Source organism: Vibrio owensii CAIM 1854 = LMG 25443 (genome assembly GCF_000817815.1).
Taxonomy (GTDB): Bacteria; Pseudomonadota; Gammaproteobacteria; order Enterobacterales; family Vibrionaceae; genus Vibrio; species Vibrio owensii.
This window is the reverse complement of the sequence record NZ_JPRD01000036.1, coordinates 1-57,671: the sequence shown is the minus strand read 5'-3', so window position 1 is coordinate 57,671 and position 57,671 is coordinate 1. Positions and strand designations below refer to the sequence as shown.

General features: G+C 44.6%; 47 protein-coding genes and 2 pseudogenes (1 of these 49 running past the window's edge). 27 read left to right on the top strand and 22 right to left on the bottom strand.

The annotated features are described in order from the left end of the window. From H735_RS18935 to H735_RS18920, 4 genes are all read left to right on the top strand, one after another. Positions 1-732: the end of an ABC transporter substrate-binding protein gene (locus H735_RS18935; RefSeq protein WP_020196663.1), read on the top strand. Its footprint begins 822 nt before the window's first position; 732 of the gene's 1,554 nt are visible here — the last part of the coding sequence; the start codon falls outside the window, past its left edge; it ends in the stop codon at positions 730-732. A 146-nt stretch (positions 733-878) separates the two neighbouring features. Next, positions 879-1,856 (top strand): ABC transporter permease, encoded by a 978-nt coding sequence (locus H735_RS18930; RefSeq protein WP_020196664.1) that lies wholly within the window; start codon positions 879-881, stop codon positions 1,854-1,856. Positions 1,857-1,858: 2 nt separating this feature from the next. Then, positions 1,859-2,815, top strand: coding sequence for an ABC transporter permease (locus H735_RS18925; RefSeq protein ID WP_005533496.1), 957 nt, complete (start codon positions 1,859-1,861; stop codon positions 2,813-2,815). 160 nt (positions 2,816-2,975) lie between these two features. Then, complete coding sequence (locus tag H735_RS18920; protein WP_020196665.1) at positions 2,976-3,965, top strand: SPOR domain-containing protein; 990 nt, start codon at positions 2,976-2,978, stop codon at positions 3,963-3,965. 207 nt (positions 3,966-4,172) lie between these two features. Here H735_RS18920 and H735_RS18915 read toward each other — a convergent pair whose 3' ends face one another. The 5 genes from H735_RS18915 to H735_RS18895 all read right to left on the bottom strand — a co-directional run bounded on the left by H735_RS18915 (position 4,173) and on the right by H735_RS18895 (position 11,721). Then, positions 4,173-6,491: a hypothetical protein gene (locus H735_RS18915; RefSeq protein WP_020196667.1), complete on the bottom strand. Its 2,319-nt coding sequence runs from the start codon at positions 6,489-6,491 to the stop codon at positions 4,173-4,175. A gap of 228 nt (positions 6,492-6,719) precedes the next feature. Further along, positions 6,720-8,282 carry a hypothetical protein gene (locus tag H735_RS18910; protein ID WP_020196668.1) on the bottom strand — a complete coding sequence of 521 codons (1,563 nt, stop codon included), beginning with the start codon at positions 8,280-8,282 and terminating at the stop codon, positions 6,720-6,722. A 4-nt stretch (positions 8,283-8,286) separates the two neighbouring features. Further along, on the bottom strand, positions 8,287-8,859 hold the full coding sequence (locus tag H735_RS18905; RefSeq protein WP_005434622.1) for a sigma-70 family RNA polymerase sigma factor: 573 nt from the start codon (positions 8,857-8,859) through the stop codon (positions 8,287-8,289). 2 nt (positions 8,860-8,861) lie between these two features. Continuing rightward, on the bottom strand, positions 8,862-10,337 hold the full coding sequence (locus H735_RS18900) for a hypothetical protein (protein WP_020196669.1): 1,476 nt from the start codon (positions 10,335-10,337) through the stop codon (positions 8,862-8,864). A gap of 31 nt (positions 10,338-10,368) precedes the next feature. Continuing rightward, positions 10,369-11,721 (bottom strand): serine/threonine-protein kinase, encoded by a 1,353-nt coding sequence (locus H735_RS18895; protein WP_020196670.1) that lies wholly within the window; start codon positions 11,719-11,721, stop codon positions 10,369-10,371. Positions 11,722-11,952: 231 nt separating this feature from the next. Here H735_RS18895 and H735_RS18890 point away from each other — a divergent pair, with 231 nt between their 5' ends. From H735_RS18890 to H735_RS18875, 4 genes are all read left to right on the top strand, one after another. Next, positions 11,953-12,960: a LacI family DNA-binding transcriptional regulator gene (locus tag H735_RS18890; protein ID WP_020196671.1), complete on the top strand. Its 1,008-nt coding sequence runs from the start codon at positions 11,953-11,955 to the stop codon at positions 12,958-12,960. A gap of 44 nt (positions 12,961-13,004) precedes the next feature. After that, on the top strand, positions 13,005-13,931 hold the full coding sequence (locus H735_RS18885; RefSeq protein ID WP_020196672.1) for a LysR family transcriptional regulator: 927 nt from the start codon (positions 13,005-13,007) through the stop codon (positions 13,929-13,931). 203 nt (positions 13,932-14,134) lie between these two features. Then, positions 14,135-14,512 (top strand): SMR family transporter, encoded by a 378-nt coding sequence (locus H735_RS18880; RefSeq protein WP_005430013.1) that lies wholly within the window; start codon positions 14,135-14,137, stop codon positions 14,510-14,512. A gap of 2 nt (positions 14,513-14,514) precedes the next feature. Further along, a complete protein-coding gene (locus H735_RS18875; protein ID WP_020196673.1) occupies positions 14,515-14,844 on the top strand; it encodes an SMR family transporter in 330 nt (109 codons plus the stop codon). A 78-nt stretch (positions 14,845-14,922) separates the two neighbouring features. Here the strand turns inward: H735_RS18875 and edd are convergent, their stop codons facing one another. Together edd and H735_RS18865 are read right to left on the bottom strand one after the other, a co-directional pair. Then, a complete protein-coding gene (gene edd / locus H735_RS18870; protein WP_020196674.1) occupies positions 14,923-16,719 on the bottom strand; it encodes a phosphogluconate dehydratase in 1,797 nt (598 codons plus the stop codon). Further along, a complete protein-coding gene (locus H735_RS18865) occupies positions 16,716-17,237 on the bottom strand; it encodes a gluconokinase (RefSeq protein WP_005434599.1) in 522 nt (173 codons plus the stop codon). Before H735_RS18865 ends, edd begins: the two co-directional genes overlap by 4 nt. A 152-nt stretch (positions 17,238-17,389) precedes the next feature. Between H735_RS18865 and H735_RS18860 the strand changes: the two genes are divergently transcribed. Both H735_RS18860 and H735_RS18855 read left to right on the top strand, forming a co-directional pair. Then, positions 17,390-18,766, top strand: a complete 1,377-nt coding sequence (locus H735_RS18860) for a GntP family permease (protein ID WP_005434597.1) — start codon at positions 17,390-17,392, stop codon at positions 18,764-18,766. A gap of 9 nt (positions 18,767-18,775) precedes the next feature. Beyond that, positions 18,776-19,387: a bifunctional 4-hydroxy-2-oxoglutarate aldolase/2-dehydro-3-deoxy-phosphogluconate aldolase gene (locus tag H735_RS18855; RefSeq protein ID WP_020196675.1), complete on the top strand. Its 612-nt coding sequence runs from the start codon at positions 18,776-18,778 to the stop codon at positions 19,385-19,387. 275 nt (positions 19,388-19,662) lie between these two features. Here the strand turns inward: H735_RS18855 and H735_RS18850 are convergent, their stop codons facing one another. Genes H735_RS18850 through H735_RS18840 form a run of 3 tightly spaced genes read right to left on the bottom strand, consistent with a single transcriptional unit; the run spans position 19,663 to position 22,283 of the window. After that, positions 19,663-20,349, bottom strand: a complete 687-nt coding sequence (locus tag H735_RS18850) for a primase 1D-like protein (RefSeq protein ID WP_020196676.1) — start codon at positions 20,347-20,349, stop codon at positions 19,663-19,665. Further along, positions 20,339-21,964, bottom strand: coding sequence for a dGTPase (dgt, locus tag H735_RS18845; protein ID WP_027726736.1), 1,626 nt, complete (start codon positions 21,962-21,964; stop codon positions 20,339-20,341). The genes H735_RS18850 and dgt overlap by 11 nt, the downstream gene beginning before the upstream one ends. Next, positions 21,915-22,283 (bottom strand): helix-turn-helix domain-containing protein, encoded by a 369-nt coding sequence (locus tag H735_RS18840; protein ID WP_020196678.1) that lies wholly within the window; start codon positions 22,281-22,283, stop codon positions 21,915-21,917. Before H735_RS18840 ends, dgt begins: the two co-directional genes overlap by 50 nt. A gap of 100 nt (positions 22,284-22,383) precedes the next feature. Here H735_RS18840 and H735_RS18835 point away from each other — a divergent pair. The 4 genes and pseudogenes from H735_RS18835 (at position 22,384) to H735_RS18820 (ending at position 27,691) form a co-directional block, all read left to right on the top strand. Continuing rightward, positions 22,384-22,906, top strand: a pseudogene (locus tag H735_RS18835) (hypothetical protein). Continuing rightward, positions 22,900-24,273, top strand: coding sequence for a DEAD/DEAH box helicase (locus H735_RS18830; protein WP_020196679.1), 1,374 nt, complete (start codon positions 22,900-22,902; stop codon positions 24,271-24,273). The pseudogene H735_RS18835 and the gene H735_RS18830 overlap by 7 nt, the downstream one beginning before the upstream one ends. Before the next feature lie 149 nt (positions 24,274-24,422). After that, a complete protein-coding gene (locus tag H735_RS18825; RefSeq protein WP_020196681.1) occupies positions 24,423-25,496 on the top strand; it encodes an AAA family ATPase in 1,074 nt (357 codons plus the stop codon). Positions 25,497-25,501: 5 nt separating this feature from the next. Beyond that, positions 25,502-27,691, top strand: a complete 2,190-nt coding sequence (locus H735_RS18820; protein ID WP_020196682.1) for a S8 family peptidase — start codon at positions 25,502-25,504, stop codon at positions 27,689-27,691. 37 nt (positions 27,692-27,728) lie between these two features. Here H735_RS18820 and H735_RS18815 read toward each other — a convergent pair whose 3' ends face one another. From H735_RS18815 to H735_RS18780, 8 genes and pseudogenes are all read right to left on the bottom strand, one after another. Further along, on the bottom strand, positions 27,729-28,166 hold the full coding sequence (locus H735_RS18815; protein ID WP_020196683.1) for a hypothetical protein: 438 nt from the start codon (positions 28,164-28,166) through the stop codon (positions 27,729-27,731). Beyond that, entirely contained in the window at positions 28,153-29,451 is a 1,299-nt protein-coding gene (locus H735_RS31440) for an integrase (protein WP_202905996.1), read from the bottom strand. The genes H735_RS18815 and H735_RS31440 overlap by 14 nt, the downstream gene beginning before the upstream one ends. 804 nt (positions 29,452-30,255) lie before the next feature. Beyond that, positions 30,256-31,959, bottom strand: a complete 1,704-nt coding sequence (locus H735_RS18805) for a hypothetical protein (protein WP_020196685.1) — start codon at positions 31,957-31,959, stop codon at positions 30,256-30,258. Next, a pseudogene (locus H735_RS18800) lies at positions 31,952-33,154 on the bottom strand (tyrosine-type recombinase/integrase). The gene H735_RS18805 and the pseudogene H735_RS18800 overlap by 8 nt, the downstream one beginning before the upstream one ends. Before the next feature lie 92 nt (positions 33,155-33,246). After that, positions 33,247-34,599 (bottom strand): glutathione-disulfide reductase, encoded by a 1,353-nt coding sequence (gorA, locus tag H735_RS18795; RefSeq protein ID WP_005449016.1) that lies wholly within the window; start codon positions 34,597-34,599, stop codon positions 33,247-33,249. Positions 34,600-34,856: 257 nt separating this feature from the next. Then, positions 34,857-35,495: a glutathione S-transferase family protein gene (locus tag H735_RS18790; RefSeq protein WP_020196687.1), complete on the bottom strand. Its 639-nt coding sequence runs from the start codon at positions 35,493-35,495 to the stop codon at positions 34,857-34,859. 75 nt (positions 35,496-35,570) lie between these two features. After that, positions 35,571-36,275, bottom strand: a complete 705-nt coding sequence (locus H735_RS18785; protein WP_020196688.1) for a glutathione S-transferase family protein — start codon at positions 36,273-36,275, stop codon at positions 35,571-35,573. A 147-nt stretch (positions 36,276-36,422) separates the two neighbouring features. Next, positions 36,423-37,262: a 23S rRNA (adenine(2030)-N(6))-methyltransferase RlmJ gene (locus tag H735_RS18780; RefSeq protein ID WP_005434590.1), complete on the bottom strand. Its 840-nt coding sequence runs from the start codon at positions 37,260-37,262 to the stop codon at positions 36,423-36,425. Positions 37,263-37,686: 424 nt separating this feature from the next. Here H735_RS18780 and prlC point away from each other — a divergent pair, with 424 nt between their 5' ends. Next, on the top strand, positions 37,687-39,729 hold the full coding sequence (gene prlC, locus H735_RS18770; RefSeq protein WP_020196690.1) for an oligopeptidase A: 2,043 nt from the start codon (positions 37,687-37,689) through the stop codon (positions 39,727-39,729). Between the two features lie 85 nt (positions 39,730-39,814). On the opposite strand, the gene asnC is transcribed toward prlC, so the two are convergent. Next, positions 39,815-40,279: a transcriptional regulator AsnC gene (gene asnC, locus H735_RS18765; RefSeq protein ID WP_020196691.1), complete on the bottom strand. Its 465-nt coding sequence runs from the start codon at positions 40,277-40,279 to the stop codon at positions 39,815-39,817. 115 nt (positions 40,280-40,394) lie between these two features. Between asnC and H735_RS18760 the strand changes: the two genes are divergently transcribed. From H735_RS18760 to H735_RS18750, 3 genes are all read left to right on the top strand, one after another. After that, positions 40,395-43,520: an EAL domain-containing protein gene (locus tag H735_RS18760; protein ID WP_020196692.1), complete on the top strand. Its 3,126-nt coding sequence runs from the start codon at positions 40,395-40,397 to the stop codon at positions 43,518-43,520. A gap of 102 nt (positions 43,521-43,622) precedes the next feature. After that, on the top strand, positions 43,623-44,402 hold the full coding sequence (locus H735_RS18755) for a class I SAM-dependent methyltransferase (RefSeq protein ID WP_009705451.1): 780 nt from the start codon (positions 43,623-43,625) through the stop codon (positions 44,400-44,402). Positions 44,403-44,609: 207 nt separating this feature from the next. Further along, the gene (locus H735_RS18750) at positions 44,610-45,209 is read left to right on the top strand and encodes a hypothetical protein (RefSeq protein WP_020196693.1); all 600 of its coding nucleotides are present in this window, start codon (positions 44,610-44,612) and stop codon (positions 45,207-45,209) included. A 69-nt stretch (positions 45,210-45,278) separates the two neighbouring features. On the opposite strand, the gene H735_RS18745 is transcribed toward H735_RS18750, so the two are convergent. Both H735_RS18745 and uspA read right to left on the bottom strand, forming a co-directional pair. After that, positions 45,279-46,157, bottom strand: a complete 879-nt coding sequence (locus H735_RS18745; RefSeq protein WP_005434580.1) for a carboxylate/amino acid/amine transporter — start codon at positions 46,155-46,157, stop codon at positions 45,279-45,281. A gap of 70 nt (positions 46,158-46,227) precedes the next feature. Next, positions 46,228-46,653: a universal stress protein UspA gene (gene uspA, locus H735_RS18740; protein ID WP_005434578.1), complete on the bottom strand. Its 426-nt coding sequence runs from the start codon at positions 46,651-46,653 to the stop codon at positions 46,228-46,230. Between the two features lie 156 nt (positions 46,654-46,809). On the opposite strand from uspA, the gene ftnA reads away from it, so the two are divergent. The 9 genes from ftnA to H735_RS30285 all read left to right on the top strand — a co-directional run bounded on the left by ftnA (position 46,810) and on the right by H735_RS30285 (position 55,390). Next, the gene (gene ftnA, locus H735_RS18735) at positions 46,810-47,337 is read left to right on the top strand and encodes a non-heme ferritin (RefSeq protein WP_005434576.1); all 528 of its coding nucleotides are present in this window, start codon (positions 46,810-46,812) and stop codon (positions 47,335-47,337) included. Positions 47,338-47,427: 90 nt separating this feature from the next. Further along, entirely contained in the window at positions 47,428-47,751 is a 324-nt protein-coding gene (gene uspB / locus H735_RS18730; RefSeq protein ID WP_005448571.1) for a universal stress protein UspB, read from the top strand. A 154-nt stretch (positions 47,752-47,905) separates the two neighbouring features. Next, positions 47,906-49,099 carry a BaiN/RdsA family NAD(P)/FAD-dependent oxidoreductase gene (locus H735_RS18725; protein ID WP_020196694.1) on the top strand — a complete coding sequence of 398 codons (1,194 nt, stop codon included), beginning with the start codon at positions 47,906-47,908 and terminating at the stop codon, positions 49,097-49,099. Positions 49,100-49,231: 132 nt separating this feature from the next. Continuing rightward, positions 49,232-50,059 (top strand): TnsA endonuclease N-terminal domain-containing protein, encoded by an 828-nt coding sequence (locus H735_RS18720; RefSeq protein ID WP_020196695.1) that lies wholly within the window; start codon positions 49,232-49,234, stop codon positions 50,057-50,059. After that, on the top strand, positions 50,046-52,178 hold the full coding sequence (locus tag H735_RS18715; RefSeq protein WP_020196696.1) for a Mu transposase C-terminal domain-containing protein: 2,133 nt from the start codon (positions 50,046-50,048) through the stop codon (positions 52,176-52,178). Before H735_RS18720 ends, H735_RS18715 begins: the two co-directional genes overlap by 14 nt. Continuing rightward, positions 52,175-52,600: a hypothetical protein gene (locus tag H735_RS32210; protein ID WP_444547703.1), complete on the top strand. Its 426-nt coding sequence runs from the start codon at positions 52,175-52,177 to the stop codon at positions 52,598-52,600. The genes H735_RS18715 and H735_RS32210 overlap by 4 nt, the downstream gene beginning before the upstream one ends. Before the next feature lie 251 nt (positions 52,601-52,851). After that, positions 52,852-53,601, top strand: coding sequence for a hypothetical protein (locus tag H735_RS32205; protein ID WP_444547704.1), 750 nt, complete (start codon positions 52,852-52,854; stop codon positions 53,599-53,601). Positions 53,602-53,819: 218 nt separating this feature from the next. Further along, on the top strand, positions 53,820-54,242 hold the full coding sequence (locus tag H735_RS18705; RefSeq protein ID WP_020196697.1) for an antitoxin Xre/MbcA/ParS toxin-binding domain-containing protein: 423 nt from the start codon (positions 53,820-53,822) through the stop codon (positions 54,240-54,242). A 191-nt stretch (positions 54,243-54,433) separates the two neighbouring features. Further along, entirely contained in the window at positions 54,434-55,390 is a 957-nt protein-coding gene (locus H735_RS30285) for a TniQ family protein (RefSeq protein WP_080641600.1), read from the top strand. Between the two features lie 95 nt (positions 55,391-55,485). On the opposite strand, the gene H735_RS18700 is transcribed toward H735_RS30285, so the two are convergent. Next, complete coding sequence (locus tag H735_RS18700) at positions 55,486-57,306, bottom strand: sodium:solute symporter family transporter (RefSeq protein ID WP_020196698.1); 1,821 nt, start codon at positions 57,304-57,306, stop codon at positions 55,486-55,488. Positions 57,307-57,671 lie beyond the last annotated feature (365 nt).

Below are 57,671 nucleotides of genomic sequence, written 5' to 3'. Positions count from 1 at the left end.
ACGTTCCAACTAAACCAAAACAGCAACGAAGCACTGAAAGACGTTCGCGTTCGCCAAGCGATTGTTCACGCAATCAATAACGAAGGCATCGTGAAGAAAATCATGAAAGGCTTCGCAACGGCAGCTGGTCAGCAAAGCCCGGCAGGTTACGTAGGTCACGATGACAAACTGGTTCCTCGCTACGATCTGAAGAAAGCGAAAGAACTGATGAAAGAAGCGGGCTACGAAGATGGCCTAACGCTAACGATGATCGCACCGAACAACCGTTACGTGAACGATGCGAAAGTCGCGCAAGCGGCGGCAGCAATGCTGTCTAAGATCGGCATCAAGGTTGATCTGAAGACGATGCCAAAAGCGCAATACTGGCCAGAGTTCGACAAGTGTGCGGCAGACATGCTGATGATCGGTTGGCACTCAGATACGGAAGATTCGGCGAACTTCAACGAGTTCCTAACCATGACTCGTAACGAAGATACTGGTCGTGGTCAGTACAACTGTGGTTACTACTCAAACCCAGAAATGGACAAAGTGGTTGAAGCAGCGAACGTAGAAACGGATCCTGCGAAACGTGCAGAAATGCTGAAAGGTGTAGAAGCAACACTATACAACGACGCAGCATTCGTACCGCTACACTGGCAAAGTGAAGCGTGGGGCGCGAAGTCTAACGTGAAAGCGACAGATATCGTTAACCCAATGGTAATGCCTTACTTCGGTGACCTAGTGGTTGAATAATCACGGTTAGTCGATTTTGAGGAGGGATGGATGTCCCTCCTCAACTTAAAGCACTCGACTCAGTTTTGTTTCAGTCGGACTGAGTTGGTTTTACAGACTGAATTTTCTCTCTGAATAGAGATCTATGGATAGTTAAGGGGCAAGGAATGTTTTCGTTTCTGGTCAAGCGCCTGTTTCAGGCACTGATAGTGATGTTTGTGATCAGTTTGGTGGCGTTTGCCATTCAGGATAACCTGGGTGACCCGCTGCGTGAGCTTGTAGGTCAGTCGGTTTCAGAAGCGGAGCGTCAAGCGCTACGTGACGAACTGGGCCTGAACGATCCCTTTATCACAAAGTACACTCGCTTTGTGGGCAATGCGCTACAAGGTGATTTAGGTACATCTTACTTCTTCAAGCGACCTGCGGTTGAGGTGATTCTCGATAAGCTGGTGGCAACGCTAGAGCTCGTGTTTGGTGCGACGCTCATCATTATTGTTTTCTCTATACCACTTGGGGTGTATTCCGCGATCCACCCGAAGAGTATCTTTACTAAATTCGTTATGGCGATGAGTAGTGTTGGTATCTCGATTCCGGTGTTCTTAACCGCAATCATGCTGATGTACGTCTTCTCCATAGAACTCGGTTGGCTCCCTTCCTACGGACGGGGCGAGACCGCTAATGTGCTCGGTTGGGAATCTGGCTTCTTTACCATTGATGGTATCAAGCACCTTATCCTGCCGTGTATTGCGCTAGCGTCTATCATGCTGCCGTTGTTCATCCGTCTGGTACGTTCAGAAATGCTGGAAGTACTGAGCTCGGAATACATTAAGTTCGCCAAAGCAAAAGGCCTGAACTTACAAAAGATTTATTACCAACATGCACTTAAGAACACCATGCTACCTGTATTGACGGTCGGTGGTGTGCAGATTGGTACTATGGTGGCTTACACCATTCTTACTGAAACCGTGTTCCAATGGCCGGGTACAGGCTTCCTTTTCCTAGAGGCAATCAACCGTGTAGATACACCGCTGATCACTGCCTACGTTATCTTTGTTGGTCTGATCTTCGTGGTAACCAATACCATCGTTGACTTGTTGTACGGCATCATCAACCCAACTGTGAACCTAACTGGAAAAGGAGCTTAATCATGAGCCAATCAAATGTAACACCAGCTCCTGCAGCCGCACCGTCAGCGTGGCAGCGTTTTAAAGAGTCAGATTTTCTGTATTACTTCAAGCGCGACAAAGTTGCGATGGCAAGTTTTACCGTCTTTATGATGTTCTTAGTGTTGGCGTTGGCTGCACCAATTCTGGCTCCGACAGACCCGTACGATCTGACGTCCATCGACATCATGGATTCTGAGTTGCCACCGTCTTGGATGGAAGATGGCGATGAGCGCTTTGTGTTAGGTACCGATGAGCAAGGCCGCGATATTTTATCGACCATTCTTTACGGCTCTCGCTTGTCTCTGACTATCGGCTTTCTTGCGGTGGGTCTTCAGTTGGTTCTGGGCATCATCATTGGCTTGTCTGCAGGTTACTTCGGCGGTCGTATCGATAGCTTCTTGATGCGTTTTGCAGACGTACAGTTGTCGTTCTCTACCATGATGGTGGCGATCATCGTCTCGGCAATCTTCAAAGCCAGCTTTGGCAGTGATTTTTACAGTCAATATGCAGTGGTCATGCTAGTGGTGATTATCGGCGTGGCAGAATGGCCGCAATACGCGCGTACCATTCGCGCCTCGGTATTGGCAGAGAAGAAGAAAGAATACGTCGAGGCGGCGCGTGTGATGGGCTTTAAAGCACCTCGCATTATGTTCCGTCACATTCTGCCGAACTGTCTATCTCCAATCTTGGTTATCTCGACAGTACAGGTAGCGAACGCAATCATGTCGGAAGCGGCACTGTCATTCCTAGGCTTAGGTCTTCCGGTAGACCAACCATCTCTAGGCGCGCTAATCAGCATCGGCTTTAACTACATCTTCTCTGGTGCATGGTGGATTACGGCCTTCCCAGGTATCGTGCTAGTAACGCTGGTACTGGTTATCAACCTATTAGGTGACTGGTTGCGTGACGTGTTTAACCCGAAAATCTACAAGGGTTAATCACTAAAATACGCACCTATACGTTGCCTATTTCATAAAATTCTTTCTAAACTGAGAGCCGGATGCAATTCCGGCTCTTTTTTTGCTTATCACTTTTTATTCATGTTTTATTGACGCTTTGTCGCGATAATTTCATCACCTACTGTTCAGAGTGAAGCGTATGGAAATGAAGAAGGCACAACAATCCTCTCGTATCGTCCAATCCGGCTTGAGCCTTGGATTGCTGTTGGCGTGCGCCCAATTTTCGACACCGGTACTTGCGGAGGGTTTTCTTTGCCAAGCCTCTCAAGCGAGTAACAAAGAACTGCCAGTACTTGAGCAATCTTGTCCGATCGGGAAAGGGGTATGGGGAAAGAAAGTGCCGCAGGGAGGCAATGATTTCTTCTGGATTCAATGTGGTTTGTTGCCAAAACCGATGTCTTTAGCCAAAGCCAAGCCGATCTACGGCAAAATCACCACCGATGTTTGGATGAAGCCAGAGCAAAAAGGCTACCGATGTCTTATTGGTCCTTATACTGAATTTGCCAAAGCCTCGCAGGATTTACAGCGAGTCAAAACCTTGTCGACATACAAAGAAGCCTTCATTCGTGTGGTTGGCAAAGGTACGTCAGAGCCAGTGAAGCAAACTAAGCCGATGCCGAAGCCTGCCGCGAAGGCAAAGCCTGTGACACCCGTTGCTCCAGTAGCCGCGACTCGCCCGAATACGGACGCTTTCAAAGCTAAAGAGACGCCTGCTAAGGCAGCACCGAAGCAAGCTTCTCAACCAGTGGCGAAACCTACCCAAGCGCCTAAGCCTGCTCAGCCTATTATCAGTAACGATACAGTGCAGGTACGATTGAAGACGATTCTGCAAGGTAAAACGTTTGTGGTGCCTTACTTGGTCGAGAACAACAACCAGTTCTACATGGAACATGGAAAGCCTTGGAACCGCTTAAACTATGCGAGCTCGAAAAAGGTATGTCAGCAATTAAGTATGGACTTGGCGAGTGTCTCGGAATTCAAAACGCTGCGTGCGTCTGGAGTGATGGAGAAAAACAACTGGCCGCTGCAGTTGCCTTATTGGGGTAAAGATAAAAAGGGCTTGTTTGCCGACCGAGAACCGAATCAGCTTACCGGTACATCCTTACTCAATGTGATTTGTGTGAAGTAATTAAACAGATACAAAAGAGCCCCGCTTGAGCGGGGCTTTTTTGCGGCCTCAAATAGAGGAGCTATTTGAGTTGGGTTTCCTTGTGGCAGTTAGCGCAACAGTATACTTCTTTGATGCCTTTGCACTTTTCCCAGAAGGTTCTGCGTCGACGATGCAGATGAATCTGGCTACAACAAGGTTTCGATAGTATTTGTTTGTCTTTACTCATTAGTCTTCAATTAAAGGTAGTGATTCCATCACTTTTTCCATTGCTTCTTGAGAGTGTGAGTACAGACCAAACTCAGGAGCAGACACCGAACCATCTTGCTCTGCGCTTGAGTTGATGCCGATGTAGAAGTCACCAAACTCACGGTTCACGTTACGCTGGCGAGTTTTGTAATCAGAATCTGAGCCAGTTTCTTCTAGAGTCAGAGTTTCGCGATTTGTTTCGCTATCGAGAGAGATAGTCCAGTTACCTGGAGTGTAGAAGCCTTCTGGTTTGATAGACTCGTATTCGTAAACACCGTTAGCGTACTCAAACTTACCTGCTGCATAAAATAGCTCAGTCTCGTCTTGAGCAACGGTCTCGCTTTCTACCGTCATATCAAATTCAACCTTACCGTTCGCAACCTTTTCGCTCACTGGTAGTGCTTGTGCGAAAGGTGTATCGGTTGAATCAAACCAGAACAACTCATCACCATCGATTTTCACAAGGATTTGGTAGTCGCCTTGTGTGGTTTTGTTTTGGTATAGCATTTCATACTCAGAACCTTCATCGTCGTACAATTTGCCGTCTTTGATCTCTACGTCCCAACAATCTTTGTTTTGGTAAGCCGCGTAGTTTGGTAGCTTGTCCAGTTTTGCCAAAATCGCGTATGGGTCGTACTCTGATTCCCAAGAGTTGCTTAGGTTATCACTGATGTTTGCCGAGTATTCTTCGCCTTGCTCATCATCGTTTGAGCCCCAACACCATAGTAGGCCTTCGGCATCTTTCATAAGAATCGCATGGCCGATTTCGCCATCGTTGCGCGCGAAGCTGCCCATTTTTGCCGCTTTGCCGTTAAAGTGGTCGATAGTGAAGCCTAGAGTAGGTACGACTGGCGGCGGTGTAGCGCCTTCTTTCACTTCTGGCAGTTTAAAGGTGACGCGAGTTTTACCATCTTCGTTATCTTCTACGCCAACGGTAAAAGTTTGGCCTGCAGCGTAAGCTTTTTCTGGTGTGCCTTCGATTGTGATGATTGCGTTGTCGTCTTCATCGATAGACAAGCCAGCGATAGAGATCGATTCAGCAGAATATTCTTCTAGTTGGCCATCTTCGTCTTTGAAAAGACCTGAAATGTCTAGAGTTTGCTCAAAAGCTTCACCTTGCTGTAGTTGCCAGTCGTCAATGATGCTTTGCAGACGTTTTTGTTCTGCTTCAATGATGGTTGGCGCTTGGTTCGCGGTTTCGATATCCAACTCGAATACTGTGCTTACAGTAGCAAGCGTTTTGCCTGAAGAGTCTTTATCTTCAGCCGTTAGGATGATCTCAAACTCACCGGCTTTGGTGACTTCAGCCGCTGGTGAAAGAACCAATTGGTTGCCTTCGATGCGAGCTTCGATACCTGTACCAGCAAGGTTATGAGTCAATTTAGGTGTGATAAGGTTTTGGTCTTTGTCTTTGAATAGACCTTCAATGTTTAGAACTACACCATCGAAACCTGCGCCTTTAACGATCTCAGGTAGGTTCTCTAGCTTATCTTCTGCCGCTTCTTCAACGTCTTCGTTAACCACAAGCTTGTTGTTGTATACCGGAACCGGAGACAGTTCGTTGCTGTTTGGCGTTGAGTCTTCAATCACTGGTTTGTTGTTCACATCCGTGATTTGCTCTTGCGTCATTTCGCCTACGATAGCATCCGCTTCTTTAGCGAATTCAGTTGCTTTCTTCTCGTAGTTTGCTGGGTTTTGCGCTTTTGATTCAGTCAGAATCTGAGCGGTTTTATGTAGCTCGGCGCTTTTATCTACACCCGAAACGAAGTCACTGTACAGATCGATAGGAGCTTCTTCTGTACCACCAAGTGCTTGGCTTACTTTTGCTGCCGCTTCTTCTTCTGTTAGCGAGCTGTTGTTTGCCATCTCAATCGCGACAAGGTCTGTGATTGGTGAGATAACGTTAGACGAGTTTGGTGCGCGGAAAACCAGTTCGTGAGCCATCGCTTGGCTTGGGTGATCCATATCTACAGTGTAAGTACCTGCGTAAGTCGGATCTAAAGCGATTAGCTGTTTCTGTTTCGCACCGTTCGGTGTGATGGTTTGTAGAGCCAGAGTTGTCTCTGGTTTTGCTTTGATTTTAAGCTGACCTTTCTCATCGGTTAGACCAAGGAATGTATCATTGGTGTCCCATTGGCCATTGTTGTTCAGATCTTCAAACACAACTGCATTTTTGAAGTAGCCATCAAAGCCTGTGATCACTACGCCAGCATTACCGCCGTTTGAGCCACCATCTGAACCACCACAACCTGTTAGCGCGATAGCCACTGACGCTGCTAGTAAACTCACCTTATTCATTGTTTTAATCCTTGTTTCGTTTCCGAATGAGAAAGTCGCTTTTTATTGTTTTATCTTCAAATCTCACTAGTGAGATTGGAAAAGCAGCGCATTTTGGATCGTTTTTGGAAGCAGCTTCAAGATACGAAAAACCGAAAAAAAACCGTAAAAAAACTTTGAATATTTTTTTGTTGGTTAGATTAATTGTTTGAATTGTCAATAATGATGCTGATTATGGAATACAAAGACTTATTTTGAGTTTTTAGTTAATTTCTGAGTGGTTTTTGTCCCAATCGGATCGTGATAAATCATATTGATTTTAAACTCTTCAACTTCACTGGCGTATTGAGGGAGCGGGCGCAAAATGTAGCTATACGTTTCGCCGTGGAGAAATACATCATTGGGATGATAGTCATTATTAAATATGACGAATGCGTACGTAGACAGTTTGGGTGCCGTCTGACAATCGGCCTTATCGGAGTAGGAGATGATATCACTGAACATACCTTCTCCTGCGATGATAGAGACATCCCAAAATGGGCACATCTCATGACCAAATAGGTCGCTGTATGACGTCACTACGTTGAGGTCCGAGTCAAAGCTGTCATACCACTCACCATCTTGAGCGAAGTTTCGGTTAAAAATGTAGTTGCTAGCGGTAGCAAGACGGTAACCTCCCGCAGTAGGGATAAGCAAATCAAATAGTGTGGTTTGATATAGCTTCTCCCCTGTATTGACGTTCAAACGTTCTTCCATTGAGCGTTTGTTTTTTTGCATGGTGTAGCTTTCGAAACGATTATCATCGAAGACGGTTATGAAATAGTTTTCGGTCTCTTTATGCACGCGTGAGGTGTAGACCTTTTTCGTGGTCCAAATTTGTTGTGAGCCGTTTGCTTGCACGATTAATGATTCATCGCTGATCTGATACTGGCCGACTTTCTTTAATTCATGCTCTTCAGGACAACGAGTTTTGTTGTTGGAAGCCGCATAAAAAACCTCTTCTTCGACAAATTTAAATGCCTCGCAGTACACCACTTCATAGGCGTATTTCTTTCCACCAAGCAATGTTGTGGATTCAAGACGATACACAATGCCATCGATCAGAGGGTGTTCTGTATCATTTTGTTCTTCGGCTACTGCTGGTAGTTCAAAGCGTGTGGTAACCCAAGCATGGTCTTCTGTACCATGGTGGTCATCGCGGGCAGATACCGCTAAGTACGTGGTTTGGTCGAACGCTTTTGGTGCGCCTTGCAACATGATCTGTCCTTGGTTGAGAACACTCAGTCCATTGGCGTTTTCCAACCAGATTCGGGTCGTGAGAAGGTCACCCTCGGGGTCTTCAAACAATTGTTCCAATCCCAATGAGTAGTTGATAGGGTTGTTTTGCGTCAACTCCCAACCAAAGATGATGGTTTGTAATTGCTGTTCCACCGCGAGGTTAATGATTGGTTTGCCATTGTTAGTCGCATCATTGTTTGCGTTGCTACTCACGTAGGTTTGAGTCAGGTCTCCGGAGTAATTGACCACCGATGATCCAAAAGCATCTTGAACCTGTTCAGGCTGATCTGACAAGGTCGATTCGAGTGCTTTTTCAAAGGCGAGATCGTTGTTTCTCTCTAGTACTGAGGAGGTTAAGGCTTGCTTCACTTCAATCAACGAAGTGCGCTCACCTTGGGACGTTTTTCTCTTATCTAGGCCATTTTGTGCTGGTTCTATATTGGCAGCCGCAGCGGCTGTTTGTTCATCTGAAAGCCAGTAGCTTGCCATCAAGCAGACACCCAGTGCGCCTGCAATCCAGTATTTTTTCGTCATGATATTACGCGTGCGCCATTCTTGATTGTAGCCAACTGCGCGAGAACTTAAGGTCTTTTTCAATCAAACTGGCGCTGCATTCGAGCAGTTCACAGATCTCTTGGTTTTTCATGCCCATCAGGTACTTGAGCTTTAGCGCGTTAGATTGGCGTGGATAGCGCACACTAAAGTTGTCGAGCGCTTTGTCCATGATGATGAGTTGCTCGAAACGATCTTCTTCCTCCTTCATCAAGGTGATGTGTTGTCGCTTCTGCGCTTGATGGGCGCGTGCATTGTCAATCAGGATCTGGCGCATCACTTTGGCTGCCATTAAGAAGAAATCACGCTTGGTTTCAATCTCACTCATGTCGCAGCTAGACATTTTTAGATACGCATCATGAATGAGCGCAGTAGTGCTGTTTACGCTATCTGCCAGTACCTTGTTGTCGGTGCCGTATTTTTCTGCGTTGCGCTCACGTTCTTGCTGAGCAATCTTACGCAGTTGTAGGTAAGCGAATTGGTACAACTCACTTTCCGCTTTTTTATCGCCGGCTTGCCACTGCTGGATAATTTGCGTCAGGGTAGATTTAGAAGCCATGGCTATACGTCCTCACTTACTTTTACAAACTCAGAGATAGAATGGGTTTCAATGCGGTCAGACCCATCACGATTACGACTGATGTCTTGCTGGTAACGATACAAAATACCTTGCTCCCAGCTCTTGCCAGCAGGCAGGTATTCCCACGTGGTGTAGTTGATTTCAGAGGGTTTTGACGACCAGCGCACCATCACGTTCATCTGTGCCAGCTCGGCGCTCGCCTGATCATTGTTGACCCACCACATATCCAAATACTCGTTGGTGACATCTTGGGTGTATAGGCTGGTATCTGTCGGGCAGGTAACGGCATCAACTGGTAGGCGCAATACTTGGTTATGGCGCATCAGTAGACACGATTGCTTCATCGAGTCCTGCAGGTATTGAGTTTGTTGCCACACACCTTGGTAGGCAATTTGGCTATCGATGGAATCAGGGTAAGTGAACCACAACATTTCAGTGCGGTTGTGGTGCTTAACGTGCTCGTTTTGCCCCAAACCTTGCACTTTTTCCATCAAAAGCTGGGTACTAGGGTCGAAGTTGAGCGCTACAGAGCGATATTTCCAGTCGCCATCATCGTTGTAATCTTCCAGTGAGAAGCCATTGAGATCATTGCGAGTACAGCCTTTATCCGCGCAGCCAACCAAGCTTTCCCATTCTGAAAACTTTTCAATCGGTTCGATAATGTCTTCTGTCACACTGTGATTGAGTGCTAAGAGGCAGCCTTGAAAGTAGTCGCCGATGCTTGGGTGCTGAATTAGGTTTTCTTCAGTGATGGTGAAGTTGACCTCACCAATCGGCGGGCGGTAACGCGGGTGGTGTTGGTAGCGAATATCGAACGCGCAGGCGCGACCTTGCCAGTCTTTTTTCTTGATGATGATGTTCTTAAAGCGCACATTACGAGGCTCGAAAATGATTTCATCTGAGGCGAAGTTCTTTTCGATGTAGCGTTGGCTTTCATTTAGGTGTTCAACCGCTTCTTGTACCGAAACCCAATCCAAATTGAATTGGTGTTTAGCGTCATCTAAGAAGTTGAGATCAAGACGCTTGAGTTGCGCTTGGAAGGCTGGGTCGGATAACACCTTGTTAGCCAGTACGATTTCTTGGCGGTTTTCTGGTGTGCTGTCGAGAGAGAGCAACAAGCGGGTCATGTTGATGCTTCGACTTGGCTTGGTGGTCGCCATCGTCGGAGTAAGCACTTCCTGGCTCGACATCGTGGTGAGCAAGTAGCCATTATCGTCATTGCCTAGGAAGAAGCTGATGACATCACCAGGGCGATATTGAAATGCGCCTTTATCGGTGTGGCCAGATAGGTTGGAACTGGTTTTATAATACAGACCAGTCACCGGTGAATCGATGAAGAAACCTTGCTTTATGGTAGGCGCTGCCGCTTCTGCCGACGGAGTCGTAGAAGTTGAGTTCGCCCATGCTGGTGCTATCGCTAAAGCCGATAGCCAGATCGCAACGGAACGTGTGTACATCTTAAATTTTAAGCCTTTTTCGTGTTTAGCCTTACTGTTGAGTGCGGTCCTTTGGTGCACAATTTGGCTGACAACTTATTGATTTTGTAAGGTGCTTCTCTGGCACCGGCGTCATCATCGCCAACAACATTTTTTGTTTTATGTGTTTGGGGATATCTGGGTTAGACAGAATCCGCCTGCGTGTCAGTTCCATCATGGCACTGACGGACATATGCTCGACGTTTTGCCCCTTGGCGTGAAAGACAAGGCGCGTCACTTCGTACATGATGTCTTCTGCAATCTTCTTCTCTTGTTGCAGTTGTATGTTCTTTTGAATCAGAGTGTTACCAAACAGCAAGCCAGATAACACTAAGATTGCGGACAACACCGATGGCAGCGGTCGGCGTTGTACCAAACGAAGCGTACTGTACAGCGGCCAGTGCTTCTTTTGCTCTATCGGGCGTCGTTCCAAAATACATTCAATATCTTGGCGTAGTGTTCGAACATTGAGGTAGCGCTGCTTTGCTTTCGCTCGTGTCGCGCGTCTCACCACCCAATAGATATCTGACCACATTGGCTGATCAGGAAACATCAACGCCAGAATCTTACCTAGTGAATACACATCACTTTGTTCAGTTAAAAACTGCCCGGCTTGTTGCTCTGGACTGGCGTATTTTTCACTGAAGGCAATCAATGCGGGAGACGAATCATTACTGTTGGATTGCACCTTTTGCGTCAGGTTGAAATCGAGCAGCTTTGGCCGTTTATTGCGATCAATTAGGATGTTTTCTGGTTTGAGATCCGCATGCAGGACTTGATGCTGGTGGGCGTGTTCCATTGCCTGACAAATCTGCTTGAACAGCAATAACTTGTCATCGTCTTCCATTGGCGTGAGCAACAAATACGTGTCTAGAGTCTGACCAAAAACGCGTTCCATCACGATGTAAACCGAATCACCGTGCAAGCCGCCATCAAACACTTTGGCAATGTAAGGGTGGTTCAAACGAGCCAGAAGCTGAGCTTCATCAAACAGCGCGCGTTTACCTAATACATTACTGAGATTGGTTTGAATGAACTTGATCGCAAGGTCTTGCTCGAACGTCTCGTCAGCGCGCAGTGCCGCATACACGACCCCCATACCTCCACGCCCTAACTCATGGGTAAGGCGGTACTTGCTGACCACTTCGCCTGTTAGATCGACCTCTTGTGTTGTGGCCAAGCTAGCGCCGAAGCCGAGCAACTCTGTGAGGTGTTCTTCTTCGTTTTCACTGGCTAAAAGAGGGGCGACTTGGAGGTAAAGCTCAGGCTGACTCTCCTGCAATTCGTTGAGGTATTGCTGCTTTTGAGAGTCGTCCAGATCAAGCAGGTGATAGTAAATCTGGGTTTCGCTGGAGCCTAACTGCACGGTGCTTTATATCTTATTGTTTTAGGTACGCTATCTTATAAGAAACTCAATATTAATGTCATTTATTTATTCGGCTTTGAGTCACAATGTTAAGTTTGCATCTTGATGGTTATTTAAGCACTAAGATTTTGATTTTATTAATGATGTAGTGGATGGTTTTTACTAAGCTTGTCGGCGAGGAGTCTATTCGTCATAATGTTACTAGTAACATTACTGATAAATTAGATATTTATGGCTCAGCAGAATAAGAAAGCACGAACGACATTGCAGGATGTCGCAGACAAAGTTGGCGTAACAAAGATGACCGTCTCGCGTTACATGCGCAATCCAGACTCAGTGGCAGAAAAAACACGAGTGAAAATTGCCGCTGTAATTGAAGAGATGGGCTACATCGAAAACCGTGCTCCGGCGATGTTATCGAAGTCTTCCAGTAAAGCGATTGGTATTTTGTTGCCTTCACTGTCCAACCAAATTTTTGCGTCTTTTGTTCAGGGCATTGAAACCGTCACTAAAGCTAATGGCTATGAAACACTGCTTGCGCACTTTAGTTATGACGAGTTGGAAGAAGAACGCAAAATCGCGTCGCTGCTTTCTTACCAAGTTGACGGTCTAATCCTAACCGAAAGCCACCATACTCAACGCACTTTGCAGATGATCAAAAACGCAGGCATTCCTGTGGTAGAGACCATGGAACTGCCAGAGCAGCCGATTGATATGGCGGTTGGTATGGACCACGAAGACGCTTCTTACAGCGTCGTAAAACGCATGTTGGAGTCGGGCAAACGGACGATTGTTTACTTCGGTGCTCGCTTGGATACGCGTACTAAATTGCGTATGCAAGGCTACGATCGCGCGATGACGGAAGCAGGATTGGAGCCAAAACACGTGCTAACGGGCGATCACTCAAGCTTTTCGTTGGCGCATGATTTACTGGAGCGCGCACTGGCAACCTACCCAGAACTTGATGGTGTATTTTGTACCAACGACGACATCGCGATTGGTACTTTGTTGAGTGCTCAGCAACGCGGCATCAAAGTGCCAGATCAACTTGCGGTGGTGGGCTACAACGCATTAGACATCGGGCAAACTATTAGCCCGAAACTGACCAGTGTGGATACACCGCGTTTCGAGATTGGTGAGAAAAGTGCCGAGTTACTGATTGCGCGCCTCAAGGGTGAAGAGCAAGCAGAGACCAAAGTCGACATGGGCTATCAAATTACGGCGGGCGAAAGCGTCTAACTCACACTTATTTTTCATCATTCGTTTCTGATAAGGACACGGGCATGCCACATCAACTTGATGCGTTAGATCTGAATTTAATGCGCTTACTTAAAGCCGTGGTGGATAACCGCAGTATCAAGTTGGCGGCGATGCAACTTGGCATTTCGCAGCCCAGCGCTAGTCGTGGTGTGATGAAACTCAAAGACGTGTTTGATGATCCGCTGTTTGTGCGTAAAGCGCATGGGGTAGAGCCATCCCCAATGGCGATTCGCTTAGCGGCGGAGTTCGATAACATGCTGTCGCCACTAGAAAAAGTAGTGCAGGAGTTTTCGGACTTTGACCCACTTGAATACCAAGGTCAGATTGCGATTGTGACTGACCCTTATTTGATGGATGAACAAGGTCAGCGTTTATTGCGCGGCTGCCATCAGGCGTTTCCTCAAGCCTCGTTCGCTTTCTCAAGTTGGAACATCTATTCCCAAGACGAGATGCTAGAGGGCGAGCACGACTACTGCATTCTCGACCAAGAAACCGAGTTGTCGAAAGACATCTACATGCGTCCGTTATTTGTTGAAAAGCGTGTGATTTTGGCGCGTAAAGACCATCCAACCTTGTCGCAAGTCAGTAATGACTGGGACACGGTGTCTGAATTGCCACTGGTTTCTTTGCCTGCACCAGCATCCTACAACCCGCTGTGTACGGTGGAATCGGAATATCGCCGCATGGGCTACGAGCCCGTTGTGCTGCTTAAGTCCTACAACTTGCGTGTCGCTTGCCAAATGCTGCTTGAGACCGATGCCATCATGTATGCCAGCCAAAGTACTGCACATTTGATGCACGAGCTTGCCTCTTATCCAATGCCGATGGTCAACCGAGAGTTCAGCCAATTTGTTGTTTCTGGAGGTTATTTACAGACCTACCGTAACCACCCATTGCACCGCCATTTGCACCAAGTGGTGCAGCAAACCCTCAATACGCCATTAACGTGATCGGATAGGCAAACTGTTCTTTGAGATATTCAAAAATGAATATCTCAATTACCTGTCTGTTTTTCTGAAGAAGAGCTAATCTGACTACAAATAGTCAGGAGAAGCGGCTCTTTTTATCTTATCAATTCTTTGAATGTCTGATTCTTAAAGGACATTCACCATTCTCCGTTATGCAGTTTTTTAATTTCTGGGGAGGATGAATCATGCTCATTGCACGTCTATTTTTATTGCTCGCCATCGTTGCCGAAGTTGCCGGTACCAGTACGATGTCGTTTATTGGTGAAAGTAATGCGTGGGAAGGCTATCTGGTGATGTACGTTCTGATCGCCATTTCCTATTACTTCTTGTCGAAAGCGGCAAAGAAAATCTCTATCGGTGTCGCGTACGCAACATGGGAAGGTTTGGGTATCGCCTTGATTACCCTGGTTTCTATTGTTTTATTTGATGCCAACTTAAGTACGCAACAGTTGCTTGGTTTGGCGCTGGCGGTGGTCGGTATTGTGTGTGTGACGCTCGGTGAATCACACGGTCAACCTCAACAAAAAGATGAGTTGCCAAGCTCATCGAATGCGAGGTGTTAATCATGAGCCAATTTTTTACTGTTTCATTTGGATTTGTCGTCATGGCGGCGTTGGTCGACATCATGGCGAACATGGCGCTGACTCGCTCTAAAGGCTTTAAGCACAGAGGGTGGGGCATCACTGCGATTGTCTTGGTGATGGCGGCGTTTACCTTACTTGCTCAAGCGGTAAAAGTGATCGACCTTGCGATCGCATACGCCTCTTGGGGTGCAATCGGTATCTTAGGTACCGCGATTGGTGGTGCTTTGCTGTTCAAACAAAAGCTTAAGCCGATTGGCTGGTTTGGTATTTTTGTGGTGATTGCAGCGGTTGTGGTGATGAAGACGGCTTGATGATTGAAAGTAATCAACGAAACAAAAAAGCGGAGTGCACAACACTCCGCTTTTTCTGTTTTTGAGGGGCTTCCCGACCTACACAATAAAGCTTGCGCCTTCTTCTGCGCTCGAAACGCTTTGACGAATCACGCTAAAGAAGCCGCGACCCCAAGTCTGTTGCTTGGCTTCAGTATCCATCTCTAACAGTTCACGACCAGTAACATCGCTTAGGTTATTCAGTTCACCAGTTTGGCAATCAACGCGGATGATGTCGCCATTACGCACCAAGCCAATCGCCCCGCCACGAATAGCTTCTGGAGAAACGTGGATTGCTGATGGAATCTTACCGGATGCACCCGATAGTCGACCGTCCGTCACTAGCGCGACTTTAAAACCCGCTTTCTGCACGTTGCCGAGAATTGGCATCAGTTTATGCAGCTCTGGCATGCCGTTCGCTGCAGGACCGTTGTGCGTCACGACCACGATGCAGTCTTGGTTTAGTTCACCACGTTTGTACGCAGCTTCCACTTCGTGTTGGCATTGGAATACGATCGCAGGCGCTTCGATGATGCGCTGATCTTCTTTCACCGCAGAGACTTTCACTACCGCTTTACCCAAGTTACCGTTGAGTACGCGAGTACCACCGGTGTTTTGGAAAGCTTGCGTTGGCGCAGCAATCACTTCGCCGTCTTGGCTGCCATCACATGGTGTCCAAGTCAGTTTGCCGTCGACTAGTTTAGGTAGTGTCATTTGGTCTTCGAATTCGCCGAATACCGGTTTCACGTCACGATGAAGCAAGCCTGACTCGTTCAAACGATGCAATAGCGCAGGTACGCCGCCCGCTTCTTGGAACGCGTTCATGTCAGCTGGACCATTCGGGTAAACGCGCGCTAATAGTGGCACTACTTCAGATAGGTCACTGATGTCTTGCCATGTCAGAATCAAACCCGCTGCACGCGCCACTGCCAACATATGGATAGTGTGGTTGGTGCTGCCGCCCGATGCCAGCAGCGCAACAATACCGTTGATCAGGCTCTTTTCAGTGACAACTTCAGACAATGGACGGAAGTTGGCTGAACCTGCATTCATTGCCGCAATTTTTAGAGCTGTGTGATCGGTCAGCGCCTTACGTAGCTCAGTATGTGGGTGGATGAATGCCGAACCTGGCAGCATCAAACCCATGGCTTCAAACACAAGCTGGTTAGTGTTTGCCGTGCCGTAGAAGGTACATGTGCCAGCTGAGTGGTAAGCGCGACACTCCATATCAAGTAGCGCGTCTTTACCTACTTCGCCCGCCGCGTATTTTTGGCGAACGTCGACTTTCTCTTCATTGCTGATGCCCGTTGCCATCAAACCTGCTGGCACAAATGTCGTTGGTAGGTGTGCGTAAGACAGCGCGCCCATCAATTGTCCCGGTGCGATCTTGTCGCAGATACCCAGAAGCAAGGTCGCATCGAATACGTTGTGGCTCAGTGAAAGCGCCGTTGATTGAGCAATTAAGTCACGAGAAAACAGTGACATGTCCATACCCGCTTGACCTTGAGTCACGCCATCACACATTGCCGGAACACAGCCAGCAACTTGCGCAGTGTGACCGTAACCAGACAGCACTTGTTTGATTTGATCAGGGTAGTGTTGGTACGGCTGGTGGGCACTTAACATATCGTTGTAAGCACTGATCAGCGCTACATTCGAATGCGTGAAATCCAGAATGCTTTTCTTTTCTGAAGAACAAGATGCCGCAACAGCGTGAGCCAAGTTACCGCAAGACAGACCGACACGACCTTTACCTGCTTCTGCTTGGACTTCAGTGCGAGCAAGAAACGCTGCACGCGCCTCTTGGCTGCGCTCAACTAAGCGTTGAGTAACGTCTAAAATTACTTGATGGGTCATGCCATTGCCTCGTCTTGCACTAGGATTAACTCAGCAGCATTCGACACAACGTCTTCGATGGTTGCATCAATGCTGACGAAAATGGTGCGAGGCTCATTTTCTGGGCGCTCTAGGGCTTCGAACTGGCTGTTGACCATGTTCTCTTTCATGAAGTGACCTTGGCGAGCACGCATACGCTCAAGGATCAGTTCTTTGCTGCCGTCTAGGAAAAGGAAGGTCACGTTCTCGTTGCCTTCGCGGATTTGGTCACGATAAATCTTTTTTAGTGCCGAGCAGACAATAATGCCGTGCTCATTTTTGCTTTCTAAGCTATAAGCAGCGTCGCGGATACGTTCTAGCCAAGGTTTGCGGTCGTCGTCGTTCAGAGGCTGACCTGATGCCATCTTCTGAATGTTTGCTCGTGGGTGAAGATCATCACCATCAATGAATTTACGTCCCAGCTTTTTCGCCAAGTGCTCACCAATTGTGGTTTTGCCACTCGCACAAACGCCCATAACGACGACACTACTACCAGCCATAACTTATCCTCATAACAAATTTGCGCGTGATCTCAATTTTTGAATTCACTTTAAAATATGGGTTTATCTTATTCATGTTATCGGTAACATGTTACCGGTAACTCAAATAAATGTGAACCACAACACAAACAATAATTTTTAAAGGTGAACCCATGGAACAGCTAACCCAAGCTCCAGACCCTACGTTCCTATTAACGATTGCAGTCCTCGCGATTGCGGCGTTACTTGTATTGATTATTAAGCTAAAAGTGCACGCTTTTGCTTCCCTAACTATGGTGAGTTTAGGTACTGCGATTGCGACTGGCGTTTCTTCTGACCAAGTTGTCCCAACCATGATGAGTGGTTTCGGTGGCACGCTGGCTTCAGTTGCATTGCTGGTTGGTCTTGGCGCAATGATCGGTAAGATTTTGGAAGTAACTGGCGGTGCGCAAGTGCTGGCAGATACTTTGATTGGACGCTTCGGTAAAGAGCGCGCACCATTTGCATTGGGTGTGGCTTCACTACTGTTCGGTTTCCCAATCTTCTTTGACGCTGGTCTAGTGGTAATGATGCCAATCATCCTAAGTGTGGCAGCGCGCTTTGGTGGTTCGCCAATCAAATACGCACTACCAGCAGCGGGTGCGTTTGCAGTAATGCACGGCTTTGTTCCTCCGCACCCAGGTCCAGTTGCAGCAGCAGAATTCCTAGGCGCAAACATTGGTCTACTACTTGTTGTTGGTATCCTAGTGGCTATCCCAACTTGGTACCTAGGCGCTTACCTATTTGGTCTGTACGCGGGCAAGAAATTCGATATCCCACTATCAAAAGCGTTCTTCAACGGTGAAACACAAGTTGATGAATCTAAGCTGCCAAAATTTGGCACAGTAATGACCATCCTAGTGCTGCCTGTACTGCTAATCTGTTTAGACACAGTACTGAACACGCTAGCGGTTGCGGGTGTGATTGATGGCAAAACAGCACTGGTTGAGTTCCTACGTATGTTAGGTAAAACGCCAGTAGCCCTTCTGATTACTCTGCTTGTGTCTCTTGCGGTATTCGCGAAAGACTACGGCATGGCAAAACTTGAGAAGCTGTGTGGCGACTCATTGGCTCCGATCTGTGGCGTTATCCTAGTAACAGGTGCGGGCGGCATGTTTGGTGGCGTACTGCGTGCAAGTGGTATCGGTGATGCACTAGCAGACGTTCTGACTGACACAGGTATGCCAGTGATCGTAGCTGCGTTTGTTATCTCTACCTGTCTGCGTGTTGCTCAAGGCTCAGCAACCGTGGCACTAACGACAACTGCAGCACTTATCGCGCCAGTAGTGGCAGCATCAACTGGTTTGAGCGAGCTAGACCTATGCTTTATCGTTATCGCGATTGCAGGTGGTGCAACAGTGCTTTCTCACTTCAACGACTCTGGTTTCTGGCTAGTATCTCGTCTACTAGAGATGGATGAGAAAACAACGCTAAAAACTTGGACGGTAATGGAAACTTTACTTGGTGGTATCGCATTTATTATCGTAGCAACATTAAGCTTTATTCTTTAGAGGTTACCCATGACAACACTTGAACAACGATTAAGAGAAATCAAAATCGTCCCAGTTATCGCAATCAACGATGTAGCACACGCTCTGCCACTGGCAAAAGTGTTGGTAGAAAACGGTTTACCATGTGCGGAAGTGACATTCCGCACTGAAGCGGCGGCTGAGTCGATCCGCATCATGCGTGAAGCGTACCCAGAACTGCTGATCGGTGCTGGTACAGTACTGACAACAGAGCAAGTGGACATCGCAATTGAAGCGGGCGTGGACTTTATCGTGAGCCCGGGTTTCAACCCAACGACAGTGAAATACTGTCAGCAACGCAAGGTGACAATCGTACCGGGTGTGAACAACCCAAGCTTGGTTGAGCAAGCAATGGAAATGGGTCTACGTACCCTGAAGTTCTTCCCTGCTGAGCCTTCAGGCGGCGTAAACATGCTTAAAGCACTAACGGCAGTTTACCCAGTGGAATTCATGCCAACAGGTGGTGTAAGCCCATCTAATGTGGAAGATTACCTAGCGCTGAAATCGGTTGTCGCTTGTGGCGGTACTTGGATGGTGCCAACCGCTATGATGGACAACGGTGATTGGGAAGGTATTGCTGAATTGGTTCGCGCGGTTAAGTAAAGCGCGCAAACGGCTCCGAAATTCCCCCGAACGTTTTAAAACGTGAATAGAAAAAGGGTCATCAAGTAATTGATGACCCTTTTTGTTTATCTGCTTAAATCAGCAAAGCGATTCACGCGTGATTAACGCATCGTTTACGATTACCCTTTATATCCAAGTCTGGAAATTTTTTGGAAACCTATTGATGGTCATGTATAAGAGCCGTTTTCCAGAAAAGACTAAAAAATCGATTAAACCTTGAGAAAATTTAATTCTGGAAAATCAATTTTCCAGAATTAAAAAATAGGGCCGATAGATCTCGTTGGAGTAGGGATTATAGAATTGATGTCAGTTTCCTGTACTTGGAAAGCTTCTGCGTTAACGAAACCACAATGGACTGGAAAGCGTTTATAGTGTGATGTGTTTTTGCTCCATCTCAACGCAGAGTACCCTGCCATAATACGATGTCCCACCCACCGTTCATCTATAAGCTTGTAGCCACTTGGTTTGTTTAAAAGTAAAAGGCTTCCCATGAATTGGAGCCATTGATCATTTGTTAAAAGCCGATTGCCATAACCGTGAAATGATCTACCACTCTCGTACAGGTTGAAGCCCATATTCCAATATCGACATAGCTCTTTAATAGCTTCTGACGCAGAAGGCGTAGAGCCTTTTGAGCCAAAGTCGATCATTGGAATGTGGTAGCACTCGTTGTTCACGAATACTTTTGAATGTACGGCTAATTCGCTCCCTGAATCTAGAGACATCAACATTTCAAGAAGTGCACTTTCATTCACTTGAGCGATTGGTACTAAAAATGTGGATCTGTGATCATTGAAAGATTGGGGAACATACTGATACCTACTCATCTCAAGTTGAGCATTACTATCTATCCAAGGAGCCAATACTTGCGCCACCCAAGCTACAGGGTGGCGGCTTAGCTTCATACCGTGGAAATTGTTACCTGCATGATTATCTAACATTTATCCCCTTTAACATATGGAAAAACTCCATTGAAAATTGGTCTGTCATTCCAGAAACAAAATCTATCACAAGGTGAGTACGTAAGTTCCATTCTACATCAAGTGGAATTTTAGAGAAACAACCGCTGAATTGTAAGTCAAAATATGCTTGGAACTCTTGCTTCAAGCAGGCGACTTGAGCATTCTGAATCTCTGAATCATCTAATTTTGTCTCTTTTAAAGACTCTGTATCCTTAGAATGTTGTTTCAAGCACTCTTCTTTTAAGGTTGGAATAGATCTACCCATGATTGCACATTTATAGGCATTTAAGTGCTTTTCAGGTAAACGATTGAATAGTCTGCGGTGAATATTTAAGTTGTTGCGCTTGATGTCTTTGTGTTCGTTATTAATAAGGTGTAAAAACTTATCTTTCTGTAAGCATAGAAGAGTTTGGTAATCCTTTAGAATGCCAGAGATAATAGAAAAACCTGATAACTCCATGCATTCTGCTTCATTAGAAGTGAACAGATACTTGCCAGTGTAAACCTTGAGCATATCAAGTAAATTATATTCGATAGTCCCTTCTGCTATGATTTCTTGGGTAGCCTTTGAATTGACGAAGTTGTCATAGTTATCTACAAATTTTTTTGCTACTTGTTTTACCAGAAATGTTGAAAGAGATGTCTTGAAGCGCAAAAATGGACCTATGGCATCAGCTGTTCCTGTAGTGAGCGTTAGCTCCAGTTTTTTGAGACTTTTTAGAAGATTATCGTCGTTACAGCTTTTGCGCAGTTTGGTTAGTCCTGTAACCATATCTTGGGCAAAATCACCTTCTCTAATTATTCCTTTTTCAATACCATCCTCAATATCACTCATACAGTAAGAAATATCATCAGACGCCTCCATTAGAAAGCCTAAAGGATGCCTACTATGGGCTGACATCCTTAGTTCATCCCAAGCAGCGTTTATTACTTCTGATTCTGTGTTAAAAAATCCGATTTTCTTACTAAAAGGAGCATCAGTTTTGGCTGTTTTTCTAGTACTTGGGCTGTGAGTGTATTTTAGAAATGCCGCTAGTTGGGTGTAGGTTAGGTTTAATCCAAACTGGCCGTCATCCCCCTGGAGTTTAGTGATAATTCTAAAACCTTGAGGGTTTCCATCGAAAGCTTTGAAATCATCCAAAGCCTCTAGGGTTTTATCATTAATACCACCTATTGATTGTTCTAGGCACTGTTTGGCGTCTTCTGATTCAGCCCATTGTATAATGGCGGCTTCACCAAAGTGGCCGAAAGGAGGGTTCCCAATATCGTGCATCAGGCACGCTGTTTCAACTATGTTTGACAGTGCAGTATCGTTATTCTGCCAAAACACTTTTTCTTTTGCTGGTAAATCACTGACCTGAATTGCTTTATTCACTTCAGCTACGATATATCTCCCAATATGGGACACTTCAATTGAATGAGTTAAACGTGAGCGTACTGCAGAGTTACTTTCGAGGGAGAATACTTGCGCTTTTTGTTGTAGCCTCCGAAAAGAAGCAGAATAAATTAACCTCGCTCTATCACTTTGCGTTGCATTTAAGTTGTCACTTTCTGTCGACTCGCGATGGCGACTTGATGTTATTAGTTGTTCCATCTTTTTCTTCCAGTTCTATGGATTTTATGTATGCAACAAGTTTACACCTTTCTTCGTGTGACATTTTACTTATTAATGTGGCGAGCTCAGCAGATTCTGTATCTTCACAAAAGAAGTAGTTCAAAGGTACACCTAGCTCATCCGCAATTAATTTTAGCGTTTGTACATCTGGTGTATGTTTCCCTTTTTCGTATTGGTTCATTCTCGGGCTTGCAGAGCTTTCATCCATACCTATTCGCACTCCCAAGGCTTTTTGGGAGAGTTTTGCTTTTTTACGCGCTTCTTTGAGGCGTAATGGGATGGGATTTTGGAATGACACTTATAGTTCATATCTTAAAGCTCAACATAACTAAGATTTTCTTAGTTTTACTGATTCCTGTATACTAAGCAATCCTTAGTTTTGGTGGTGTTAGTAATACATGAAACGTTCTATTAAGATCAGTGCAGAGATGTACAAGTTGTTGATTGAAGGAACATTAGATGGCTTTTCAGTAATTGAATTAAGAGATGAGTTTATTGTTCTAAAAGGCTCTCCTATTGATCCTGATGAAGCGCGCAAAAAGGTTTATCGACAAATCTTACGGTTTATAAAGAAAGGCTGGCTTAGAAGTGAAGGGAGCGGTCGTCAAAAAAGATACTTTCAGACAGACACCTTTAAATCTCTTAATGTGGAGCCAAAGTCAGGAAATGTAGATTGAGATTGATTCGAGCCGTGACTACTCGGTGTTAGTGAGTGAGTGCAATCAATGTAAAGGAGAACTAGAGATTGTTTTAGGTGAGATTGATGAATACCAGTCCCTCAAAGCTCGATTTCCTGAACTGGAACCCAAATTAATCACGCTTCTTGAAGAAGCAAAAGAACGTTCAGCGTACCTACTGGGAAAAGTTAATGGCTTAACAAATGTTCTGAAGGTTCTCTATGAAGGAAAACAAGCATGCTGAGAGCTTGGCAGAGAGAGTGTTCTGAGCGGGCATTAAGAAAGTTTAAAGATAATCATCGTCACTTCTTTTGCCAAGCCACACCAGGGGCTGGTAAAACTGTGCTTGCAGCCACGATTGCTTCAAGATTGTTGCAAGATGATATGATCGATCTTGTGTTGTGTTTTTCTCCATCTTTAATTGTTTCGAATGGCATAAAAAGAACCTTTTCGAACACTCTTAATTGCACTTTTAATGGTGGGTTAGGTTCAATTGGGCAGTCGCTAACCTATCAATCAATTCAATTTCTTCATGATGAATTTTGGCAAACTCTCCGTAACCGAAGAGTGTTCGTAACCTTTGATGAGATTCATCATTGCTCAGGTTCGGATGTAGAAAATGCAAATGTTTGGGGACAACAAGTACTTACAAAGATTCAGGGACTTGCCACCTACACACTGGCTATGTCAGGAACCCCATGGCGGTCAGATGCTTTGCCTATCGTGTTAGGTGAGTACAGTGATCCCGAGGGGCAGCTTCAGGTCGACTATCAATATACTTTGAAGCAAGCTATTGCTGATAAGGTTTGTCGATCTCCAAAGTTGGTCCTAGTAGACAATGAACATTTATCGGTAATCAGTGATGAAAAGGTTGAATCATTTTCATCAATACTAGAGATGCTCAAACAGACTAAAACCTCATACCAAAGTGTCATTCACAATCAAGAAGCGATGGAATACTTACTTGGTCTAGGGTGTAAAAAGCTTGCAGAGATCCGTTCTCAATCTCCAGATGCAGGAGGATTAGTTGTTGCGTCTTCCGTTCAGCATGCACAAAACATTGCAAAGATACTGTCTCAAAAGTACTCGCAAACCGTCTCAATAGTTACATACCGCCATGAAGAGCCTTTAGTTGAAATAGAACGATATCGTCAAAGTGATGCTCAGTGGATTGTTAGTGTTGGAATGATTAGCGAAGGTACTGATATTCCTCGTCTTCAAGTTTGTTGCCATATGAGTTCGGTCAAAACTGAATTGTACTTTAGGCAAGTGCTTGGGCGCATTCTCAGAGTAAATAGGCTGATAAACCAGCAAGCCTGGCTATTTACTTTTGCAGAGAAAAGCTTGATTGAATTTGCTGAACGGATAGAACAAGACATTCCTGAGTCATGTCTTTTTACCAAACTTGCCAAGCAAGCAGAATCTGAATTTGTTGATAACTATAGTCCACTAAATCAAAACAACTCTTTGTTAGGTGAAGAAGTCGTTAACTCAAATCTTATCTGGGGGAACATAACTAAAAGCGGCTCCGGTTCAGGTGGCTCGCCTAGCGCTGTTGATGACATTCGGTTAGGGATATTCAAACAGCGCGTCATTTCTGCTTTTTCGTAGTTCTTATTGATTACCGGCTTGGGTGGGTTGTTTTGATTTTTTTGTGGTCAAATCTTTATTTTTTTGTGGTAATTGTTGGGTGTTTTGGTGGTAACTTGATGGTTTTTGGTTTACCATTTTGAGATTGAAACCTAAACATGTAGGTTAAAATGGAAGATAAATTCATATTAAATTTGATAGATGTTGCCCTTAAGGGAGACAAATCTACAGCTCAAATGATTGTTAGAAAGTTGGCTTCAAAAGTTCGACAAGATAGCCCATCTCTATATGAGCAGATAAATAGAAAATTGGCTACAGATGCTTTAAGGAGCAGTAACGTTAGGCGATTGCCTCTACCTGTAGATGCAGATAGCAGACAAAGTTTGATCAAAGTAGAAGAGCCAGTGTCGATTCTGAAGGAGCCTATTTACTCTAAAGATGTTTCGGAAGCTTTTGAGCAAGTGCTATTAGAGAGAGAGTATAAAGATGCTCTTTTATCAGAGGGGCTACAGCCGACTAAGTCGATTATATTCCAAGGTCCGCCTGGAGTTGGTAAAACTCTTTCCGCTAGGTGGTTGGCAAATCAGTTGGATCTCCCACTATTAACCCTAGACTTAGCGACTGTGATGAGTAGCTTCTTAGGAAAAACAGGAAGCAATGTAAGGGCTGTACTCGAGCATGCTATGTCTTTTCCTTGCGTACTGCTGCTTGATGAGTTTGATGCTATAGCGAAACGTCGAGATGATGATCGAGAGCTAGGTGAGCTTAAAAGGCTGGTTACGGTATTTCTCCAGACTATAGATGAATGGCCTGCAACATCATTACTTATTGCAGCAACAAATCATGGTGAGCTTCTAGATCCAGCTATATGGAGGCGGTTTGATATGGAAATATCATTTACAATGCCTACAAAGGAAATGGTAAATGAGTACTTATCCAACTATTGGCAAGATGTTACTGATAAGAAAGAAGAATATCTCGATAAATTTGAAGGTATGTCGTTCAGCAATATTGATCGCGAATTGACCCAGAAAAAGCGAGCTAATGTAATTTCATCACTGACGCTTAGGAAGCTAGTTGGAGAAGATAATGTAAGTTATCACGAAGAGTTGAGTTTGGAAGAGAAGAAAGTAATGGCTGTAAAGCTTCATAAACAAGGACTTTCTCAAAGAGCTATCTCAAATAAGCTTGGTATTAGTAGACCAACGGTTAAAAAGTCTATTGAAGACTTTGGGGAAGGGTAAAAGTAATGAAGAACTTTATTATTGGCTATGGTGAATCGCTAACTAATTCTGTGGAAGTAAGGAGTGGTGGGGGTGACAAGAAGCATCCATACACTTTTGGTGAAGCAAGAGATAGATTGGTAAAAGACTTGTCTAGCGTCATCGAAGACATAGACTTAAAACCAGAGGCACAATGTGCAAACGGTGAGGTTGTAATAAAGTTCTTACAACACCCCTCTTACCTTGCCAAGTCCTATTACCCGACAAAGTTATTTAATCGATATGATATTAAGGATGTCAGCTCAAAATCCCAGCGTATAAAACCCGAAAAGTGGGCCGTTAAAAAGCACCCTGAAGAAGGGCTTACATCGTGTATTTTTGTGGCAGGAACTAAATCGAAGTTCGAAGCAATGTTGAACAGTATTCAGCATGACAACTTACCTGAGACTACAAAAGATATCATTAGATCAATCGAAAATATTAGTTCTATAACTCCTGATGAAAAGATCAAGCACATAGACGAGCAGAGTGATGAACTCAAGCTAGAGGTAGTGTTGCATGCCTCTGATCATGATGAATTAGTAAAACGTTCATTTAACGACTATTCAGCCTCCTTGGGGGGAGTTGTTGATTGGAAACGAGCTAAGACTGTAGGGGGACTGACTTTCTTGCCCGTGACTATTGGCACGGGTACAGAACAGGAATTGGCACAATTTTCTCATCTAAGGGCACTAAGGAGTATGCCTCAACTCAGGTTTAACCACCCTGATGTGCTGAGAGAGTCCCTGAAAGAAGCTTTTGAACTACCTCAGTTCAAAGCGTTAAATAATGATTTTAAGGTATGTATATTTGATGGTGGAATAGGCTCGGAACATATTCTCCATGATTGGGTGACAGAGTATATTCCATCAGATGTTACTCATGGGCACCCAAGCTTGTTAGCCCATGGCAGTGAAGTATGTTCTGCATTTCTGTTTGGACCATACGTAGATGGAAGTCCCCAAATGGGAGAACCATATTCTAAAGTGGATATTGTTCGTGTTTTATCAGCGACAGATACAGATCCTGACTTGTTTGATGTATTGACTAGAATAGAAGATGTTCTAAAGAAAAAAGAATATAAATACATAAACTTGAGCCTAGGACCAAGGCTAGCCATAGATGATGATGATGTTCATGTATGGACTTCGGTTATTGACAGACTTTTGCAAGATGGTCACTGCTTTGCCACTGTCGCTATTGGTAATGATGGTGAACTAGACGGTGAGTTTGCTCGGATACAGCCCTCAAGTGACATGGTTAACTGTTTTGCTGTTGGGGCGAGTGATTCTAAAAGTGATAAATGGGAAAGAGCTTCCTATAGCTGTATTGGGCCTGGTAGAAGCTCAGGTGTAGTTAAGCCTGATGGTGTTATTTTTGGAGGTTCATACAGTGAACTTTTCAAAGTTTATTCTCCTTTGACTCATTCGATTATTGGAACTCTAGGGACAAGCTATGCGGCTCCCTATGCTTTAAGAGTAGCGGCAGGTATTGATGCTATTACAGATTTTGACTTGAATCCCTCTACAGTCAAGGCGCTAATGGTGCACCATGCGAATCGTGAAGAAAAAGAGCAAAATGATGTTGGATGGGGGTTGTTACCAAATTCCCCTGAGTCTATTGTTGAGTGCTTAGATGATGAAGCTATTATCGTATATCAAGGTGAACTGAATAAGTCAGAGCATTTGAGAATACCGATTCCTATTCCTGAAGGGATTGACTGTACTTGGGTCCACCTAAAAGCAACTTTTTGCTTCAATGCGATCACAGACCCAGAACATCCATTACATTACACGAGAAGTGGTCTTGATATTGTGTTTAGGGGAAATGAGAGTAAGAAAAAAAGTGATACGGCTGATCATGCTGACTCCAAAACTTTTTTTTCTGTAGGTAACCTATATGAAACTGAAGAGGAGTTGAGGGAAGATGCACACAAATGGGAAACGTGCATATCAAGGTCGCAAAGATTTAAAAAAGACACTCTTTTAAACCCTGTATTTGATGTTAAGTATCATGCTAGGGAGCAAGGCGGAGATAGCCAAAAAGAACTGGAGCCACTTAATTACTCATTGGTTATATCTATTAGGGCGCAGGGGGATAACAATACTTACAACTTGGTTCTTCAGCAAAACCAGACTTTGCAAGCAGTGAAAGTTGCTAACAGAGTTCGAGTATAATCTCATAGTCTGTAAGTATAGTGGTTCTGAATTGCTGCTATTGGCGGCTTTTATGAGAAGTAAGCAGGGAGACTTCAGAATCTAACTCAGCAATCTTGTACTGATATTGCTGAATCATTAAGGCGAGTTGGTTATGCTGGCTCGCCATGTTAGCAAGCTGAGTTTTTAGATCGGTAACCTCGGATCGATACTTTTCTTTTAGTCTCTTTTCTTTTTTTAACTGTTCACGAAGATGTGAAATTTTTTCTTCATATAGCGAGCTATCTTTGTCGCAATGTTTTTTCTTTAAAGAGTGCTCTTTGATTTTCTGTACTACATCAGGGTAGTAATAAATTGAACCGCTACCCAACCCTGCTTCTTCTTCGACTGCTTTTACAGAGAGCTTTTGTGTAGAAGGTACGATTTTGGGCTTTCCTTGAACTATACGTTGAAGAGCCTCCTCTATTTTAGCTCTTGTTACACTAGAGTTGCCCATGATCTGCCCCCTTGAAGTCAAACTTTTTAAAAGGAATTTTAAAGTAGTGCATCACTCTTTCGGTGGCACGAATCTGGGTTATGTAGTGGCTTTCAATTGAAGATGTTAACTGGTTAATTGAATCTAAGTAAATAACTTGTTCTGACGCCCATTTGTGGCGATGTATCCAGTTTTGGGCTTTATCCTCGTCAATGAGTTGGTTTTCACACTTAAAACAGCTCGCAGGGGATGCAACTTTATCCATGCGACACTCATAACCGGCAAGGCAATATGAGTGAAGAGTTCCAACTAGATCAATGACTCCTTTTTCAACAAGCTCTTGAATTTGCTCTCTGGTTTTTAGGTCAGAAGGAATAGAACCACGTTCTTTCATTATTTCTAAACCTCTTTTGCCGTATAGCCTTTCGCTTGAATTAAACCAGCGATACACGTTATCTATGATCACCTCATTGGCGACGGATTTTATAAGCTCTTTTAGCTCGGTATCTTTTTCTATTCCCCTTAACTCTGCGGCCGTACTACCTTCTCCGTACCAATCAGTCGTTGGAATATCGAGGTGTTTGAACTGGTCTTTAACGGCAGTTAGAGAGCAAAGGTTGTGTCGCCGTACGAATACTGCATAAGTTCGGCGAAATTGGTGGGTTGTGACACGCCAAACTTTACCTAGTTGAATCTTTTTGTCAGCGTGCAGAGGATTTCTATTCGGGTTGATTAGCTTAAACTCATCAAGAACTTGCTGGTTAACAATTGCACCTGCCTCTTGAGCTATCAAGTCGAAGTGATACCTCAAGTGCCCCTCATACATTAATTTTGGCTCTTCACTTTTTCTTGATTGAGTTATCCAAAGACAGCTAGCTTCATGATTTTTCATTGGATTAGGGCTTGAAAATAATTCGACTCGCATGTGTCGTGTTAAGGCTTCTGCTAACTCAATAGCTTTGCCTGTAACAGGAGATGTAACCCACTCGGTCAATTGTCCTCTTCCTTGAGTCATTTTGTGGTGATAAGACTGAAGTGTGTAAATTGTTTTGCCATTGAATATTCGAGTTTTGAAACTATCAGAGTGGAGTCCATACAACTCATTTCTTCGCATTCCCGTGAATGCTGCACATAGAATGTAGCAAGCAGTCAATACTTTGCTAAACCAACCCTGCATGCGCGATGCTGTGGGGAGATAGTATTTTTCGAGAGGTGAACTAACTAAAAACGATTCAATAATGTTCTTGTATGGTACGGGTTTGGATTTATTAACTTCAATACGATAATCAGGAGAGTCGTAGTTCAACCATTTCCATGTACCAGAGTCTATTTTTTTTATCGACGAGCTTTTTCCCCATCGTATAATTGAGTCTCATCTCAGAAGCTAGTTCGCTTAGAAGCTCTTTATGGGGATGTAATTCTTCAATAAAATCAATGCACCAAAAGTATATCTTTTCCATAACTGATGTCGGCATGGCATAGAATTGGTCTGACCTACTTTTTGAGGGACAGCAGTATTCTGACGCGAGTTCTCCTGCCCCTTGGTCTGTAGGAAGTTCGAGTGAGAAAGGTAAATATTTGAATGATTTTTGCACTTTTCCGAGAGCTGCGAATATGTGCTGTGCGCTTATAAAGCTATAGTTCAAGGTTTGAATGTGATTGCAAAACTCATAAAAAAGTACGGGATGAGATAGGTGTGAAATGCTATCTAACTTCAACCTGTCTAAGTACTTGTAGGTTTGTGTCAACTTACTATGAAGTGCTATAAGAGAAGTTGGCTTCAGCGGTGACGAGCGACCTTGTCCGGCGGATGTGTATATCCAAATGAAGCAGATTAGCTTGAACTCATTAGCTAACGGTTGTGATGAGATGTCAGAAAACGTTATCTTATATTTGTTGGTAATTTTTCTATCAACATAAGCGGTTAGATCCCATTCTTCATCACCAAAAAAACTGACTGTGGCACCAGAAAAGTTCTTAGTGACTGGTATTTTGTAAAGAGACGATAAGTCATTTTTTTATATAGGTCAAGGACATGTAGATGCCCGCTTTGGTTTTCTTTTAGAACCGTACTACTCGGAAGCTCTAGTAATACTCTCATTATTGACTCCTAAAACAGATCATTAATCCCTTCTGGCCATAAACAATGTCGACCTTCTTTTTTAAGCTTATTTTGGGCTTTTCGTCGCACAGCAGGATCAACTTTAAAAATAGCCATTTCAATTTTGTCAATTAAGTCTCTAAAGTTTCTTTCGAATTGCTGTCGATTCGCGTGATTTGAAAGAGAGTCGTTAATAGCCTCTTTAAAACTCATCAAACACCAAATATCTTCCACTTCTTCGAGAATTACTTGGTTAGGGCAGCTAAAGCATTTCAAAATATCTGAGCAAGCTAAGTGCTCGACATCTAGATCTTTTGGACTGAAGTTCATTTTTCTTCTGTAATTGTCAGCTTGGGTACCAAAAGGGTCCTTGCAACCAGAGCCTATGATTGTCGCTTGTGGTTTCTTTTTAAAAGATGAGTATTTTTCTAGGAACTCCTCATATGGCAGTACCTCAACATCCAGTTGTTGTTTCGCATAATTTTTTGACTCAGCTAAGTTAGAGCAACGAGCAACAGCTTCTAGTGTGTGGGCAGCAGCCTGTAGCTGTTTTTTGTTTTCTATGGGACTACCGGTTGTATAGTGGCGACTTAATGTTTGGGGAGTGTTACCTAATAGGCTCGCTACCCCAACAGCATCTCCCGTTAAATCTAAGTAACGAGCACTACCTGAAGCTCTAAACCTTTTAGCCATTGGCCTCAGTGGTTTCCCGTAATCATCTATGGGGTTGAAGTAGTCAAGTAACCAGTTAGTTATGTCACGAAGATTTGAAGATTCAAGGGAGGTAGCTTTTCCTCTGCTGACTTTAAAAAACAGATGATCACTATTAGGTGCGATTAGGTTACTAAGCTCGAGAAGCTTGCTGATAAATCTCAATGCATGTTTAGGAACATGTTGACTGTTGTTTTCACCAATCGAGATGGTCACGTACTTATTAGCCCTAGCTTTGAGTACGCTTTGAGAATACACGATGTTCTTGCTCAGATCAGATTGTTTAAACTTCTTCATTTTCAGAATGGTAGTGCTATTTCCCCATGTGTAGTACGACATTAAGAAGTATCCTAGTGTAAAGCACTTGGTTATAGCCCCTGCGACTTGATAATTGCGTCCTCTAAGTTGAATAGACGCAAATTTATCTCTTGGCTGGGCGTTTAAGTAGAGAGGGAAATTGGATGTAATCTGTTTAAAAAGTTGATTAAACAGTGGTTGGATAAGCCTCAGAAGAGTTTTTAGTTCTGCGTCTGAATAAGCTTCTGTTGGATTTGACTCTCGGCGGAATAGACCATGAGGAGTGAACCATTTCTCGACGGGGTAACCTAAGAGCTTTAATAGGCACCGGATTGCACTATTATGCTTTTGTGCTGTATTGACTGGCATGCTTCCTAGCCTAACTTTTTCAATAAGATGCTGTTCCCAAGCATTCGTAGCCTCCTCTGATTCAGGGTTGAGCATCCGGCTGTCAGTAAAACTTACATATCGAGTTAAATCATGGAAATAACCAAATTTCGTCTGGTCAGAATATTCTTGGCTTCTTCCTAAGGTATCTACCCATTTGTGAATCAACTTGTCGCGGTTAGCAAATTTTGCCTTTTCAATTTGTTTTTTGGGGGGAACACCAAGGTAGCGAAATCGATTGAAATCAAATGACTGATATTTAGATATACCGATTTTGAGGCTTACTACCAATTCTGGATGGTGTGATATTTCATTCATATACTGCTTCCTCTAGTATCTGGTCTAAGAAACTAGTGGCATCCTGAACGCTCTTTTCTCTCTCAAGGTAGTCTACGTATTTCCATATGGTACTTTCGCTGTTGTGTCCCATCCATGCCATCATTTGGAGCACAGCATTCTTTTGTAGCCCATGTTCAAGCAATGATGATAGTCGGTAGGTACAATAGGTTGCTCTGAGGTCATGAGTCCTGTGCTTAAAAGCCATGGAATGTTTTAATTCTATGTTTTTTTTTAGTCGCCGGAAGGATTGCTGTACATTATTTGCGTTGAATGGAGTTCCATTTTTTGTAACGAGCAGAAATGAGCTTTCGTTACCTTTTAGGCGCTTCTTCCGCCTAATAGATGTTGCGTAAGAGTGGAGTAAAACAGCTAACTTTGCTGGGATTTCTACTTTTCGCTCTTTACTATATTTCGTAGTAACGCCGTTCGCTGGCCCTATCACAACTTCAGAGTATAAGCCTGTATTTAACTCATTGAGGGCAAGAGATTGTGGAAAAGTACAAGCTTCATTAATTCTCAGCCCAGAGTGAATTTGCAATAACTGATGTAATACAAACTCAATGCTAAAGTTAGTTAATTCAGAGGCATAAAGGCGAATACCCTCTTTACTTAATGGATTTAATGACTGAATGTTGGCGCGTTTGGGAACCTTAATACGTAGGTCTGTACTTGTTATAAGAAACCGAGGGTTTAGATGCCTCATCGTCCCCTGGTTTTGCACCTTAACTAACTCATACTCAAATGGTTTAGCATGCTCTGTCACATGTAAGAGTCGATGGGCAATACACCATTCATAAAATTTGATGACATGAAGCATGTACAAGGATGCGGTAGAAAACTGAATATCACCATTTCGAGCACTGCTGAGTAAATCATCATTTCTAAAGCGGTAAGTCGGACGTAGGTACTTCGTAGGTGGGAAATCATCCCATTTTAATTGTTTCGCTTCCAAAAACTGCCAGTACCGTTTGATTGCTCGAACTGCAGAGTTTAAGTCTTTTGATTTCCGTAGATTTACTAGATAGTTCATCCATAGGTTAACAGGCATCAAGTATTGATGAACGGAACCATAAAAGGTTGGAAAGCCTTTCAGTTAAATGGGAGGAATATCTGCTGATGCATGCGGGTATATTCTGGGAACATTTACTGGAGATGAGTCAACCACGTAAACCATAAAAAATACCCTCAAAAAAGATAAGCCTTTAATGAGGGTAGTTCAGTTTTCCAGACTATGAAAATCTACAGTTTAGTTTTCCATAAAAAGATCTACATAGTAACGAACTCTTCAGAGCCTGTTGGGTGGATAGCCACAACAGAGTCGAAGTCTGCTTTGGTTGCGCCCATCTTCATTGCTACACCGAAGCCTTGAATCATTTCATCAACGGTGAAGCCGATGCCGTGAAGACCAACAACTGTTTCTTCTTCGCCAGCACATACTAGCTTCATCTTACATGGTTGACGGTGCTTAGTAACCGCTGTGTACATCGCAGTAAAGCCAGATGTGTAGACTTTGATGTTGTCTTTGCCGTACTTCTCTTCTGCTTCTTGAGTCGTTAGACCGATTGTACCGATTGGTGGGTGGCTGAATACCACAGTTGGTACCAAATCGTAGTCCATCTTCGCGTTTGGTTTGTTGTTAAACAGACGCTCAGAAAGTTGACGACCCGCTTTCACAGCCACTGGTGTTAGCTCGATACCGCCTTCCATGATGTCACCCACACAGTAGATGCCTTTCACGTTCGTTTCTTGGTACTCGTCTACCTTGATGTAGCCACGATCGTTCGTTGCAACGCCAGTTGATGCTAGGTTGATAGCGTCAGTTGCTGGGTGACGACCGATTGCCCAGATTAGGGTATCAACGTTTTGGCTCTCACCGTTTTCTAGGTGCAGAGTTAGGCTGCCGTCTGCTTCTTTTACCACTTCTTTTGGCACAGAGTGGGTGTGCAGTGTTGGGCCTTCTGCGTCCATTACTTCTACTAGCGTTTCGATGATCATTGGATCGAAGCTACGTAGTGGTGATTCTTTACGAACGAATAGGTGCGTTTCTGTGCCAAGCGCATGCAGAACACCAGCGATTTCAACCGCGATGTAACCTGCACCGATCACTGCAACACGTTTTGGTTGCTCAGCAAGCTCGAAGAAGCCGTTTGAATCGATGCCGTATTCTGCGCCTGGGATGTTTGGAATTGTTGGACGACCACCCACTGCGATCAGGATGTGATCCGCTGTGTAGTGTTCACCGTTTACTTCAACCGTTTTCTCGTCAACAAACTTAGCAAAGCCTTTGATAACATTTACTTTGTTGTTGCCAAGAACACGATCGTAAGATTGGTGGATACGACCAATGTAAGCCTGACGACTCTCAACCAGTTTGCTCCAGTCGAAACCTTTTACATCTACATCGAAGCCGTAGTCTTCTGCGTACAGATTCATTGCTTCTGCAACTTGCGCGCCGTGCCACATCACTTTCTTAGGCACGCAACCAACGTTCACACAGGTACCGCCAAGGTCTTGAGCTTCGATAAGCGCTACTTTAGCACCGTACATTGCCGCACGGTTTGCTGATGCGATACCGCCGCTGCCGCCGCCGATACAGATATAATCAAAATGAGTCGCCATTACTTTCTCCAAGAGCTTATTAATTTTGTCTGACAACAACTACATTGGGGTGGTGAGTGATGAACTCAACATCCCAACGGAATTGTTGTTAATTCCATGTCCCTATCATAAATCGAGTCTAGCAATTTCCTAAATGGGAAAAAGTGACATTGCTTATGACAAATAGCGATGAAAGGATAGCAAAGCGGAATAAGGCGTTATTTCGCTTAGTGTTTTAGAAGTACTTTCATCGTGTTTCGAATGCTTAAACATCACGTTTAGACATTGGAAAGGAATGTATTCGAGAGATAAAAACGGTTAAAGACTTCTTCAAAATCTTCAGAAACTGTCTCCATCAACCATTCAAGTTGCATGATGTTCCCTTGCCAACGTTTAACGTTTGGAAAGTCACGGAACATATCGTGTCCGGTTGTTTTTTCCACCAACCATGCACGATGCAATATCGGCAACCAAGCAATATCCACTCGACTGAGTTCGTCACCAAAGAAAAACACGCTTGAGCCCAATTGCTTTTCCATATTAATCAGCGCTTTTTCAAAGACTGCCCAGTGCTGCTTAAACTCTGCCTCATCAACACTACGCATGGTGCTGCACTGCGGTACATATTGTTTGGAACCGTAGTTTGCCCAAGCTTCTAATAAAGCGATGTCTTCTGCGGAGCGAGGTTGGAGTAAGCCTGAATATTGCTTATCCAAATAGCTGACGATGGCATCAGCATCGAATAAGACGGTATTGTTTTCGGTGATCACAATGGGTGCTTTACCGTTTGGGGAAATGTCGAATAAGCAGTTATTGAAGTCGGCATATTCGACTTCAAACGGAATGTGCTTTGCTTTAAGCATGGCGGTGACATATTGAAAAAACGGACAAATTTTAAAACTGATGACTTTTAACATGGCAGAAACTCTGGATATTGAGAATGAATGGGGTGAGAGCTCACCCCATTGGTTTTTTTACTTTCGGCCGTTGGCTTAGCCACAACAGCTTGTTGACCCACAACCGCCTTGGACTTGCACGTCTTTGCCGTCCGCAAGATAAGTGTTGGTGAGGTAGAAATCGCTAAACAGCTGCACGAAATCTTCCGATACCGTCTTCTCTACCAATCCTGACTCTAGGATGTGCTTTTGCCATGCCTGCATTTTTGGCAGACCACAGAAGAAGTCGTAGCCAGAGTGCGCTTTGACGATGGCAGCGCGGTGCAGAAGCGGCAGCCAAGCCATGTCTACATTGCTTAGTTCATCGGATTTGAAGAACTTGGTTTCACCAGACAGTTGGCTTTCTGCTTTTTGGAACGCTTTGATCAGTTTCTCTGCACGTTCTTCAAAGGTTGCTTGGTCTTTGCTGCTCATCGTGCCGCATTGTGCCAAGTAGTGTTTAGAACCTAGGTAGCTCCAAGCTCGGTCTAGGGCGCGTTGTTCGTTTGTCACGCCTTGCTCTAATGGACCGTATTCGTCTTCGATGTATTCGATGATCGCATCAGACTCAAACAGTGCCGTGCCAGACTCTGTCACCATCACGGGTACTTGACCGTTTGGTGAGATGTCTAGGAACCATTGTGGCTTGTCTTTTAGGTTGATGTATTCAATCTCGTAAGGGATCTGTTTTGCTTCTAGTGCCGCAGTTACGCGTTGAACAAATGGGCAAATTTTAAAACTGATAACTTTAAGCATGGTCATTTCTCTCTATGTTTTAGCTTGTTTACATCCCTAAGACGCAGGCAAAAAAGAAAAGACGAAGCGCAGGCGAAAATTTTTTAGAAAATAAATAAAAAAAAGCGCAACGAGGTCATCGTTGCGCTTTAAGTTTCTGAAATTCAGTGTTTTTTATTCTGGAACGATCCAGTCGACTTTCCAGTGACCCGTTGCTGGCGCGATCGCTTCTTGCAGGAATGGCAGAATTTCTTTCATCTGGCTTTCCAGTTTCCACGGTGGGTTAATCACGATCATGCCTGATGCCGTCATGCCGCGCTCGTTGGTGTCTGGAGATACGCCCAATTCGATTTGCAGAATTTTGCGAATGCCAAGCCCTTCCAAGCCTTCAATCATGTCTTCGATGTCATGGCGGTTTACTACTGGGTACCAAATCGCGTAGATACCCGTTGCCCAACGTTTGTGACTTTGGTAAATCGCTTGCACGACGTCGCGGTACTCTTTTGCTAGCTCGTATGGTGGGTCAATCAGCACCAAACCACGACGTTCTTGCGGTGGTAGACTGCCTTTTAGACGCTTAAAGCCATCTTCTTTGTAGATGCTCACTTGACGATCGCGGTGGAACTCTTGCTCTAGTAGTGGGTGATCGGCTGGGTGCAGCTCAGTTAGAACCATGCGGTCTTGCGGGCGGATTTGCGCACGTGCAACACGCGGTGAGCCTGGGTAGTAACGCAGATTCTCACCGTTGTTCAATGTTTTGATTGAATCGATGTAGCTTGCGATCTCTTCAGGGATGTTTGAGTTATCCCAAATGCGCGCGATGCCTTGTTTGTATTCGCCCGTTTTCTCAGACCATTCGTGAGTCAGATCGTAGCGTCCCACACCCGAGTGGGTATCGTGATAAACAAACGGCTTATCTTTTTGCTTTAGTGCATCAAGAATGAGGCTTTGAACGATGTGTTTTACCACGTCAGCATGGTTGCCAGCGTGGAAGCTGTGGCGGTAACTTAACAAATTAAACTCTCGAAACACTCTTTGACTGAGTGTGGTCTGTGATTTTCGCGATATGGCGGTATTATACTCAAGTAACTTAAAGAAGTAGAACTTCGATTCAAATCAGTATCACTGATAGGGATTCGCTATTGAAATTTCTTTAAGTCACCCATACTTAGTATGAGTAAACAAATTGAACCTAAGTGGGATTGCGCCGCTCCAATAGAGTGCCAAACCGAACTTAGGCATAACAAGACTCAAGGACAGAGTAAGCGCTCTTTGACCCATTCGGTCATTGCTGCATCGAGAAAGGGAACGGAAATCCCCCCATCCATGTTGTCGGCTTGCCTGTGCATTGAGTTCGCCTACTGTTTTGCAAATACCAATAGAGTCTTTGCAAATGCGAATAGGCAAATACAGAGCCAAAACACAAAAGGAATTATTCATGTCTAATCCACTTCTTACGTTTACGGATCTTCCTCCGTTTTCGCAAATCAAACCAGAACACATTAAACCTGCAGTGGAGCAGGCGATTGCGGATTGTCGTGCCAAGATTGACGAGGTACTTAAAGACAATGCAAACCCAAGCTGGACCAGTGTGATCGCGCCTATTGAAGAAGCGGATGACCGCTTGAGCCGCATTTGGTCACCAGTGGGTCACATGAACTCAGTAGTGAACAGCGAAGCGCTGCGTGAAGCTTACGAAAGCTGTCTGCCAATCCTGTCTGAGTACGGTACTTGGGTTGGTCAGCACAAAGGTCTTTACGAAGCGTACAAGGCGATCAAAGCCAGCGAAGAGTACGCGACGCTGACGCGTGCACAGCAGAAGACCATTTCGGATTCACTACGCGACTTCGAGCTTTCGGGCATCGGTCTACCATCAGACGAGCAACATCGCTACGGCGAAATCAGCAAGCGCATGTCTGAGCTGAGCTCAAAATTTTCCAACAACGTGCTGGATGCAACCATGGGTTGGACAAAGCACGTTGCAGACGAAAAAGACCTAGCGGGTATGCCAGAATCTGCACTTGCAGCGGCAAAAGCGGCAGCAGAAGCAAAAGAGCTCGATGGCTACCTAATCACGCTAGATATCCCATCTTACCTACCAGTTATGACGTACTGTGATAACCAAGACCTACGTAAAGAAGTGTACGAAGCATATGTAACGCGCGCCTCTGACCGTGGTCCAAATGCAGGCAAATGGGACAACACAGAAATCATCACTGAGCAGCTAAAACTGCGTCATGAAATCTCTCGTATGTTGGGTTTCAACACTTACAGCGAGAAATCTCTGGCAACCAAAATGGCAGAGAACCCAGCGCAAGTTCTTGGCTTCTTGAACGATTTGGCTACCAAAGCAAAACCACAAGGTGAGCGCGAAATCGAAGAGCTACGCCAGTTTGCGAATGCGGAATTTGGTGTTAGCGAGTTAAACGTATGGGACATTGCGTACTACAGCGAGAAGCAAAAGCAACACTTATTCCAAATTTCGGATGAAGAACTGCGTCCTTACTTCCCTGAATCAAAAACAGTAAGTGGTCTGTTTGAAGTACTAAACCGCGTGTTTGGTATGACAGTGACAGAGCGTGAAGGCGTGGATACTTGGCACGAGTCAGTGCGTTTCTTCGATATCTTCGACGGCGAAGGCACACTACGTGGCAGCTTCTACCTAGATCTATACGCACGCGAACACAAACGTGGCGGTGCGTGGATGGATGATTGCCGTGGTCGTCGTGTGACGCTATCAGGCGAGCTACAAACACCGGTTGCTTACCTTACGTGTAACTTCAACCGTCCTGTGGGTGACAAGCCTGCACTGTTTACGCACGATGAAGTGGTGACACTATTCCACGAGTTTGGTCACGGTATCCACCACATGCTGACGCAAGTAGAAACAGGCGCGGTATCGGGCATCAACGGTGTACCTTGGGATGCGGTTGAGCTACCAAGTCAGTTCCTAGAAAACTGGTGTTGGGAAGAAGACGCGCTGGCGTTTATTTCTGGTCACTACGAGACAGGCGAACCACTACCAAAAGCGATGCTAGATAAAATGCTAGCAGCGAAGAACTTCCAGTCGGCGATGGGTATCCTACGTCAGCTAGAGTTCGGCTTGTTCGACTTCACTCTGCACACAGAATACGACCCAGAAGTGGGTGCTCGTGTGCTTGAAACTTTGGCAGAAGTGAAAGAGAAAGTAGCAGTTGTACCAGCGGTTGAGTGGGCGCGTTTCTCACACAGCTTTGGTCACATCTTCGCTGGTGGTTACAGCGCGGGTTACTACAGCTACCTATGGGCAGAAGTGCTGTCTTCAGATGCGTTCTCTCGCTTTGAAGAAGAAGGCATCTTCAATAAAGAAACCGGTCTGAGTTTCTTGAACAACATCCTAGAAATGGGTGGCAGTGAAGAACCAATGGAGCTATTTAAGCGCTTCCGTGGTCGTGAGCCAGAAATCGATGCGCTACTGCGCCATTCTGGTATCGCAGCGTAATCTCGATTGAGAATGAAAATGGGCAGCCAAGTGGTTGCCCATTTTTTTGTTCTTAGATTCAGCTTTTAGTATCTGATTCAGAGTGTTATGGATTTACGCTGCGATTGATCGGGTTTTGCAGCGAGATCAGCGTCTCGGTGGATTGCACTTCGTCGATCGCTTGAAGCTTATCAATCAATACAAATTGCAGCTCTTCAATCGACTTGCACATCAATTTGACGAATATGTTATACGCGCCCGTGGTGTAGTAAGCTTCTACCACTTCATCGAGGGCATTGAGCTTTTCTAGCGCTGAATGATAGTCGCGCGCGGCATTCAAGTTGATGCCGATAAAGCAACATACGTCATATCCTAGCTTTTTGGTATTGACGATTACCTCAGTACCTTCGATGATGTCCGCCGCTTTCATTTTCTCGATACGAACGTGGATGGTCGCTGGACTGACATTAAACTGTTTTGCCATTTCCGCGTAAGGCTTACGCGCATCCGCCATCAGAGTTTTGAGAATCGCGCGATCGAGATCGTCGAGTTTAGGCAAGCTCGTATTCATACAATTATTTCCGTTGGGTATGAGGTTTAAAGTTCATTTTATACTCACAGCGGACAGGATTCACAAGGTTTACGCAGGGATAACCGCGAGGTAGCTCTGAAGTCATGGAGTTGATGTGCCATTTTTTCTGTTTTGCATAGCGATCATGTTCAGTGTTGTCGCTGCGGCGCAAGAGCAAAAAGTCCTCGTTGTTCACTCTTACCATCAAGGTTTCTTCTGGACTGATTCTATCCAGCGTGGTTTCACCCAGCAGCTTGAGGGGCGACAGCTTGATACGCGCGTGTTGTATCTCGATTCCAAGCGCAGTCAAAGCCAGCACTTCTTTAATCAGCTGGAGTCCCTTTATCGCACCAAACTGAGCGAAGAGCATTTTGACTCGATCGTGGTCAGCGATAACAATGCACTTGCTTTGATGCAGCGTTTGTCTTCGGTTATCAAAGATACACCGGTGATTTTCTGTGGTATCAATAACTATCATCCTGCACTGCATCAGGGGTTGAAGGCGACGGGCGTGATTGAAGACGTCGATCTGTCCGCCAACCTCGCCTTGATTGAGCGTTTGCATCCGACCCACAAACAGATCCTTATTGTCAGTGACCATTCTGTTACTGGTGCGGCACTTCGTGCTCAGATCGAAGACTTTCTTGATGATAACCCAGCATATCGCGACAAAATCCGTCATTTAGTGCCGGAAACAGTAGACGACTTAAAACAACAAGTCTCGCAAATGAACATCGATAACGTAGTGCTGTTTTGGACTTACTACCGCGATATTCACGGTAATGTTGCGACCGATAAAGACTGGCGTGATATCAACCAAGCCTCTAATGCGCCGCTGTTTATGGTGCACGATATTGGACTTGGGCATGGTGCAGTCGGCGGTGTGATTCAAACCGGCTATCGCCAAGGTTTTGAAGCTGCGAAGTTGTTGGCGCAAGTGCTGGATAACCCACAGCAACCTTTGCCTGCGATTGTGCGTGCAGAATCGGACATCAAACTCGACTATCAATCGGTTGTGCGTTGGGGTTTAGGCGCAGAACAAGAAGCCTCGTCGGTGTTCTTCAATAAGCCGGTGGAATTTACTGAGCGTTACGCCCGAGAAATTAAACTGTTTGGCAGTGTGCTGGTGGCGATGACCATCGTGATTATGTTGCTTAGTTACTACCTGCATCGCATTCGTCGCAGCGAAAGTATTGCTCGCGAAAGCCAGACGATTTTAGAGTCAGTGTTTGACCAGAGCATGCAGTACATGGGCATTCTCGACCAACATGGTTTGCTTAAATCCGGTAACGATCGTCTGCAATCGTTACTCAATCATCAGGATATGCGTCTCGATCGTCCGCTTTGGCATCATAAAAACTGGAGCGAAGAAGCACGCCAGCTACTTGCTAATTACTTCCAATCCAGTCATCGCCAAGTCTCCACTTTTGAAACGGAGATCTGGAGTAAAGAACATGGAGCTATGGTGCTGGAAGTGTCCCTCAAACCGTTTTCTCAGCAAGTGGCAAATCAAGAGCAATACTTGTTTGAAGCGCGTGACATTACCAGCCGTAAAGCGATGGAAGATAAGCTCTACCAACGTGAATCGAGTTTGCGTAACTACTACGAGCAGCAGCCGGTAATGATGGTGACGTTAGATAACAATAACCGCATTCAGGAAGTGAACCGTTTTGCTCAGCAGCTTTTGGGGTATCAGCCATTGGATATGCTGGGGCATCGCCTACGTGAGTTCTATTCGGACGAAAAAGCGCTGATCCCGCGCCAAGTGCTACTACAACCACAGCAAGTGATGCACGGCGTTTGGCGTCGCGAAATCGAATATCGTCATGCGGATGGTCATCGTGTTTGGGTACGTGAAAACATTCGCCCATTAAGAGATTCCGACCAACTGCTGATCGTTGGTGAAGACATTACCGAAACCAAGAAGCTCGCCAAGCAGTTAGAGTACCAAGCACGCTATGACTTGCTGACCGACACCTACAACCGCAACTATTTCGAGCTGGAGCTGCAAACCGCACTGCGAGAAGTAGAAAGCCACCGTCGCGTGCATGCAATGTTGTACCTCGATCTCGACCAGCTCAAAGTGCTTAACGACACCGTGGGTCACGATGCGGGTGATGCGGCTATTCAGTTCTGTGCCAGCATGTTGGAAGAGGTACTGCCATACAATGCAGTCTTGGCACGCATGGGCGGTGATGAATTTGCTGTGTTGTTGAAAGATTGCGATGAGCACGGTGCGATTAATGTGGCGAAGCAGATTATCACGACCTTGAGCGAACAGCTTTTCCGTTGGGAAGACACACAACTGTTTATGAGTTGCTCAGTGGGCATTCGTATCATTGACCACACCGCCGAAACGCCACAAATGGTCCACGCTCAAGCAGATTCCGCGTGTCATGTTGCCAAAGAGCAGGGACGCAATCGCTATAACCTATTCAGCTTAGATAACGAAGAGCTGCAACGTCGCCAGTTAGAGATGCAGAGCGTTAATCTGGTGCACGAAGCGCTATCGAGTAAGCGTCTTGAACTGTTTGCTCAGCGCATTGTTAACTTGAGCGGTGAAGGCTCACCATTGTGCTTTGAGATTCTGGTACGTATTCGTGATGCACAGGGCAATTACTTGTCTCCTGGTGTTTTTATCCCAGCCTCTGAACGCTACAACATCGCGCATTGGATTGATAAACAAGTGATCACCCAAACCCTAGAGTGGTTTGAAGCTCGCCCAGAGATAGTAGAAAAACTCGGACGCTGCGCGATCAACTTGTCCGGTCAGTCGATGGGGAATCAAGAGTTTATCGACTTCCTGTTAGAGCGTTTGCAGTCGTCTTCGATTCCTTGTGAGAAGATCTGTTTAGAAATTACTGAAACCGCAGCGATGAGCAACATCGACCAAGCACTCGGCTTCTTTACTCGCGTGCGCACGCTGGGCTGTTTGATTGCATTGGACGATTTTGGTTCTGGCTTGTCTTCTTTCGGCTACTTAAAGCAGCTTCCAGTCGATATCGTGAAAATTGATGGTCTTTTCGTGCGAGATATCAACGTAAACGAGATGGACCGCGTGATGGTGCGTTCAATCAACGACTTAGCCAAGCTGATGGGCAAGGTCACGGTGGCGGAATTTGTTGAGAATGACCAAGTCAGAGAGCTGCTGATCGAGCTTGGTGTCGACTATGGGCAAGGTTATGGCATTGGGCATCCTAAACCTTTGGCTGAGCTGGTTGACGAACTTCAGCAACTTTAACCATCCAGACGAACGTCATCTAACTTCTCCCCAGCCTAGCAATTAGAGGCGGGTTGGGTATACACTCAGCGCCAGTTAAACCGATTTTACTGGAGCCTCCTTTTGCAACTGCAATTGATTTGTGAAGACCCATCTCAACAGTCTCACCTTGATGAACTCGCTGCGCGTTGGCAGCTTTCTCACACTGATGACAGTGACTTTGCCTTAGTCCTAACGACAGAGCGTTTAGAGCTGCGTAAAGTAGATGAGCCAAAGCTGGGTGCAATCTTTGTGGATTTGATTGGTGGTGCAGTAGGGCATCGTCGCAAATTCGGTGGCGGTAAAGGTCAGGCAATCGCGAAAGCGGCGGGTTTGAACAAAGGCGCAACCCCAACCGTACTGGATGGCACTGCTGGTTTAGGGCGCGATGCGTTCGTATTGGCGTCGTTGGGCTGTAAAGTCCAAATGGTTGAGCGTCACCCTGTAGTCGCAGCATTGTTGGATGACGGTTTGGCTCGTGCGAAACACGATCCAGAAATCGGTACTTGGGTATCAGAGCGCATGTCTTTGATTCACGCTTCTAGCCATGATGCGTTGGAACAATTGGCGCAAGATAAAGACTTCGTTCAGCCAGATGTGGTTTATCTCGATCCAATGTACCCGCACCCTGAAAACAAAAAGAAATCGGCATTGGTGAAAAAAGAGATGCGCGTCTTCCAATCTCTGGTTGGTGCAGATCTTGATGCGGATGGCTTGCTGGCTCCAGCTATGGCATTGGCGAGTAAGCGTGTGGTGGTCAAACGCCCTGATTACGCCAACTGGCTTGATGAGCAAAAGCCGAGCATGGCAATCGAAACTAAAAAGAACCGTTTTGATGTGTATGTGAAGGCATCAATGGCGTAGTTCGACTAAACGTCTGACGACACAAAACTTCTTCTCACAGCGCCTAATTTGGCGCTGTGTTTGTATCTGGTGTTTGCTCTGCTTATTGATACTTTTCTCTTGCTAATTCGGCATACTGACTGTATATCTAACTAAGAATTATTATTATTTCACTTGTGTGATGCCGTAGAGTAAAACAGTCGAGAATTGGGAAGCTGGAGTAGTAGCATGGCGAAACGTTTATGTAAGATGAGCCGCAAACAGATTGCTGAGAGTTTGGGTGACATTCACCGCTTGGTGGTAGCACCTAAGTTTGTCTGCCGCTCTTGTGCTCGTTCTTCTGCCTCGAAAAACACCTTGTGTAAGCCTGCCGCGATTCCACCTCAAAAGTGCCAAGACAAACCGCTATCCGAGCAACAGGCTTGTGGTCTATTGGCGGAAGCACTGCCAACCTCATCTCTTACTCAAGATACCCCAATCATCATGGCGTCTGAGCAAAGCGCAGAGAAAGCCGCGATCGTTAAACGTGTTGTGGAACGAGTGAAAGAGAAAAAACTGGCAGCAAAAGTCGCATCCGTAACCTCAACCACTAAGCTAGAGGCGCCAGCTATGTTTGATTTGTCAGATAAGAAAGCGCTGAAGAAGGCGAAGAAAGCGGTTAAGAAACATTACAAGCAGCAGAAGAAGTTGCTTAAGTTAGCCAAAAAGCAGCAAAAATGGCTCAAACGCCAGCGCAAGCTTGAAGCGCGAAATGCCAAACTAGAGGTGTTGCTGCCAACGCCACCAAACACGTTGATGAGCACAAGCTCGCAAGCCAAAGTGCATTAATCGAATCAAAAAACGCTCTCCAGTTGGAGAGCGTTTTTTATTGTCGAAATGTTTGTAGGATTAGCTGTGTTACTTGTTGGCGTAACTCATCTCTACGCGTTTTTTCACCCAAGTTTCGTTGATCCACAGTGATAGCATGATGATCGCACCACCAATGGCAAGTCGCGTCACATCAACATCGCGATTCCAAATCACGATATTCACAATCAAACCAGCAGGGACGAGTGCGTTGTTCATTACCGCAAGTGCACCCGCGTTGACCATGGTTGCGCCTTTGTTCCACGCAAAGTAACCAAAGCCTGATGCAATCAAACCAAGGTAAGTCAGAATACCCCATTGTGTTGCTGTGGTTGGCATCTTGTCTAAGTTACCCATCAGAGCAAAGGCGACGGTCGCTACGCACAATGCACCCAAGTAGAAGTAGCCAAATACCGTGTGCTGCGGCAGTTCAACCGACTCGGTTTCCATAATGTATTTATAGCCGACCTGACCGATGGCAAAACACAGGTTCGCTCCTTGTACGACCAAAAAGCCCATCAAGAAGTTTTCATTGATGCCCGCAAACTTAATCCACGCCGCCCCCAGCACTGCAATCGCCGCCGTAACCAAATACCAAGGCGAGAATCGACCTTTCAAGAAGTCATAAATCAAGGTTACGTAAATAGGGGTAAATACGGTGAACAGCAGAACTTCTGGTACAGAAAGGAGTAGGAAAGACTGGTAGTAGAAGCAATACATTAAGCCGAGTTGGAAGCCGCCTACGATCATCAATTTCGCGATCAGAGATTTGCTTACGCCACGGAATTTTAAGAAAGGAATGAAGACTAAGCTCGCCAGCGCAACGCGCATGAAAACAGAGAACCAAGAGTCAACCTGACCGGCAAGGTAAACGCCGATCAGGCTAAATGAGAATGCCCAAAGTAGGGTAACTGCGGATAGATAAGCCATGGATGAGAATCTTTATCAACAACAAATGTGCCCGCAGTCTAACCAAGTTTTAAGGTCACGCCAACGCAAATCAGTCTTTTAGCGGTACGACCAGCATATCGACAGGTGAGCAGTTAATAAGCTGTCGCGTCGACGAAAGAATCTTGCTCCAGAAATCTTGGTGATGACCACAAACCACCAAATCAATATTGTAGTCCTGAATGGTATCGCACAGCTCGTTACTCAAATCACCGCTACCGACTAACGTATGCGTGATTGGATACTCTGCGTATTCTTCAAAATTCGCTAACTGTGTACGAGACGCTTCCATCGCTTGGTGTTGCGCCTCCGCCATGTTGATGTCGATAAGCCCGGTGTAAAGCTCGGCGTAATTCACATCGATATGAATGAAAGAGACTTTCGCATCCAGAGGTTTAGCCAGTGACACGGCTTTCTTAATCAACACTTTACTGTCGTCTGAGAGGTCGACTGCCACAAGTACGTGTTTGTAACTCATATTGCTATCTCCTTGATAAGGTCATAGTGTCAGATTAGCACTAAGTCTCAGATAATTTTGCTGAAGTGATCTCATATCAATATCGTAGGTACAAAGTGTTGCCACTGTAATCATGTTATAGTGGCGCAAAACGCATGCACATAAATAGGAGTTAACATGCTGTCTCAAACTATGGTTGAACAATTGAATGAGCAAATTAACCTAGAATTTTTCTCATCCAATCTATACTTACAAATGAGTGCTTGGTGTGAAGACAAAGGTTTTGAAGGTGCGGCTGAATTTTTACGCGCTCACGCCGTAGAAGAAATGGAGCACATGCAACGTCTTTTCACTTATGTAAGTGAAACTGGCTCAATGCCAATCCTAGGTGCGATTGAAGCACCTAAGCATGACTTTGCTAGCCTTGGCGATGTTTTCCGTGAAACCTACGAACATGAGCAAATGATCACGGAAAAGATCAACAAATTGGCGCATGTTGCATTTACAAGCCAAGACTACTCAACGTTTAACTTCCTACAGTGGTACGTGGCTGAACAGCACGAAGAAGAGAAGTTGTTTAAAGGGATTTTAGATAAGATCGAATTAGTTGGTGAAGACGGTAAAGCATTGTTCTTCATCGATAAAGATCTAGCACAAATGGCAAAAGAAGGTTCATCTTCAATTATGGGTGCTCCAGCTGCATAACGTGTTCCCGACGCGGTAAGCAGCGGGTTAAGGACGAAGCATTGATCGTCTTTATCTCTTGAGCATCGTTGAAGATGTAGGGAGGAAAAGATGATCAGTGGAGACACAATCTTATTTGCGCTAATGGTAGTAACGGGAGTAAACATGGTCCGTTATCTTACCGCTCTTCGTTCTTTAATTTACATCATGCGTGAAGCGCATCCTTTGCTTTATCAGCAAGTGGATGGCAATGGATTTTTCACCACCCATGGTAACGTCACCAAACAGGTGCGGCTGTACCATTACATTAAGAGTAAAGAGTATCACCATCATCATGATGAGATCTTTACTGGCAAATGCGAAAGGGTGCGCGGGTTATTCATTTTATCGACCGCTTTACTTGGTGTGACCCTACTGGCTGCCTTCATTCTTTAAGCCAGCAAGCTGTGCTTGGAATTTAAGCGCTTTTCCCGCTCGACTTTTGTCGTTAGAATAGCGCCCGCAGAAAGCAAGGATGTGCATTACGCACATCCTTTTTTATTTTTGGATTTTGGACAAACCAATCTAAATAAGTAATTGAGCGTTACCCATGAGTAAGAAATTTGATGTTGTTGTAATTGGCGCAGGTGCGGCGGGTTTGATGTGTGCAGCAGAAGCAGGCAAACGCGGACGCAGTGTGCTCGTACTGGATCATGCGAAAAAGCCAGGACGTAAAATCCTTATCTCAGGTGGTGGTCGTTGTAACTTCACTAACTACGACGTCTCAGCGAGCAACTACTTATGCCAAAACCCACACTTCGTGAAATCGGCGTTGTCTCAGTACACCAACTGGGACTTTATCTCGATGGTCAGCAAGCATGGTATCGAGTTTGAAGAGCGCGATCACGGGCAGCTGTTCTGTGTTGATGCGTTTACTGCAAAAGACATCGTTAAGATGCTACTAGCAGAATGCGATATGCCAAACATCCAACAACGCTACCAATGTGATGTACATTCGATTGAGAAAACCGATGCGGGCTTCCGTCTGCATGCTGGTACTGAAAACATCGAATGTGAATCTTTGGTGGTAGCAACGGGCGGCCTGTCGATGCCTAAATTGGGCGCGACACCATTCGGCTATAAGATTGCTGAGCAGTTCGAGCTTCCGGTAATTACCACTACAGCAGGTTTGGTACCGTTTACGCTGCATAAAGAAGACAAAGAAGATTTCGCTGAACTATCGGGCATCGCGATCCCGGCAGAAATCACCGCGCAAGACGGCACTATGTTCAAAGAAGCATTGCTGTTTACTCACCGCGGCTTGTCGGGGCCGTCGGTACTGCAGATTTCGTCATTCTGGAAAGCGGGTCAGAAGGTGACGATTAACCTTGTACCAAACGACGACATCGCTGAACTACTAGAACGCAGCCGCGAGAAGCATCCAAACCAATCGTTGAAGAACACGCTAGCAAAAGTGCTACCAAAGCGTTTGGTTGAAGTGCTGATTGAACGTAAAGAATTAGCAGACAAACCACTTAAGCAGTTCAACCAGAAAGAGATGGTAACCATCGTTGAGCGTCTAGAAAACTGGGCAGTCGCACCGAATGGCACAGAAGGTTACCGCACTGCAGAAGTGACCTTAGGCGGCGTAGATACCGATCACCTGTCTTCAAAAACCATGGAATGTAAGAACATCAAAGGCTTGTACTTCATCGGTGAAGTGATGGACGTAACTGGCTGGTTAGGCGGCTATAACTTCCAATGGTGCTGGTCGAGCGGCTTTGTTGCTGGTCAGTGGGTGTAAGAATGTGTAGAAACAATAAAGTTCGCCCGTAAGCACTAAAGTTTGCCCGTAAGAGCATTTTGAGACAATAAAGTTTGCCCGTAGTGACTCTTGTTACTATGATTAGAGTAGGCAAACTTTGCTGGATTTAGTATGGGACGTAGCCGAAAAATCGAGTCGTTGGATGATTATCAACGGCACTTAAAGAACAAATACGGTATAGGCCAAGGCGCTAACTACAAGCCTTGGCTTAGGATTCAGGATGTAAAATCTAAAGGTAAACGCTCACTGATTTATGGTAGGAAATCTCAAAGAGACCATCATATGATGTCCTCAATAGAAAGTGAGCACTTTTATCTTGCTGAGTTTTCGAGCCGTGTAGTTGATATTAGAGAGCAATTTCCTCTCTTCCCTCTAAATTTTACGCAGAAAGTTGCTAAAACCCTTGGGGTTAAACACCCTACCCACCCTGATACGAAAGAGCCGATTATCATGACAACGGATCAGTTGCTCACGATAGACTCTCCTCAAGGCACTACATATCATGCAGTTTCTGTAAAACCTGAAGATGACTCGGGTGATCTACGCGTCCTTGAAAAAATAGATATTGAGCGAGTTTGTTGGGAATTGCTTGGTGTTAAGTTTAGTTATTTTACGGGAAATGAATTAACGAGAGTTCAAAGCGGTAATCTTCACTGGGCTACATCCCCTTTTCGCGAGAACCCGAAGGTCTTTTCCTGTGATCAGGTTGATTGCGCTCTCTCTGTTTTGGCGACAGGGCAGTACTTTATTGAAGATCTATGTAATCAGCTAATCTCAATGAACATAACATCTAATGATGATGCTTTATTGTTAATTCGCTTCCTCATAGCCGATAAATTTATTGATGTTGACCTATCAACTAACATCTCTGAATCTGGGCTTATTAATGTGAAGTATGTAGCTGAACAGCCAGGAGGTATTTTATATGGAGCTTCCTAGAAATAGCGTTTGGAATGTGAATGATTCGGATCTGCTTGAAGATGGGCTCTATCGTTTGTTGGAAATCATGCAGGATGTTGAGTCCGTCATTTTATTCTCGCTAGAAGTTACAACGGTAAGACCTATAGCTGTTTCACTAGAAGGTTTCATTGAGCTCGTTTCTAGCCGTAAAGCTAAAAAAGACCGCTATGAATTGCCAGCTTACCTTTTAGTTGATGAAGAGAATGTTCCGGTTGAACATATTGAGCGCCGAGATAAAAATTATAATTTAATTAAAGATGTTATATCAGATAGTACTTTTCTTTTTGATTATGCGACGAAGAAGCGCTCACCTCAACTTGCTGAATATTCAAAACAAATTAATGTTGACCGCAAGACTTTAGCTCGACTACTTTCTCAATTTTGGCGAAATGGGCAGGACAAAATGGGCCTGTTACCCGCATTTTCGAAAAGCGGGGCTTCTGGGCGAGAGCGGGCTCCAACAACGACACCACTAGGTGCACCGAAACAACCAAGAACTATAGCTGTTGATAGAGCTGCTAAGTATATTGTGAGTGATGATGACAAAAATAAATTCAAAAGAGCGTTAAAAAAATACTACCTTAAAGAGTCAGGTCTGACACTAGCAAAAACCTATGGCAACTTGCTCAAAGATAGCTATTCAAATGAGATAAATTTGGCTGAGGCCTGCGGTAGGCCGCCTTTAGTCCCAACCAAAAAGCAGTTTAGTTACTGGCGAACAAAACTATTTAGTAAAGAAGAAATAATCAAGCAACGAACGTCAGAGAACGACTTCCTCAGAAATAAAAGAGGGGCTTTGGGTAGTATTACAGATCGAAGCTATCTGCCTGGTGTTCACTTTGAAATTGATGCAACCGTTGCTGATGTGCATATCGTATCTGAACTTGGATCTCAGTATATTTTAGGGCGACCGACGATATATATCGTAGCTGACAGAGCGAGTCGAATGATAGTTGGTATGCATGTATCGCTCTATCATGCTTCTTGGCGTGCAGCACGGCAAGCATTAGCTAATAGTTTCTTACCTAAATCTACTTACTGTAAAAGCTTTGGCGTAGATATTGAAGATTCAGAGTGGCCTTGTGCTCATATTCCTAAAGAGTTGGTCTGTGATAATGGCGAAATGATTGGAGTCCAACCAAAGAAAGCGTTGACTCCAATGACGCAATTATCATTTACTCCCCCATATAGGCCTGATTGTAAAGGGGTAGTAGAGAAACGATTTGATATTATCAATAAAGAAGTACTTCATGAGTTACTTGGTACAACGAGAGGTGGGCAGGTTGTACGAGGTAGTCGAGATCCTAGAAAAGATGCGATCTATACACTTAAGGAAATTACGGTTGAAATAATAAAAGTGGTACTGGAGCATAATCGTTCAATTCTTGATGGTTTAGCCTTTTCTAGCCCTTTACTCATTGAGAATGACCTATCTCCGACCCCTCTTAACTACTGGAAAATACACCTCGCAAAGCATAGGCATGAGCTTCAGTCAGCTAATAGTGATGAGGTTATAGCGAGATTGTTGCCGTCAGCCGAAGTCAGCATGACTCGAAGCGGAATATATTTTAATGGTATGTATTATACATGTTCAGAAGTTGAAGAACTTAATTTGGCATCGGTCGCTAGGTCATCTGGGCGCTGGAGACTAGAGGCGCGTATTGATGAAAATACAACGAATTACATCTATGTTCGCTTAGATAAAAACAAGGAGTTCATTAGGTGTAACTTGTTGCCTAGAAGTCGAATGTTGGGTGATAAGTCTATGTATGAATCTGACTTTATACAGGATTGGCTTGATACTAAGAAAGAGTTAACACCAATATCAACGACCTCAATTGACGACCATAAACATCGCCAAGAAGTAACCCGTCAAGCAAAGAAAAGAAGCAAAGATGCAGAGAAGGTCTCTTTTAGGGATAAAACTGCTAATACTCGTCAACGTCGAAAAGAAGAGCTAGAAGCCACCACCAATATGATTGCATCAACTTCTGAACCTTCAGCCATTAACAAAGAGTCTGCTCCCTTATCTACCGGTAACAAAGTAGTTCCATTACCCAAAGGCCCTAAAAGAAGAGCGAGTAGAGGTGAGTCATGAGAATTGAGTCTGCAGTGTATCAAGATGCAATTCTTCCTGAGCATCGAGGTAATCCGATAATAGAGGCTCTTCCAGCTAAAAAAGCGTGGGTAACTGTTATGGATGATTTTAGTAATTACCCAGATCTGTCAGAAGAGATTGCTGACCATAAAGATCCATTGGTTCGTGATGAGTACCTAAATCGCATTGAAGAAATCAGGCAGCCGCTGACCGATTATGAAGAATGCTTCCGCGCTGTTGAAAGGGCTATAAAAAAGGGCTACTCGGCCAAGAATCCATTGAGCCCTACAACTGCCCAATTCTTGCATTATTTGGTTGATGAGCGACCTAATATAGAGCCGAGAACTGGGTACTTTAAACCCAAAGGAGATGGACTTACTCTAATTGGCGAAAGTGGTGTTGGTAAAACCTCAATGGTGTAGCAAGTCCTAGAATATTTTCCTACAGTAATTGTGCATGAGTCCTATAAAGGCCATCCACTCGAACTAAGAAAACAAGTTGTCTGGATAAAAGTCGACTGCCCTAGCAATTCCAGCGTTAGGGATCTCTGTGAGGAGATACTCTCAACACTTGACTTAACCTTAGATAGAGAAAGAACAAAACCAGCAGGGACAATCGGAGAATTAATTAGGCAGCTAGAGCGGTCAATCAAATCAAGTTTCTAGGTATACTCGTGATTGATGAAATGCAAAACCTAAAGTTTAAAAGAACGGGTGGAGAGAACAATCTATTAAAATTCTTACATCGACTAATGAACAAGTTAGGTGTTCCACTTTTCTTTGTCGCAAATCCCCCGTTTGACAAGTCTCTAATTAAAGAGCTCAAAGCTGCTCGCCGCGCTGAAAGCGGTTATCACCATACTATGTCTGTTTTGACAAGAAACAGTATTTCATGGAACGCGTTTATAGACCAACTCTGGCAATACCAATGGACCAACGTTTACACGGAACTTACAGAAGAGTTAAATGATGTTCTTCACTCCTTATCTGTTGGTAATATAGATATGGCAAGCCGAACCTATAGAGAGGCTCAACGTTTGGTTATTGGCTCGGATGATGAACGTATTACACCAGCAACATTATCTGCCGGTAATGCAGTTGCTTGTGGTTTATCGAGGCAAACGGAAGAAGTGGATAGCTTAAAGGTAGCTCTTATTCCATTACCCAAAGGCAAGCAACGTAACTCTCAGCGCAAAGATGTACCAACTGCTAAAACAGTCGATAAAACTGGTGATATCACTAAGCCTCAGCACCCTGAATTTGCTTCTAGGCTTATTGAACTAGTGGGAGCGGTAGACCTACTAGATAGAGTTAAAGACCCTGATTTATTTCAACAAGCTGCGGGTTTAGAAGACCCTATGTGCTATTTAAGATCTCGTAATGTTGTTCTGGACGATCCTCTTTCAGAACTGTCCTATAGTTAAGATATAAACACTATCAATACAGTAGATTCATTATACAGGTACCCAGAGCGCTACCTGATCGAGTCTTTAGGGGCCGACTGTAGTTATGAATATCAGGTTCAGCCTTATTCTAGGTTTAAAGGTGGGCCTTACATCATGACTCGCAACTCATGATGTTATCGACATTGAATACCATGCTTTTATAAAAAGCAGGAAGTGGATGGGTAAGAGGTGGAACTGTGTTTTCAAAAGCATATCAATTGCTTGGCGGGGAAGTACGTAATATGAGTAACCCACTACAGAGTTTAGTTGTAATACGTGATGGCTTGCCTGTTTTATTTTTCGAAAAAGGGAGGGAGCACCTAAGTGTTTCCAAAAGCGTTTATGCACAACTCATTGGGGTAAGTTTAAGTAGTATTCAACGTATGAAAAAAGCCAACGTGCGGCTTAGCCCCGCATCTAGTGAGCATGTATTGATGCTCACAGACTTAGTCGTACAATGTGATAGCTACTTTGATGACATAGAGAAAAGAAACCACTGGTTAAACTGCCCTAACTTGAGCTTGGGGAATGCTACTCCGATATCAATATGCGATACAGCTATGGGTATTAAGCTGGTTAGCGAAGCAATCGTAAAACTCAAATCTGGGCTTGTGGCATAACATTTTTATTGCTGATTTATTCTTATCCCCAAGTTGATAGTCGAGCTGAGAGTGGTTATCACTATTTCAACAAGCTACTAGCTTAGAGGATCTCATGCTCTACTTAAGATCGTGTAATGTTGTACAGGACGTCCTCTTTCAGAACTATCCTATAGTTAGAATATAGATATTATCAATGTAGGATACTCATCATGCAGTTACCCAAAGTACTACCTGATGAGTCCTTACACAGTCGGATATGCCGTTGCTTATCAGTTTGTGAACATTCTACTGAGCAAGCTTTAGAGCTGCTTGTGGGCGATAAGAGAGCAGCTGTTCATCCGTACCTCACATCAAACTTACACTTTCTCGCTCAGTCGGCTGATGAATCATCAAAGACACTCTTATCGTCTCAAACACTGCGTCCATTGTTTTCCTATTATCTGCCACAATATCGAAACGCGATTGAAGATGTAACTGCCAGAACAAATGAGGTTATAAGAGCGAGTCAGCTTTCAACCTTCCGTGAAAAAGAGTGTTTATCTATTAAATACTGTCCAGTGTGCGCAAAAAATGATTTGTATGACTATGGCGTTGCTTATTGGCACCTAAATCATCAGATTCCAGGTGTAGAGGCATGTTCAACACATAGAACGTGGCTAGTTCATCAAGAGTTGCCTGGTCGCAGTCATGTGTATTGTCATTTTCTTCCTAGCCCAAAAACGATACCTATACATTGCACTGATATCGCAACTGACTTCGCATCTTTTGCTACTCAACGAGTGCTAATGTTACAGGCTCTGAGTCAAGATGAGAGCCATGCTGTATTGAGTCAGGATTACCAAAATCAGCTAGGCTTGAGGGGCTTTTTGACGGCAAGTGGCCGAGTGAGAAGGAAGAGCATCTTGGAGGGGATATATGATTTATCCGAAGGCTTATTTCTCTCACCAACACTTTTGTCTGTCAGATCAAGATTAGATTTCAGCTTTGTATCGACATTGCTCTCTGGTCAGTACCCTCAGCATCCATTTAAGTACTTACTTTTTGAGTTTTTCCTATCTCGTTGCCGATCCTTTAAAGGAGTGACAGACAAGAGTTTAAGCCCTCGAACTGCTATAAGGAGATGCTTTCAGGTAGAGTTGTTACTATGGGCCAACTTTATTGTCTAAAAATATTCTTGCGGGCAATCTTTATTGTTGCTGCACAAAGAAATAAGAAGCCTAGCTTAATTAGCTAGGCTTTTCTCTTTAAGGCTGAAGTGCCATTACCAGAATACGATGTATAGGATGACGGTGAGTGCGCAAACCAGACCGCCCCATTTTAAAGCCGCTTGAGATGGCGTCATATCTAAGGTTGTATTGGATTTAAACTCGACCCTCTCTTCTTTAAAAATCATGCCATAGACTGTCAGTATTGCGAGTACCGCGATTAGACAGTAAGACATGTTGTAGAGAAAGTGAATGTGAGGGTAGTTCGCTTGCATAAACGCGTAGATGATGGCGTTTGCAACAATACCAATCACACCAGCCCACTTGCCTGATGTTCTATTGATTAAGCCGTAGATAAATACCGCTAAAATACCCGTCGATACATAACCTTGGAATGACTGAATAAAGCCAAAGATTGATTTGAATTCAGCAAGCATAGGTGCGACGACACATCCAATTACTACAAACACACCAATGCAAATACGCCCAAACTTAACATATTCACCTTGCGCTGCTGCTGGACGGATATAGCGTTGATAAACGTCCATTGTGAGCAATGTTGAAGCGGCATTAAGGACAGCTGCGAGGGATGAGATAATAGCCCCCATCAAAGCTGCGATTACGAAACCAAGAACACCTGTATTTTTGGGGATCAACTTAGTGATGAGTAGCCCCATCGCAGAGTCATATTTATATGGGTTGATCGCTTCTTTTACTACGTTTCCCTCTCCTAAACGAGCGACCACTTGTTGGTTATGTTCTAGGATTTCTTCAGCTTTGTTAGGGTGAGAGTTAGCGTATTTACTATCAAGAATAAATACCTTGTTGGTATCGATGTCAGAGACAGCCTGCTCATAACTAGAGAATACACTGCCGCCAGCGTCTAGGTTGGCACTTGCTTCCATATCCGAAGAGAAAAGGTTGAAAGCGATGATGCCTGGTATAACGATAATAAATGGGATTATCAGTTTTAAACCAGCAGCTAAAACTAAACCTTTTTGTCCATCACCAAGAGAAGCGGAACCCAAGATTCTTTGGGTAATGTATTGGTTTAAACCCCAGTAGTAAAAGTTTGGAATCCAGATACCTAGCAGTAATACTGGCCATGGCATTGCTGGTGTATCCATGTGCATTGATTCACTGTTTAGTGCATTGAATTTGGTCAGAACACCAGCATCAGAATTGATGTGGGCTGCATTCCCTGTTGAAGAAACTAATTGAGAAACATCAACTGCACCAAGAGCATCAAACGCGAAATAGGTAATGATCGCTCCGCCCACAATAAGAGCAGTGCCTTGTAATAAGTCCGCCCAAGCACACGCTTTTAGACCACCAAAGGCTACATAGAGTGCAGCCATCCCACCTAGGATCCAGCATGCAAAGGGTAAAGAGACAAAATAGCCGAATTCAGCAAACAGCTTTGTCATCGTTATCGCACCAGCATAAATCACCCCAACTAAGCTAACTCCCACAAGAATTAGAATCATTGATAAGGTCATCGCAAGGCGCGCCCAGTGGTTGTAACGAACTTCTAAAAACTCGGGAATTGTTGTTATGCCGGTTTTAAGGAAATAAGGAAGTAAAACGAAGGCAACGACAACAAGTGTAATTGCAGCGATCCACTCCCAACTTGCTACGGAAAGCCCTTCTAATCCAGCACCTTGCCCGGACATACCTACAAATTGTTCTGCAGAAATATTGGCAGCGATCAGTGAGAAACCAATCAACCACCAACTCAGACCTCGACCTGCAAGAAAATAATCAGCAGCACCGTTTTCCGAGTTTGCTCCATTGGTAGCAGGCTTACTTTTTATCATGCCGACGCCAATGACGGCGATCATGAATGCCAGTGCTACAGTTATATCGAGAATACCCATTTTCTATAGACCTTTTGTTTCATTGATTTGTGAAAACGATTTCACCTATAGGTATGTAATTTTGGTAATTATTACTTTTTTTAACGTAGAGTCTTTTATTACTGTTTTTCTTTGAGGTGGTATCGTTTACACGGGAATCTATTTTTTTATAAAACGCATTACGAGGTAAAAACGTACTAGCTGTGATTTTGATCACTTGCCACGGGGTTCTTATGTGATCGTGTCAGGCAAGTTAAGTAATTGATTGTGATGAATAATGAGAACTTATTTTGTGCGTAAGAGAAACAACGCAGATAGGCAATATACGGTGACAGAATAGGGGGGATAGGGACAAAAACCGAGCCAGTGCTCTAATGCCGATCAGT

Coding starts and splice junctions, on each gene's coding strand:
- H735_RS18930 (WP_020196664.1), top strand. CDS start 879: ATGTTTTCGTTTCTGGTCAAGCGCCTGTTTCAGGCACTGATAGTGATG.
- H735_RS18925 (WP_005533496.1), top strand. CDS start 1,859: ATGAGCCAATCAAATGTAACACCAGCTCCTGCAGCCGCACCGTCAGCG.
- H735_RS18920 (WP_020196665.1), top strand. CDS start 2,976: ATGGAAATGAAGAAGGCACAACAATCCTCTCGTATCGTCCAATCCGGC.
- H735_RS18915 (WP_020196667.1), bottom strand. CDS start 6,491: ATGAATAAGGTGAGTTTACTAGCAGCGTCAGTGGCTATCGCGCTAACA.
- H735_RS18910 (WP_020196668.1), bottom strand. CDS start 8,282: ATGACGAAAAAATACTGGATTGCAGGCGCACTGGGTGTCTGCTTGATG.
- H735_RS18905 (WP_005434622.1), bottom strand. CDS start 8,859: ATGGCTTCTAAATCTACCCTGACGCAAATTATCCAGCAGTGGCAAGCC.
- H735_RS18900 (WP_020196669.1), bottom strand. CDS start 10,337: ATGTACACACGTTCCGTTGCGATCTGGCTATCGGCTTTAGCGATAGCA.
- H735_RS18890 (WP_020196671.1), top strand. CDS start 11,953: ATGGCTCAGCAGAATAAGAAAGCACGAACGACATTGCAGGATGTCGCA.
- H735_RS18885 (WP_020196672.1), top strand. CDS start 13,005: ATGCCACATCAACTTGATGCGTTAGATCTGAATTTAATGCGCTTACTT.
- H735_RS18880 (WP_005430013.1), top strand. CDS start 14,135: ATGCTCATTGCACGTCTATTTTTATTGCTCGCCATCGTTGCCGAAGTT.
- H735_RS18875 (WP_020196673.1), top strand. CDS start 14,515: ATGAGCCAATTTTTTACTGTTTCATTTGGATTTGTCGTCATGGCGGCG.
- edd (WP_020196674.1), bottom strand. CDS start 16,719: ATGACCCATCAAGTAATTTTAGACGTTACTCAACGCTTAGTTGAGCGC.
- H735_RS18865 (WP_005434599.1), bottom strand. CDS start 17,237: ATGGCTGGTAGTAGTGTCGTCGTTATGGGCGTTTGTGCGAGTGGCAAA.
- H735_RS18860 (WP_005434597.1), top strand. CDS start 17,390: ATGGAACAGCTAACCCAAGCTCCAGACCCTACGTTCCTATTAACGATT.
- H735_RS18855 (WP_020196675.1), top strand. CDS start 18,776: ATGACAACACTTGAACAACGATTAAGAGAAATCAAAATCGTCCCAGTT.
- H735_RS18850 (WP_020196676.1), bottom strand. CDS start 20,349: ATGTTAGATAATCATGCAGGTAACAATTTCCACGGTATGAAGCTAAGC.
- dgt (WP_027726736.1), bottom strand. CDS start 21,964: ATGGAACAACTAATAACATCAAGTCGCCATCGCGAGTCGACAGAAAGT.
- H735_RS18830 (WP_020196679.1), top strand. CDS start 22,900: ATGCTGAGAGCTTGGCAGAGAGAGTGTTCTGAGCGGGCATTAAGAAAG.
- H735_RS18825 (WP_020196681.1), top strand. CDS start 24,423: ATGGAAGATAAATTCATATTAAATTTGATAGATGTTGCCCTTAAGGGA.
- H735_RS18820 (WP_020196682.1), top strand. CDS start 25,502: ATGAAGAACTTTATTATTGGCTATGGTGAATCGCTAACTAATTCTGTG.
- H735_RS18815 (WP_020196683.1), bottom strand. CDS start 28,166: ATGGGCAACTCTAGTGTAACAAGAGCTAAAATAGAGGAGGCTCTTCAA.
- H735_RS18805 (WP_020196685.1), bottom strand. CDS start 31,959: ATGAATGAAATATCACACCATCCAGAATTGGTAGTAAGCCTCAAAATC.
- gorA (WP_005449016.1), bottom strand. CDS start 34,599: ATGGCGACTCATTTTGATTATATCTGTATCGGCGGCGGCAGCGGCGGT.
- H735_RS18790 (WP_020196687.1), bottom strand. CDS start 35,495: ATGTTAAAAGTCATCAGTTTTAAAATTTGTCCGTTTTTTCAATATGTC.
- H735_RS18785 (WP_020196688.1), bottom strand. CDS start 36,275: ATGACCATGCTTAAAGTTATCAGTTTTAAAATTTGCCCATTTGTTCAA.
- prlC (WP_020196690.1), top strand. CDS start 37,687: ATGTCTAATCCACTTCTTACGTTTACGGATCTTCCTCCGTTTTCGCAA.
- asnC (WP_020196691.1), bottom strand. CDS start 40,279: ATGAATACGAGCTTGCCTAAACTCGACGATCTCGATCGCGCGATTCTC.
- H735_RS18750 (WP_020196693.1), top strand. CDS start 44,610: ATGGCGAAACGTTTATGTAAGATGAGCCGCAAACAGATTGCTGAGAGT.
- H735_RS18745 (WP_005434580.1), bottom strand. CDS start 46,157: ATGGCTTATCTATCCGCAGTTACCCTACTTTGGGCATTCTCATTTAGC.
- uspA (WP_005434578.1), bottom strand. CDS start 46,653: ATGAGTTACAAACACGTACTTGTGGCAGTCGACCTCTCAGACGACAGT.
- ftnA (WP_005434576.1), top strand. CDS start 46,810: ATGCTGTCTCAAACTATGGTTGAACAATTGAATGAGCAAATTAACCTA.
- uspB (WP_005448571.1), top strand. CDS start 47,428: ATGATCAGTGGAGACACAATCTTATTTGCGCTAATGGTAGTAACGGGA.
- H735_RS18725 (WP_020196694.1), top strand. CDS start 47,906: ATGAGTAAGAAATTTGATGTTGTTGTAATTGGCGCAGGTGCGGCGGGT.
- H735_RS18720 (WP_020196695.1), top strand. CDS start 49,232: ATGGGACGTAGCCGAAAAATCGAGTCGTTGGATGATTATCAACGGCAC.
- H735_RS18715 (WP_020196696.1), top strand. CDS start 50,046: ATGGAGCTTCCTAGAAATAGCGTTTGGAATGTGAATGATTCGGATCTG.
- H735_RS32210 (WP_444547703.1), top strand. CDS start 52,175: ATGAGAATTGAGTCTGCAGTGTATCAAGATGCAATTCTTCCTGAGCAT.
- H735_RS30285 (WP_080641600.1), top strand. CDS start 54,434: ATGCAGTTACCCAAAGTACTACCTGATGAGTCCTTACACAGTCGGATA.
- H735_RS18700 (WP_020196698.1), bottom strand. CDS start 57,306: ATGGGTATTCTCGATATAACTGTAGCACTGGCATTCATGATCGCCGTC.